At 56.0% G+C, this 55,249-nt stretch carries 40 protein-coding genes; 35 read left to right on the forward strand and 5 right to left on the reverse strand.

Features of this window, described 5'->3' with window-relative positions; translation table 11 throughout:
* Positions 1-27: 27 nt before the first annotated feature.
* Positions 28-411, reverse strand: coding sequence for a hypothetical protein (locus DQG13_RS30995; RefSeq protein WP_181593000.1), 384 nt, complete (start codon positions 409-411; stop codon positions 28-30).
* Positions 412-1,162: 751 nt separating this feature from the next.
* Complete coding sequence (locus DQG13_RS25840) at positions 1,163-2,416, reverse strand: multidrug effflux MFS transporter (protein WP_220094447.1); 1,254 nt, start codon at positions 2,414-2,416, stop codon at positions 1,163-1,165.
* 180 nt (positions 2,417-2,596) lie between these two features.
* Between DQG13_RS25840 and DQG13_RS25845 the strand changes: the two genes are divergently transcribed.
* The 18 genes from DQG13_RS25845 (at position 2,597) to DQG13_RS25930 (ending at position 29,946) form a co-directional block, all read left to right on the forward strand.
* Positions 2,597-3,037, forward strand: a complete 441-nt coding sequence (locus tag DQG13_RS25845; RefSeq protein ID WP_113023071.1) for a MarR family winged helix-turn-helix transcriptional regulator — start codon at positions 2,597-2,599, stop codon at positions 3,035-3,037.
* 119 nt (positions 3,038-3,156) lie between these two features.
* Positions 3,157-5,478, forward strand: coding sequence for a helix-turn-helix domain-containing protein (locus tag DQG13_RS25850; RefSeq protein WP_113023072.1), 2,322 nt, complete (start codon positions 3,157-3,159; stop codon positions 5,476-5,478).
* Positions 5,479-5,680: 202 nt separating this feature from the next.
* Entirely contained in the window at positions 5,681-7,297 is a 1,617-nt protein-coding gene (locus DQG13_RS25855; RefSeq protein ID WP_113023073.1) for an extracellular solute-binding protein, read from the forward strand.
* Between the two features lie 75 nt (positions 7,298-7,372).
* Positions 7,373-8,332 carry an ABC transporter permease gene (locus DQG13_RS25860; RefSeq protein WP_113023074.1) on the forward strand — a complete coding sequence of 320 codons (960 nt, stop codon included), beginning with the start codon at positions 7,373-7,375 and terminating at the stop codon, positions 8,330-8,332.
* 29 nt (positions 8,333-8,361) lie between these two features.
* Positions 8,362-9,243, forward strand: a complete 882-nt coding sequence (locus tag DQG13_RS25865; RefSeq protein ID WP_258525866.1) for a carbohydrate ABC transporter permease — start codon at positions 8,362-8,364, stop codon at positions 9,241-9,243.
* Complete coding sequence (locus DQG13_RS25870) at positions 9,240-11,534, forward strand: glycosyl hydrolase family 95 catalytic domain-containing protein (protein WP_181593001.1); 2,295 nt, start codon at positions 9,240-9,242, stop codon at positions 11,532-11,534. The genes DQG13_RS25865 and DQG13_RS25870 overlap by 4 nt, the downstream gene beginning before the upstream one ends.
* A complete protein-coding gene (locus DQG13_RS25875; protein ID WP_113023076.1) occupies positions 11,518-12,543 on the forward strand; it encodes a glycoside hydrolase family protein in 1,026 nt (341 codons plus the stop codon). Before DQG13_RS25870 ends, DQG13_RS25875 begins: the two co-directional genes overlap by 17 nt.
* Before the next feature lie 590 nt (positions 12,544-13,133).
* The gene (locus DQG13_RS25880; protein ID WP_113023077.1) at positions 13,134-14,261 is read left to right on the forward strand and encodes a glycoside hydrolase family 88 protein; all 1,128 of its coding nucleotides are present in this window, start codon (positions 13,134-13,136) and stop codon (positions 14,259-14,261) included.
* A gap of 153 nt (positions 14,262-14,414) precedes the next feature.
* The gene (locus DQG13_RS25885) at positions 14,415-15,389 is read left to right on the forward strand and encodes an ABC transporter permease (RefSeq protein WP_113023078.1); all 975 of its coding nucleotides are present in this window, start codon (positions 14,415-14,417) and stop codon (positions 15,387-15,389) included.
* Positions 15,390-15,402: 13 nt separating this feature from the next.
* Positions 15,403-16,278 carry a carbohydrate ABC transporter permease gene (locus DQG13_RS25890; protein ID WP_113023079.1) on the forward strand — a complete coding sequence of 292 codons (876 nt, stop codon included), beginning with the start codon at positions 15,403-15,405 and terminating at the stop codon, positions 16,276-16,278.
* Between the two features lie 112 nt (positions 16,279-16,390).
* Positions 16,391-18,040 (forward strand): extracellular solute-binding protein, encoded by a 1,650-nt coding sequence (locus DQG13_RS25895; RefSeq protein ID WP_113023080.1) that lies wholly within the window; start codon positions 16,391-16,393, stop codon positions 18,038-18,040.
* Positions 18,041-18,146: 106 nt separating this feature from the next.
* Entirely contained in the window at positions 18,147-20,369 is a 2,223-nt protein-coding gene (locus DQG13_RS25900) for a helix-turn-helix domain-containing protein (RefSeq protein WP_113023081.1), read from the forward strand.
* A 142-nt stretch (positions 20,370-20,511) separates the two neighbouring features.
* The gene (locus DQG13_RS25905) at positions 20,512-25,815 is read left to right on the forward strand and encodes a polysaccharide lyase family 8 super-sandwich domain-containing protein (protein ID WP_113023082.1); all 5,304 of its coding nucleotides are present in this window, start codon (positions 20,512-20,514) and stop codon (positions 25,813-25,815) included.
* A 24-nt stretch (positions 25,816-25,839) separates the two neighbouring features.
* On the forward strand, positions 25,840-27,177 hold the full coding sequence (locus tag DQG13_RS25910) for an S-layer homology domain-containing protein (protein ID WP_113023083.1): 1,338 nt from the start codon (positions 25,840-25,842) through the stop codon (positions 27,175-27,177).
* Positions 27,178-27,188: 11 nt separating this feature from the next.
* Complete coding sequence (locus DQG13_RS25915; protein ID WP_113023084.1) at positions 27,189-27,533, forward strand: hypothetical protein; 345 nt, start codon at positions 27,189-27,191, stop codon at positions 27,531-27,533.
* A gap of 334 nt (positions 27,534-27,867) precedes the next feature.
* Positions 27,868-28,401, forward strand: coding sequence for a PadR family transcriptional regulator (locus DQG13_RS25920; RefSeq protein ID WP_113023085.1), 534 nt, complete (start codon positions 27,868-27,870; stop codon positions 28,399-28,401).
* 96 nt (positions 28,402-28,497) lie between these two features.
* A complete protein-coding gene (locus DQG13_RS25925; RefSeq protein WP_113023086.1) occupies positions 28,498-29,196 on the forward strand; it encodes an ABC transporter ATP-binding protein in 699 nt (232 codons plus the stop codon).
* 27 nt (positions 29,197-29,223) lie between these two features.
* The gene (locus tag DQG13_RS25930; RefSeq protein ID WP_113023087.1) at positions 29,224-29,946 is read left to right on the forward strand and encodes an ABC transporter permease; all 723 of its coding nucleotides are present in this window, start codon (positions 29,224-29,226) and stop codon (positions 29,944-29,946) included.
* Here the strand turns inward: DQG13_RS25930 and DQG13_RS25935 are convergent.
* On the reverse strand, positions 29,943-30,962 hold the full coding sequence (locus DQG13_RS25935) for a LacI family DNA-binding transcriptional regulator (protein WP_146767206.1): 1,020 nt from the start codon (positions 30,960-30,962) through the stop codon (positions 29,943-29,945). The two genes, DQG13_RS25930 and DQG13_RS25935, sit on opposite strands and share 4 nt — an antisense overlap.
* A gap of 223 nt (positions 30,963-31,185) precedes the next feature.
* On the opposite strand from DQG13_RS25935, the gene DQG13_RS25940 reads away from it, so the two are divergent.
* From DQG13_RS25940 to DQG13_RS26005, 15 genes are all read left to right on the forward strand, one after another.
* Positions 31,186-33,582 carry a hypothetical protein gene (locus tag DQG13_RS25940; RefSeq protein ID WP_113023089.1) on the forward strand — a complete coding sequence of 799 codons (2,397 nt, stop codon included), beginning with the start codon at positions 31,186-31,188 and terminating at the stop codon, positions 33,580-33,582.
* A gap of 411 nt (positions 33,583-33,993) precedes the next feature.
* Positions 33,994-37,368 carry a right-handed parallel beta-helix repeat-containing protein gene (locus DQG13_RS25945; RefSeq protein ID WP_113023090.1) on the forward strand — a complete coding sequence of 1,125 codons (3,375 nt, stop codon included), beginning with the start codon at positions 33,994-33,996 and terminating at the stop codon, positions 37,366-37,368.
* A 203-nt stretch (positions 37,369-37,571) separates the two neighbouring features.
* Positions 37,572-38,540, forward strand: a complete 969-nt coding sequence (locus DQG13_RS25950; RefSeq protein WP_113023091.1) for an ABC transporter permease — start codon at positions 37,572-37,574, stop codon at positions 38,538-38,540.
* Positions 38,534-39,394 carry a carbohydrate ABC transporter permease gene (locus DQG13_RS25955; RefSeq protein WP_113023092.1) on the forward strand — a complete coding sequence of 287 codons (861 nt, stop codon included), beginning with the start codon at positions 38,534-38,536 and terminating at the stop codon, positions 39,392-39,394. Before DQG13_RS25950 ends, DQG13_RS25955 begins: the two co-directional genes overlap by 7 nt.
* A gap of 50 nt (positions 39,395-39,444) precedes the next feature.
* Positions 39,445-40,989, forward strand: coding sequence for a type 2 periplasmic-binding domain-containing protein (locus DQG13_RS25960; RefSeq protein WP_113023093.1), 1,545 nt, complete (start codon positions 39,445-39,447; stop codon positions 40,987-40,989).
* A 113-nt stretch (positions 40,990-41,102) separates the two neighbouring features.
* Entirely contained in the window at positions 41,103-42,962 is a 1,860-nt protein-coding gene (locus tag DQG13_RS25965; RefSeq protein ID WP_181593002.1) for a sensor histidine kinase, read from the forward strand.
* Positions 42,934-44,457 carry a response regulator gene (locus tag DQG13_RS31000; RefSeq protein ID WP_181593003.1) on the forward strand — a complete coding sequence of 508 codons (1,524 nt, stop codon included), beginning with the start codon at positions 42,934-42,936 and terminating at the stop codon, positions 44,455-44,457. The genes DQG13_RS25965 and DQG13_RS31000 overlap by 29 nt, the downstream gene beginning before the upstream one ends.
* 135 nt (positions 44,458-44,592) lie before the next feature.
* The gene (locus DQG13_RS25975; protein ID WP_113023095.1) at positions 44,593-45,264 is read left to right on the forward strand and encodes a response regulator transcription factor; all 672 of its coding nucleotides are present in this window, start codon (positions 44,593-44,595) and stop codon (positions 45,262-45,264) included.
* Complete coding sequence (locus DQG13_RS25980; protein ID WP_113023096.1) at positions 45,261-46,328, forward strand: sensor histidine kinase; 1,068 nt, start codon at positions 45,261-45,263, stop codon at positions 46,326-46,328. The genes DQG13_RS25975 and DQG13_RS25980 overlap by 4 nt, the downstream gene beginning before the upstream one ends.
* 105 nt (positions 46,329-46,433) lie before the next feature.
* Positions 46,434-46,964 (forward strand): hypothetical protein, encoded by a 531-nt coding sequence (locus tag DQG13_RS25985; protein WP_113023097.1) that lies wholly within the window; start codon positions 46,434-46,436, stop codon positions 46,962-46,964.
* Positions 46,965-46,974: 10 nt separating this feature from the next.
* A complete protein-coding gene (locus tag DQG13_RS31005; RefSeq protein WP_181593004.1) occupies positions 46,975-47,412 on the forward strand; it encodes a hypothetical protein in 438 nt (145 codons plus the stop codon).
* Positions 47,394-47,675, forward strand: a complete 282-nt coding sequence (locus DQG13_RS31010; protein ID WP_181593005.1) for an ABC transporter ATPase — start codon at positions 47,394-47,396, stop codon at positions 47,673-47,675. The genes DQG13_RS31005 and DQG13_RS31010 overlap by 19 nt, the downstream gene beginning before the upstream one ends.
* Positions 47,672-48,643, forward strand: coding sequence for a hypothetical protein (locus DQG13_RS25995; protein WP_113023098.1), 972 nt, complete (start codon positions 47,672-47,674; stop codon positions 48,641-48,643). Before DQG13_RS31010 ends, DQG13_RS25995 begins: the two co-directional genes overlap by 4 nt.
* Positions 48,644-48,734: 91 nt before the next feature.
* The gene (locus tag DQG13_RS26000; RefSeq protein WP_113023099.1) at positions 48,735-50,237 is read left to right on the forward strand and encodes a DHA2 family efflux MFS transporter permease subunit; all 1,503 of its coding nucleotides are present in this window, start codon (positions 48,735-48,737) and stop codon (positions 50,235-50,237) included.
* Between the two features lie 43 nt (positions 50,238-50,280).
* The gene (locus tag DQG13_RS26005; protein ID WP_113023100.1) at positions 50,281-50,502 is read left to right on the forward strand and encodes a hypothetical protein; all 222 of its coding nucleotides are present in this window, start codon (positions 50,281-50,283) and stop codon (positions 50,500-50,502) included.
* Here the strand turns inward: DQG13_RS26005 and DQG13_RS26010 are convergent.
* Both DQG13_RS26010 and DQG13_RS26015 read right to left on the reverse strand, forming a co-directional pair.
* A complete protein-coding gene (locus DQG13_RS26010) occupies positions 50,457-51,173 on the reverse strand; it encodes an MBL fold metallo-hydrolase (protein WP_113023101.1) in 717 nt (238 codons plus the stop codon). The two genes, DQG13_RS26005 and DQG13_RS26010, sit on opposite strands and share 46 nt — an antisense overlap.
* Positions 51,139-51,729, reverse strand: coding sequence for a PadR family transcriptional regulator (locus DQG13_RS26015; RefSeq protein ID WP_113023102.1), 591 nt, complete (start codon positions 51,727-51,729; stop codon positions 51,139-51,141). Before DQG13_RS26015 ends, DQG13_RS26010 begins: the two co-directional genes overlap by 35 nt.
* A gap of 200 nt (positions 51,730-51,929) precedes the next feature.
* On the opposite strand from DQG13_RS26015, the gene DQG13_RS26020 reads away from it, so the two are divergent.
* Complete coding sequence (locus tag DQG13_RS26020; protein ID WP_113023103.1) at positions 51,930-52,706, forward strand: hypothetical protein; 777 nt, start codon at positions 51,930-51,932, stop codon at positions 52,704-52,706.
* Positions 52,703-54,526: an FAD-dependent oxidoreductase gene (locus DQG13_RS26025; protein WP_113023104.1), complete on the forward strand. Its 1,824-nt coding sequence runs from the start codon at positions 52,703-52,705 to the stop codon at positions 54,524-54,526. Before DQG13_RS26020 ends, DQG13_RS26025 begins: the two co-directional genes overlap by 4 nt.
* Positions 54,527-55,249: the final 723 nt, after the last annotated feature.

A 55,249-nucleotide genomic window follows, 5' to 3' on the forward strand; every position in this document is an offset into this window, starting at 1 on the left:
GACGCGCTGGATTCAGGTTCCAGTGGACTAATACTCCGTGGAGGTTCGAGTCCTCTCGACCGCACTAAGAGCAGTAAGGGTTTCAGCGGATTTCGCTGAAACCCTTTTGCTGTTGTTAGGATGTTTTTTTAAAATTCTTTTAACAACGGTATCCTTGAGGTTAAAATCATAGCTCCTCCTGAACCCGAACATCGGCTTGATCGCAATTTCAATGGTTTCCTTGCTCGTATGATATACAAGTTCGGGGTCCTTGGTTCGAACAAGTTCTCTGGTGGCGGTAAGATCGTCATCATACGCTTTTAAAACAGCTACTTCTTCTACATACAGGGTTTGATCTTTAATATGAGATTTGAGGATATGCATTTTTGCAAAACGATCGGGATATAGCTGTCTGACTTCTTGCCACTGCATGATAAACACCTCCGCCCCTTTGATAATTCCATCATAGCATTGGCAAAAAGGATACGCTACGTCTATGTTCTTGCCTATACGGTTTCTAACATTTCTTCTAACATCCCTACAACAGCAAAAGCTCTGCCGCGGCGCGAAAAATCGGAATGCCGCCGCAATTCTTTGTCTCGCTTGGGTTTGCAGACGAAAAAACCCTTCTTCGGAAGGTTTTTTTTATGTTGGAATGAGCCGAGGCGTTGTCTGGAATGCTGCGACGCCGAAATATTTTCTGAAATTATAGAAATGGTAACCAAATTATAAATCTGGATTATACTTAATTCGTCATGCGGACCCCGATTACGCCAATGACACGATTACGCCAGAGGGTTTGCTGGAAGCAGAAGCCCTTGCCAAGCGGCTCGAACGTGGACCGCATATACTGCTCGCCATTGGGAAGAGCGATGGATACGATGTATGTATCCTCGCCTTTACTAGGCCGTGTTTGCAAACCCGCTTGAGGGCATCTTTCACCGCCTTTTCGTCCCTTACTTCGTCACTTCCGCTTGACGTACCCCCGGTACGCCTTCACGAAAGTTCCTTGCCATGAACGAAAATTCGGCCAAATCTGCTCCACTCGGAGTTTGCAAACACGCCCTAAGCCCGATCTTATAAAATTTGGAGAGCGCTTGAACCATTGCGCCGATTTCCAGGTTGCCGCTCATCATAGCCGACCAATGATCATATCCGTTGAGGAAAGCGTAAGACTCAGCCTTCATTTATTCGGCTGTTCTTTTACCCCATGGAAAGGAAGGTTTGACCGGAGGAACAGGTGCCAGCCGGCAAGAGAAATCAATGCCATAGCGGTGATCAAGACGCCCAGCCCAATAACGATGTTGCCCCATGCCACGGAAGCGACGGCCATCCCGATGCTGCCGAAGACGGTAGTGACGGTGTTGATGATGGAAGAGACTGATCCGGTATCGCCCTGCTGCTGCCGGAATAGAATGCTCATGCTGAAGGGCCGCGTGGCAGTGAAGGATAGCGACATCCAGACGAAGGACAGCAGAAAGAGGGCGGGGGAGCGGGTGCCGATGGTCATAACCAGGACACCGCTGGCCGCCGCTGCAACGAAGCAGCATGTGGCGAAAGCCTTTTTGTTCATTTGACTGAACAGGCGGACGTACAGGAACGGACCCAGAATGGAGACGAGGGCGTTGGCTGCAAAAAAGTAACTGTACACCTGTTCGCTCAATCCGAAGGCATCCACGTAAATATAGGAAGAGACGGCGATGTAGCCCATAAAAGGCAGGGCAAGCAGGGAGAAAATAAGCGTCGGGAAAAAGAAGCTCCGGTTCCGGGCCACCACCAGGAGCCGTCCCATCGAACCCAACAGGGTTCCCTTGTACCGTTCATTCTCCTGCAGCGATTCCTGGTATAACAAAGTCAGCGCCAGATTGATGACGCCGATGGCCGCCAGCGTCCAGAACGATCCTCTCCAGGATGAGAAGGTCAGGAGGAAGGCCCCGATAATCGGCGCGATCATGGGAGCAATTCCGGAGATGGACTGAATGATGGCAAGAATGCTCTCTCTTTTTTTACCGGTGAAGCAGTCCTTGACCATAGCTACGGATACAGTGGTGATTGCTCCGGCGCCGACTCCTTGAACCGCCCGCGCCATAATCAGCGCATACACGTTGGTGGAGAGGGCGCAAGCGACGGTGCTGGCGAGGTAAATGATGTTTCCCAGCAGCAGAATCGGCTTGCGGCCGTACTTGTCGCTGAGCGGCCCCCAGAACAGAATCCCTGCCGCATAGAAAATGAAGAAAATGCTCAGGGTCAGATTGGTGACGGCGGGATTGCTCTGAAAATACTGGCTCATCTTCGGCAGCGCCGGCAGATACAAGTCGGTGGAGAGCGGGATGAACATATTCATCAGGGCGATAAAGGCAACTACTCCTGTCGAGCCCAGATATTTCTGCCTGGCTGGCGTCGGCGGCAGTGCCTCAAGCATAGCGATTTCCTTCAAAGCTTTCGTGCCTCCTGGTTCATGGGATAAAATATATGGTACAATAAAAAAACTGCCGATATTAATAAAAGTGAATATTTTATTTCTTTAATAGTTCACTTTTATTAACTATATTAGCATAAAAGATGGATAACGGATTGTCAATCAATCTATCCTTAAAAACAGGGGGCGGATATACGGATGGGAGATCAGGAACTGAATGAGGCGGCGCGCGGGCTGTCATCCTTGATGACAGTCATTGACCGCAGGCTGATCCGGCCGCATGAGCAGAAGACAAGGCATATTGTAAGTCCGCTGGTGATCCATGTGCTGATGATACTGGCAGAGAAGGAGTCTGCCGCCATGACCGAGCTGGCGCAGGAGATTAAAATTGCCAAATCCCAGCTGACCCCCATCATCGACAAACTTTGTGAAGGCGGTGAGGTGCAGCGGGAGCAGGATGCAAAGGACCGCAGAATAATCAACATCCGCATTACGCCCGCGGGGGTGTCCAAGCTGCAGGAATTGCAGGAGACGCTGTTTCATTCCATCAAAGCCAAATTGAAGGGGTTGGACCCGAAGGAGATCCTTTCCCTCCAGTCTGCGTTAAATGACCTGTACAGAATCATCAATAAAATGTAAGACAAGCCATTGGCAGGGCTGGAGTCCTCTTTGGGAGAGGCGGGGGATGGCGGGACGTATTTAGGAAAGCGCTTTACACCTTTGGACGATATGGGTAGAATCGAAGTGGGGGTGAGGGCTTGAGACTGCGGGGGTTGGCATGGAATAGACGGAGCGTGCTCTTCAAGTGGCTGGTTTCGTATATATCGGTGCTTTTTGTGCCGATTGTCATCAGCGGGATTATTTATACAGGCACATGGCATGTGGTGGAGTCGGAGGTGAACCGCGCCAATGAATCCGTGCTGAAGCAGATAGAGCAGGGCATGGACAGCCATCTGTCGGGCATTGAGCGACTGGGGGTGGAGATGGCACTGAGCAAACCCCTGTCCGCCTTTATCGATGTGGCGCAGCCCTTGTCCGACAGCGATATCTACGATATTGTGGGCATCAGCAATGACTTGAAAACCTACAAGATGGCCAATACTTATATCGAGCAAATTTATGTTTATTATAAAAACAGCGATACGGTTGTATCCGCCCGGGACCGGGGCACCAGCCGCGATTTGTTCGCGGTGATCGGCACCGAGGACAATTGGGGCGCCCAAGAGTGGGAGGCTTTTTTCAACAAGCGGTATGTGCAGGAGTATCTGCCCATTACCATCACGGAAAACGGGCGTGTTTCCAAAGGGGTCATGTATGCCAAATCGATGATTTTGGCCAACCAGGACCAGCCCGGAGCGGTGCTGATGTTTGTGGTCAAGGAATCCACCCTGTTGGCCGGCGCCTTCGGGGATAGCCGTTCCACAGTGGCGATAATGGACAAGTCCAACCGGCTGGTGGCCTCTACCGGGGCAGACCTTCCCGCGGGAGTGTCCGTTGAGCGGATGCAGGGCAAAAGCGGCTTTTTTTATGAGGGGAAGGGTGACGGGCGGTTGGCCGTATCCTACACCACCTCCGAGAATGCCGGGTGGAAGTATCTTTCCCTTGTGCCCGCGGAAATTTTCGATGAAAAGATGCAGCTGGTCAAAAACCTGATCTATCTCAGCTTGGGCTTAAGCATTCTGGTAGGGGGACTGGTTACGTTTCTGTCCGTACGGCGGAATTACAGTCCCGTGGGCGCCCTTGTCCGCAATCTGATGTCCCAATCGGGCGTTACCTTTGAAACCGGCATTGACGAATACAGGTATGTGCAATCCGCCTTCAACAATACTCTGGATGAAAAAGAACGGATGGGCCAGCGTCTGGAGCGGCACCGGAGCGCCATCAGGGCCCATTTCCTGCAGGGGCTGCTGAAAGGGACGGCAGAGCTTCAGGACTCCGCCCAGGAGGCGCTGGAGGCTCATGGCATCCATCCGGTGTCGCCGGAGTTTGCCGTGGTGATTTTTTCCGTGGAGCATTACGGGAAGTTCGCCGATGACGGCCATAACCACACCAAGCCGCAGAAGCAAAAGCTGGTTCACTTTATTATTATGAACGTGGCGGAGGAGGTGGCGGGCATCCGCCATCAGGGCTTCGCGGTGGAAGCCGACAATACCCAGGCCTGCATCATTAATTTCAGGAATGGGGAGGAGCGGGATTTGCCGGGAATGATTCAGGAAATCCGCTCCTTTATGGAGGAGCACTATCATGTGACGATGACTGTGGCGGCAAGCGGCATCCATGAGCATCCGGAGGGAATCGGCAAGGCTTATCTGGAAGCCCGGGCGGCCCTGGAATACCGGCTTGTGCTGGGAGGAGGCCGGGTGATCCGCTATGAGGAGCTGCCTCGCCTGGAGCAGACGGAGCAGGCAACGCGGTACTATTTTCCTCTCCATGTGGAGCAGCAGTTGATCAATTTTGTGAAATCCGGGGACTATGCCAGGTCCAAATCCCTTCTGGATGAAATTATCGAGGCCAATTTGTCGGGAGCGCTGCCTGTGCCCTTGGCCAAATGCCTGATGTTCGATCTGATCGGCACCCTGCTGAAGACCTTGGACGAGACGGGCTCCGCCGGCAAAACGGCGTTTATGGAGCAGGCCGACCCGGTGAAGCAGCTGATCTCCTGTGAAACCATGGAGGAGATGCGGCGGCAGACCGATGAGGTGCTGCAGCAGGTATGCCAGTCGATTCAGGAGGAGCACAGCCGCCAGAGCAGCCACTTGAGCCGGGAAATCATGGAATACGTGAAGGCCCATTATCAGGATGGGGAGCTGAATGTGTCCGCCATCGGCGATATCTTCAAGCTTACCCCTTCGTATTTGTCCAAGCAGTTCAAGGCCCAAACCGGCGAGGCGCTGCCGGACTACATTAACAAAACCCGGATGGAGGAGGCCAAGCGGCTTCTCCGGGAGCAGGGCTGCTCGGTGGCGGAAACCGCTTCAAAAGTAGGCTATGCGGACCTGAATACATTTACCCGGATTTTCAAAAAATACGAGGGGATTACACCGGGAAAATACAAGGATATCCAAATAAGCGGCGAATAAGAACCGGCAAAGGCCGGTTTTTGTTTTTTGAGGGGGCTGTTCCCATACTGAAGGGGCGTAATTTCCGATTTTGAGGGTGCTGTTTCGCTTTTGCAGGTTTAAAAAAACGGCGGTTTCCACCATACTGACGCTGTAAGGCCCAAACACCTGCTTCCGGAGCAAAAGCGAAATGCACATCATCCATATTCTTAGGGGGATCGGTATGAATCAATCACTGAAGTATACGGCAGCCATAACAGCCGCGGTCTGCATTACCTCCACCAGCCTGCTGGCGGGCTGCACCAAAGAGGAGCAAGGAGCCCCTTCCTCCTCCGCACCGTCTGCGGCGGCTTCCGCCCAGGCGGCGTCCTATCCCATTTCCACAAGCGAAACTCTCACCTCGTGGGAGGCCATCAATACCAATTTGACTACCTTTGTATCCAATCTGGCGGACACTCCCTTCGGCAAACAGCTGGAGAAGGATACCGGCGTCAAGGTAAAGTATTCCCACCCGGCGGAGGGCCAGTCCAAGGAGCAGTTCAACCTGCTGATCGCCTCCAACAATTTGCCCGACATGATCGAATATGACTGGAACACCGGGTACCCCGGAGGCCCGGAGAAGGCCATCTCCGATAAGGTGATTCTTCCCTTGAACGATCTTATTGACCGGTATGCCCCCAACCTGAAGAAGCTTCTTCAGGAAAACAAGGAATTGGATAAGATGGTGAAGACCGACTCGGGAAAATATTATGTATTTCCCATGATCCGCAGCAGCCTGGTATTCCGCGGGCCCATCATCCGCAAGGATTGGCTGGATGAGCTGAAGCTGCCGGTGCCCGAGACCATTGACGAGTGGCATACGGCGCTGACCGCCTTCAAGGAGAAGAAGGGGGCTACCGCGCCGCTGACGGCCCAATACGGCACGGAGCTGAATCTCCAGGACGCCTTCATCGGCGCGTACCGCACTGCCAACCGGTATTATATTGACGATAACGGGAAAGTGAAATACGGCCCCATCGATCCCCAGTTCAAGCAGGCGCTGACCCTGCTGCGCCAGTGGTATGCGGAGGGCTTGCTGGACAAGGATTTTGCCCTGAACAATGATTCCAAGTCTCTGGACACCAAGATGCTCAGCGGCGCGTCCGGCGCCAGTGTCTACCTGACCTCGGGCGGCTTGGGCAACTGGATGGATACGGGCAAAAAGCAAAACCCCGGCTTCCATCTGGTGCCTGCCCCGTATCCGACTCTGAACAAGGGGGAAACGGCGTTTATCGGGCACAGCGATTTCCTGTACAATCCGCTGGCCAGCAAGGCGATTACCGCCGACTCCAAACATCCGGAGCTGGTGGCGCAGTGGCTGGATTATGCCTACAGCGAAAAGGGAGCCATGCTGTTCAACTTCGGTATTGAGGGAGAAAGCTATACGACCCAAGGCGGCCAATTGGCGTATACGGATAAAATCAAAAAAGATCCGAAATACAATCTTCAGCAAATGATCGCCCAGTACACCAAGCCCAATGGCCCGTTCCCTGGAGATCCCCGCAAGAATAACTTCAACACCTATCCCGAGCAAAACGAATCGGGCAAAATCTGGGGCAAAACCGATGCTCTGAAGCATATTCTGCCCACATTCATTACTCCGACGGTGGAGGAGAGCAAGGAAGTGGCCAAGCTGAACACGGCCATCGCCAGCTACAAGGAAGAGATGTTCGTCAAGTTCGTGATGGGCAAGGAGTCGCTGGACAAGTTCGATGAGTATGTGGAGCGGATCAAGAGCATGGGTGTGGAAAAGGTTGTGCAAATTTACCAGAATGCCTATGACCGCTATTACAAACGGTAATCTGCCGAAGAGACAGGGAGGGCATGGCCAATGCCGTGCGCTCTTCCAAAACGGCCAACGGATGGAGTGGGAAAAATGGCTGAATTAAGCAATGTGCAAAGCATTCCGGCGTCTCTGGCTCCCAAGCGGAGAAAAGCGGGACTGATCCTGGATATACGGCGAAACAAGATGCTGTATCTTATGCTGGTGCCGGTTATCCTGTTTTATGCGATTTTTCATTACGGCCCTATGTATGGCGCGATTATTGCCTTTAAGGATTTTTCTCCCCGTTTGGGGATTATTGGAAGCGAATGGGTGGGTTTGGACCATTTTAAGACCTTTTTTGGCGGGGCTTACTTTTGGCGGACCATCAAAAATACACTGCTGATCAGCTTCTACCAATTGCTGTTCGGATTTCCGGCTCCGATTCTGCTGGCCCTGCTGCTGAATGAAGTGAAAAACACCTTATTCAAACGAACCGTTCAAACCATCACCTACATGCCTCATTTTATCTCTTTGGTGGTAATCTGCGGCATTATTAAGGATTTTACCTCCAGCGACGGCGTTATCAACGATTTGATTGCATGGATGGGAGGAACCCGGGTTACTTTCCTGCTGGAGCCGGGGCTGTTCCGCCCGCTGTATGTGGTTTCGGGCATCTGGCAGAATATCGGCTGGGGGACCATCATTTATTTGGCCGCCCTTACCGGCATCGATATGGAGCAGTATGAGGCTGCCCGGATCGACGGAGCCGGACGGTGGAAGCAACTGGTCAATATCACAATTCCGGGCATTATGCCGACCATTGTCATTCTTCTCATTCTGGAAGTGGGGCGGATGATGAATGTAGGCTTTGAGAAAATTATCTTGCTGTACAATCCCAGCACCTACGAAACCGCAGACGTTGTGTCTTCTTATGTGTACCGGGTGGGACTGCAGGACTTCAACTACAGCTTCAGCTCCGCCGTAGGCCTGTTTAATTCGGCGGTCAACTTTACGCTCCTGATCTTCTCCAACTGGATGAGCCGGAAGCTGAACGATACGAGTCTTTGGTAAAAGCCATGCTGAACGATTAGGAGGAATACATGATGAACCGGCCCACTTTTTCGGAGCGGCTTTTTGACTTCGGCAATGTGATATTTCTGACCCTGTTGATGGTGTTGACCATCTACCCGGTCCTGTATGTGGCCTTCGCCTCTGTCAGCGATGCGGGGAAGCTGATGGCCTACAGCGGGTTTCTGTGGAAGCCCCTTGGTTTTTCCCTGGACGCCTACAAAAGCGTATTTGCCAATCCCATGATTGCCCGGGGCTACGCCAACACGATGCTTATTGTAGTGGGGGGGCTGACGCTGAATATTATCCTCACATCCTTCGGCGCTTATGCCTTGTCCCGCAAAAGCTTGGCCTACCGCAAGCCCATTATGCTGGCCATTGTATTCACTATGTTTTTCAGCGGGGGGTTGATTCCGCTGTATCTGACGGTCAAGAATGTAGGGCTGTCCAACTCTCTGTTGGCCCTGATCATTCCCCAGGCGATCAATACCTTCAATCTGATTCTGATGAAAACGGCCTTTGAAGCTATTCCCGATGCTCTGGAGGAATCGGCCAAAATTGACGGCGCCAATGATTTCGTCATCCTGTTCCGGATCATTCTGCCCCTCTCCATGCCGGTTATTGCGGTGATGCTCCTGTATTACGGGGTCAGCCACTGGAACTCCTGGTTCTATGCCATGATCTTCCTGCAGGAGAGAGCCATGTACCCTCTGCAGCTGATCCTGCGGGAAATCCTGCTTCAGGGGGAGGCCAGCAGCATGGCTTCCGGCGCTTCCTCCGACGATTTGGCCAAGCTGTCGGCAACTCTGAAATATGCCACCATTATTGTGGCTACTGTGCCGATTCTCTGCGTGTATCCCTTCCTGCAAAAGTATTTTGTTAAGGGAGCGCTGATCGGAGCGGTGAAGGGATGAGGCGGCAAGGGGCAGTGGAGGTGGATTGGGAGAGTTTTTTGGCTCCGCTGGATATGGAGTGGGTAGTGAAGCCCGTAAGCTGGGACGAGGGAGCTTTTCTCGGCAACGGGCTGCTGGGAGCCATGGTATACGGCGAGGAGCATGCGGCCAAGCGCCATGTGCTGCGGTTTGTGGCCGGGCGGACGGATATTGTTGCAGCCCGCCCGGACGGCCGGGGTTTTCCGCCCCGGGTGCCCATCGGGGAGCTGGAGCTGGAGTTGGAGGGATGGGTCTATCATCCCTCCACCATGCGGCTGGATCTGTGGAATGCGGAGCTAAACGGTACGCTGACCAGCACCCGGGGGCAGGTGGCCTTCCGCGCTTTGGCCCACAGCACCGAGCCGGTGCTGGCGGTTGAGATAGAGGCCGGCGAGGGGGAACGGGGCTTCCGGTTGAATTGGGTGGAGGATGCTCAGGTGGACCCGGTTCTGAAAAATGCCGACGGCATCAATCTGAACCAATATATTCCGGCGGTGAAGCTTGAGCGGTTTGTTTTGCCCGGGGATATTGGCGTATCCGTGCAGCGTTACGAAACCGGCGGAGGCTGCGCCGTAGCGTGGAAGGAGCGGGAGCTGTCCGGCGGCTCCCGGCGGGTGCTGTATCTCTCCATCGCCAAGGGCTGCGGGGAAGCGGTCGTCCGTGAGGCGGCGGAGGCTGTGGACAGGGCGGCGTCGGCGGAGTACGGACCCTGGCGGGAGGCCCACCGGGCCTGGTGGCACCGCTACTACCGGCAAAGCTTCGTTTCCATCCCGGATAAGCGGCTGGAGAGCTTTTACTGGATACAGATGTATAAGCTGGCATCGGCTACAAGGGAGGACAAGCCGCTTATCGACAACCAAGGACCGTGGCTTGCGCCTACGCCCTGGGCCGGCTGCTGGTTCAACATGAATGTGCAGATGAGCTATTCCCCGGTTTATACTGCCAATAGACTCCATATAGGGGAATCTCTGGTGAGGACGGTGGAGGAGGCCCAAGTGCAATTGGTGCAGAACGTGCCGGAGGAATACCGCCACGATTCCTCGGGGCTGGGGAGAAGCAGCAGCTTCGATCTGGATGCGCCGGTGGATGACGAGAAGGGCAATCTGATCTGGATTTGCCATAATCTGTGGCGGCATTACCGGTATTCCATGGATGACGGCCTGCTTAGGCGGCTCTTGTATCCGCTGCTCCGCCGCAGTGTGGCGTATTATCTTCATCTTCTGGAGGAGGGGGAGGACGGTCTGCTTCATCTGCCGCCCACCATTTCTCCCGAATACGGCTCCTTTACCAAAACCAGGGTGCGGGACTGCCATTATGATCTGGCCCTGCTGCGCTGGGGCTGCCTGACCTTGCTGGAGGCCGCCCGCCGCCTGGGCGGGGATGAACCGCTCCAGGCCAGGTGGCGGGAGGTGCTGGACAGACTGATTCCTTACCCCCAGGACGAAACGGGCCTGCTGATCGGCAAGGATATGCCCCTGGCTTACGGGCACAGGCATTTCAGCCATCTGCTGGCGGCTTTTCCGCTGCATCTTCTGGATAGCGGGAAGCAGGAGGAGCGGGAGCTGATCGCCCGCTCTCTGTCTCATTGGATTGGCAGGGAGGGGGATCTGCGGGGCTTCAGCATGACGGGGGCGGCCTCCATTGCCGCTTCCTTGGTAAGGGGCGGCGAGGCATACGGCTATCTGCAGGCGCTGCTGGGTATGATCAAGCCCAATACCATGTACAAGGAGGCGGGGCCGGTCATTGAAACGCCCCTGGCCGGAGCGGAGGCCCTTCAGGATATGCTTCTGCAAAGCTGGAACGGAGTGATCCGGGTGTTTCCCGCTGTGCCGGAGGCATGGAGGGAGGCGGCGTTTCATCAGCTCCGGGCGGAGGGCGCCTTTCTTGTGGATGCCCTCAGGCGGGACGGGGAGACCCAATGGATCAGAATCCGCAGCCTGGCCGGGGAGCCCTGCCGGGTGCAGACCGGCTGGCAGGGGCCATGCCGCTGGCGGCTTGTCGGCGGCTCCGGGGAGGAGGAAGCGGTGGACCTGGAGCCGGGCTCCGGTTTGGTTTCGCTGCCCCTCTTGATGGGGCAGGAGGCTCTGCTGTACCGGGATGCCGCCGCTTTGGCGCATCCCGTCCGCCCCGTGGCGGCGGCTGGCTGGCCCGCGCCGGTGCGCCCCTTTGGCGGAAACAAACCCTGGCGGCTGTATGGTTTTCCCGGAGGCGGAGAGGGAGAGCAGGAGTCAATGAAGAGAGGAGATTTTGGGAAAAATGAAAAGCCTGTATGAGCGGCTTTTGCCTGCCCCCGTGAATGGGGGCTTCAGAATGGAAGGATACTGGATTTGGTGCGGCTCCGTCATTCAGGGGGAGGACGGGCGGTTTCATATGTTCGCCTCCCGCTGGCCCCAATCTATCCCTTTTCATCCGGGATGGTTGGTGGCGTCGGAGGTGGTCCGGGCAGTTTCGGATACCCCCGAGGGCCCGTATGTCTTCCAGGAGGTAGTGCTGCCGCCACGGGGAGCGGAATACTGGGACGGGCGGGTTACCCATAACCCGCATATTGTCAGGCACAACGGCGAGTATGTGCTGTATTATATGGGCACTACCCATCCGCTGCCCGATGCGGCGCCGGGGGAACCGCTGGAGATGGGGGACCCGCGGGTTATTGTGGCCCGGTCCAACAAACGAGTGGGCGTCGCCGTTTCCCCAAGTGTGTTTGGGCCCTGGCAGAGACTGGACCAGCCGGTGATGCCCGCCAGGCCGGGCAAATTCGACAGCTTCCTGACCTCCAATCCGGCTCCCTGCATCCATCAGGATGGATCGGTGCTGTTGATTTACAAGGCAAGGCGCTATGAGGGCAATCTCCATGGCAACATGACCATCGGCGCTGCCTGGGCCCCCCATTGCCAGGGTCCGTACCGGGTCATGCAGGAGGGGCCGGTTTTTCCCGTGGGGTTTCATCTGGAGGACCCTTTTGTCTGGAGGTCGGAAAACGGCTATGAGCTCATCGCCAAGGATATGGACGGCAATCTCTGCGGGGAAAAGCACGGCGGGATTCACGCCTTGTCCCCCAACGGGCTGGACTGGCGGCTTGCGCCCCAGCCCAAGGCCTATTCCCGCACCGTCCGCTGGCAGGATGGGCGTGTTGCAACCATGGGCAGCTTCGAGCGTCCGTTCCTGCTGTTCCAAAACGGCCGCCCCACTCATTTGTTTGCCGCCACTGCCGACGGTCCGGGGGGATTCGCCCAAGCCCGGAATACCTGGAACATGGTGGTTCCTCTGGCGGAGGAGGACTGATATCCGGCCGCGGAAAAAGATAAGCCCCGGAGCAAAAGCTGCGGGGCTTTTGGCGCGCTTGGCAGGATACCAGGTTGGCTGGCCAAGCCGGATGCGATGACCCGCATGTCCGGGTCTGGGAAAGAGGCTGTCCGAAAAGTCAACTGGGAGACGCGCTAACGAATCCAGGTATCGCTATTTGACTATAGGTGGGCATGTTTGAAATCTAACGAATCGTAGGATCGCTATTTGTCCGAATTTGCGCCGAAAGGCGTTCAAACAGGCGAATAACGCGCTATAGATTCGTTAGATTTTTTGCCATGCCCGTTTTCGCGAAATAGCGTGAGGTAGATTCGTTAGCCAGATTTTCGGGCGGCCTCTATTCGGTTTTTGCGGCCAAGCCGCGGCGGGAACGGGGCAAGGGGAGGGAGGCGCTCTGCGCCCCGCCGCAACCATGGTTAACCCCGTGAAAAAAGGTATATGCCCGGAAACCCCCGCTTTGGGTTCGGCTGCTTATCGGGCGAAAAGGTGTATATTGCCCGGCCTCCGCCATTTCATTATGGTAGGGATGAAACCACATCTAGTGTGTATCAGGACAGGAGTGAAACTTTATGAGTACAGAGAAATGGCTGGATGAAGCATGGAACCTCGCCATCCATAAAGTAAAAACCGCAAGCCTCCGCATCGGGTCCCAATTTCCCCACGGCTCCCACGACGGGCAATATCAACTGATGAAGCCGGATTACTGGACGGCGGGCTTCTGGCCCGGGATGCTGTGGCTGGCGTACCGGGACAACCGGGATGAAGAGCTGCGCCGCTTGGCTGAGGAGTGTGAGCTAAGGCTTGACCCGGTGCTCTACGGCTTCCACGAGCTTAGCCATGACACCGGCTTCATGTGGACCCTTACCGCCGTGGCCGACTATACCATAACCGGCAGCTCCGCCTCCCGGGACAGGGCGCTCATCGCCGCCAGCCATCTGGCCGGCCGCTTCAATCTCCAGGGCCGCTTCATCCGCGCCTGGAACAATCCGGAGCGCACCGGCTGGGCCATCATCGACTGCCTGATGAACCTGCCCCTGCTCTATTGGGCATCCGCGGAAACCGCCGATCCCCGCTTTGCCCAGATCGCCAAGGCTCATGCCGAGATGGCGGTGAAGCATCTGATCCGGGAGGACGGCTCCGCGTATCATGTGGTGATGTTCGACCCGGCCACCGGCGAAAAGGAAGGGTATCTGGGAGGCCAAGGCTATGCCGCGGAATCGGCCTGGGCCCGGGGAGCTTCATGGGGGCTGTACGGCGCGGCGCTTAGTTACCAGCATACCGGAGACCCGCTGTTCCTGGATGCGGCGGAGCGGGCGGCGGATTTTTTCCTGAACCATCTGCCGGAGGACCTGGTCCCTTATTGGGACTTCCGCCTGCCCGCCACAGACGGCGCGCCCCGGGATTCCAGCGCCTCCGCCATTGCCGCAACAGGCCTGCTCGATCTCGCGGCGCTGACCGCGGGCGGCGCCTCCGACCGTTACAGAAACGGCGCCATGGCCATTCTCCAATCCTTGTCCTCCGCCGCTTATGCCGGAGGAGACGGGGAAGAAGCCCTGCTCCTTCACGGCACCGGCAACCTGCCCGGCAACCAAAACATCGACAAGCCGCTGATCTACGGCGACTACTACTACCTGGAAGCCCTGTCCAAGCTGCGGGGCGGCAGTTCCTTCTGGGCGCCAAATGCTTGGCGGCAGTGACGGATCGTTGGGTATACAGCGCGAAAAAATGTTTATCGCCCGGCCCAATCCCGCACTGCGCCTGCATGTTAACTGCGCGAAATCGTGAATATTGATGTCCTTCACGGCGTGCTATACCATGGCCTTACACACTAATGCAAGGAAGTGACAGCAATGAGCAAATCACCGGTGCCATCTGCTCCGGCAGCTGCAGCCCGGCCAAAAGCCAAAAGCGGCTGGCTGGTCAGAAAGTACGGAAAGCGGCGGCTGAAACAGAATATTCCGCTTTACATCATGTTTTTGCCGGTTATGGTTTTCTTTCTTACTTTTAAATACTATCCCATGACCGGTTTGGTAATCGCCTTCAAAAAATACAGCTTCATCAAAGGAATCTGGGGCAGCCCCTGGGTCGGTCTGGATGTATTCAAAATGATTTTCAACAATGACCAGCTCCTCGGGATCATCTGGAATACCTTCATGATCAGCGGCCTGAACATTCTGGTGGGCTTCCCCGCCCCGATTATTCTGGCGCTCCTGTTGAATGAGGTTCGCAAAACCGGCTACAAAAGGCTGATTCAAACCCTGGTATATCTGCCCCACTTTCTGAACTGGGTTATTGTCGGCGGCATTATCGTTACGATTTTCTCCCAAAGCACGGGCATCATTAACCATGTGGTTGCCTGGATAACCGGAGAGCCCTATCCGTTCCTCTATAAGCCCGTCTCCTGGATCGGCATCTATCTGGGCTCCGGCATCTGGAAGGAAGCAGGCTGGGGAGCCATCATCTATCTGGCGGCGCTGACCTCCATCGATCAAAGCCTCTACGAGGCGGCCAGCATCGACGGCGCCAACAAGTGGAACCAACTGACGCGGATTACCCTGCCGGGCATCATGCCTACGGCGATCATCATGCTGATCCTGAAAATCGGGCAGCTTATGGATGTAGGCTTCGATCATGTATATGTATTGCAGAATAATGCCGTTGCCGAAATCTCGGAGGTTATCAGCACATTTATGTACAAGGTAGGACTTCAGCAGGCGCAGTTCAGCCTGGCTACGGCTATGGGACTATTCGAGTCCCTGGTGGGACTGGTGCTTGTACTGTCTGCCAACCGGCTTGCCCGCCGGTTCAATCAAGGTCTATGGTAAGGAGTGATTGGGAATGAAGAGTACCACCGGAGAAAAAATATTCTATGCAGCCAATCATATCCTGATGATGCTCGTCGGATTGGCTTGTCTATTGCCCATTATCCATGTGCTGGCCTTATCCTTAAGCGACAAACATGCCATTGCATCCGGCTCCGTGGTGTTCTGGCCGGTCAATCTGGACTTTGCGGGCTACAGGGTTCTGTTCAAGGAGACGCCGATTGTGGAGGCGTTCCGCAACAGCCTGATTATTACCGTGGTCGGCACGCTGCTCAATATGATCTTCACCGTTCTGGCGGCTTATCCGCTGTCCAAACGCTATTTTATCGGACGCAAATTTTATTCCTTCGCCGTGATTTTCACCATGCTTTTCGGCGCAGGCATGATTCCCGGTTACCTGCTGATCAAAAGCCTGGGGCTGATCAACAGCTACGGCGCCTTGTGGTTTCCCGGCCTGGTCAGCGTCTATAATCTGATGGTGCTGAGGAGCTTTTTTGAAGGGCTTCCCGAGGAATTGGAGGAGGCCGCAAGAATCGACGGCTGCTCCGAATGGCGGCTTATCCTGCAGATTGTTCTGCCCCTGTCGGTGCCGGTATTGGCGGCCCTGACTCTCTTCTACGGCGTGGGTCACTGGAATGCGTTCATGAGCGTGCTGCTCTATATTACCGATTCCAGCAAGCATAACCTCTCCGTGCTGGTGCAGCAGATGATCCGCAGCCAAAGCCTCCTGATGGAGATGAACAATGTTCAGTCGGATTTGGCCAACACCCTGACGCCGGAAGGAGTGAAGGCTTCAGCAGTGATGGTCATGACCCTTCCCATGCTGATTGTCTATCCGTTCCTGCAAAAGTATTTCGTCAAGGGCGTTATGATCGGAGCCGTCAAGGGCTGAGCCTGGCCCATGGACGCAAAGGAGGTGAGGCCGGCGGAGCAGGAGCGCGAACGCGCCGTCGCAGGATTGTCTGGACATTGTATTTCATAAACATACAAGGGGAGATCATTCCATGAGCAAGCATTATGCCAAAAAATCGGCAGTCGTCACCCTGGCCCTGCTGGTATCCGCCGGCACCGTTCTCGCCGCCTGCGGCGACAGCAAGGACGAAGCCGCACCCAACAATCAGACTTCTCCGGGGGCGGCAGCCAGCTCCGGACCCAAACCGAAGATCACCGTCTCCATCTATGACCGGAATAATGTTCCGGAGGGCGAGGGCACCATAACCAATAACCGCTGGACCAAATGGATCAATGAAAACGCTCCGGTCCAGGTAGAGTTTGTCCCGGTTCCCCGCACCAATCCGCAGGAGCGCTGGAATGTGCTGTTCGCTTCCAATTCCGCTCCCGACCTGATTTTTGAATTCGGCAACAACTATATGAAGGAATTGGCCTCCAAGGAGCAGATTCTTCCGCTTGACGATATTATCAATAAATATTCCAGTACCTACAAGAACCTGCTGGCGGCCGATTCCAACCTGCAGAAGCTGACCAAATTCAACGGCAAAACCTACTTCCTGGGAAGATATACGCCTTACACCACCAACCATTATCTGATGATCCGCAAGGACTGGCTGGATAAGCTGAACTTGCAGGTTCCGCAAACAACGGAAGAATTTTTCCAGGTGGCGAAGGCTTTTGTAGAGCAGGACCCGGACGGCAATGGCAAAAAGGACACTCTCGGCGCTATCTTCCACGATGTGGATTACTTCTTCAAGCTTGATATGGCCAGCAACCAGGCCGACTTTATGCTGAAGGACGACCAGTACGTCCATGACTGGACCCGGCGCACCGCGGCAGTGGCCTTCAAGAAACGTCTTTATGACGCAGGCCTTGTAGACAAGGACATCTTCGCCGATACAACGGGAGCCAAGGCGCAGCAGGATTGGCTCAACGGTAAGCTGGGCATCTGGGGCTCGGGCAATCTGGAGAGCAACACCGGCTACGGCATCTATGAAACTCTGAAGAAGAACAATCCCAATGCGGAGGTAGTCATCCTGCCTTTGCCCAAATCGGAATTCGGCCAATTTGCTCCGGCGGGCGGCGACTACATGCAGTTTACCGCAGCCATTAACGCCACAACCAAGAATCCGGAAGCCGTGATGAAATATGTGGATTGGCTGATGTCCGACGAGGTGCAGAAGACACTGGCCTTCGGTTTTGAAGGCGAGCATTACAAGCTGGACGCCAACGGGCTGCCGAAGCCGATTGACGCTGCCAAGAACAAGAAGGAATTGACCTGGAACGCGGACTTCTACATGCTGGCGCAGACCGGTCTGATGGGTAAAAGCATGGAGTTCTCCAACCAGTTGGACGCAACGAAGGCGCTGGATAAGGAATTCATTAATTTGATCGACAAGGCCCGCGAGGCGTATCTCAGCCCCGAACGCCCCAAAACCGCCGATGTGTTCCTGCTGCCCGTATCCTTGCCGGATGATCTCTTGCTTGTTCAGACGACCGTGACCAATACCTTGAACAATATCTACACCAAGGCTATTGTCGGCGGGAGCAGCTACACCGTGGAGCAGGCTATGAAGGATGCCCAGGATGCGTGGGATAAGGCCGGCGGCAAAAAAATCGACGATTTCCTGGCCAAAGCCTACACCGACAACAAAAAGGATGTTATTCTCACCAAGGATCTGTACAACTTCCAGAAGAAATAAACCCCGGATTGCAAGGCGAAAGCAAACTTCGCCTTGCTCTCTTTTTCAAGTGTAAGAATTGATGTGGTAAGATAATGCTATCACGTTCCTCCGGGAGAATGCCTTTATGAAGAGAAACTGGTTCCAGCGATTGCTTCTGTCCTATCTGCCGGTGCTTATTCTCATTGCCTGCTTATTCATCTTCATCAGCATTGTGCAGCTGAAGGAGCTGTCGAGCAAGGAGGCGACCAAGTCCAGCCGGATGTATTTGCAGAATCTGATGACCAGCATGGATGTGTCGCTCAAATCCATCGACAACCTGATGGTGGAGTCCATTGCCCGGAACAATAAATTCATTTCCTTCGCAGGAATGGAGAATGATCCGGAATTTATCCTGGAGCTGACCAGGCTTTTGCAAAGCCTGACGGCATCCCATCCGTTCATCGATTCCGCTTATGTGTACCGTTCGGGGGATGATTCCATTGTCAGCAATGAGACAAAGCTGATTATCGACCAGTTTGCAGACCGCGAGTATGTGCGGCAGTCGCTGGAAGCCTATGGCGGTTCCTCCTGGAGCGAACCCCGCAAATTCAAAATCTGGAATGAGTGGAGCAGCATCGGGAATGACGAGAAGACGGTGATTTCCATGGCCCGGGGCATCCCGCTTCAGGGCAAGCGCATCGCCTTGCTTGTGGTGAATGTCCGGATCTCCGTTATCCATGATTTTCTGAGGGACAACGGAACCTCGGAGATCAATGACATTGCCGTTCTGGACAGCCGGGGAGAGGCGCTGTTCGAGCAATCCGGGCAGGCGGTCAGGGGGAAAATCCGCCTCCAGTCGGACTACACCGGATGGACCTATCACAGCGGCTTAAAGACCCGCGGCTTGTACAGCATCACCAACTATATCACCAGCGGCTGGTTTCTGTTCGGTTTTCTCGGACTGCTTTCGGCCATCGGCTGGATTGTCTATATCGCCCGCAAAAATTACAAGCCGATTGAAACCATGATGTCCCGGATTGAGAAATACAATTTGGCCAACAAGGAGCATCCCATCCAGGGACTGCCTGCGGATGAGCTGAGCTATATCGACTATACCCTGAGCAGCATTATGGAGGCGACCCAGGATTACGAGCATCAGACGAAGGAGAACCAATCCTATCGCCGGCTGCAGCTGTTCAAGGAATTGATGGAGGAGGACAGTCCCGTCAACCGGGAGGAATGGGAGGCCGAGCTGGCAGCCCTGGGCCTGAACGAATGGGGCACCGCCTCTATAGCCATTGTGGAAATCGACAAGTATATGGAGTTCATCAGCACCTACTCCCGCAAGGATCAGGGCCTCTTCAAGTACATCCTGAGGAAGGTGGTGGAGGAAACCGCCAAAACCGGCGGGCTCATCATCTGGCAGGAGTGGATGACCAATCACCGGCTGTGTGTGCTCTATCTGTATGAAGGGCGCCCGCTGCAAGCCGAAAGCGCTGCAGTGGCCCACATGGAGCAGGTCCGCCAGTGGCTGCAGGAAAATCTGAAGATGACCGTTACCGTGGGCATCGGAAATGCGGCGGATTCGCCGGAGGCCATCCCCCAGTCCTATGAGCTGGCGGCCAGAGCGCTGGATTACAAATCCGCCTTGGGCAGCAACCGCCTGATCGGCCATTGGGAGATTGAGCTTCTGTCCCATGATGATCTTTTCATCTATCTGCAGTATGTGCGGACCATTGCCCAGGCCTTCCGCGTAGGCAATGACGGCTGGCAGGAGCAGCTGCGGCTTTTGTTCGAGGGGCTGCGCGGCCTGCTTTTGCCCAAGGAGGAAATCAACGGAATCCTGACCTACATGAACTATTATTTCTACCGGGAAATGATGGAGCTGCCGCCGGAGTATCAGGAGCTGTGGAACCGGGAATTCGGCGCGCCCTGGTCGGAGAGCATGGAAAATCTGGAGACGCTGGATGAGCTGGAGGCCTTCTATCTGAATGCCTTGTCCGCCTGCGCCCGCAAGATGGAGGCCATCCGGGAGAGCAAAGGTAATCACGGGGTCGTCCAGCAGGTGCGGGTTTATATAGAAGAGAATTTCAGCAATCCGGATTTGTCCCTGTCTTTATTGAGCGACCAGTTCCATATGAATGCCTCCAGTCTGAGCACCCTATTTAAGGAGGAATTCGGGGAGAAGTTCGTTGTCTACCTGTGCCAGGTGAGGATGGAGCATGCCAAGGAGCTGCTGCGCAGCACAAGCCTGCCGATCCAGGAAATCGCCGAGAAGGTGGGATATCTGCATCAGATGTCCTTTATCCGCGCCTTCAAGAAGATGATCGGCACCACGCCGGGAGATTACCGCAAGGTTCATCAGTAACGGAGGCTCCTGTATATCATTCAAAATCTCGTATATTGCCCTGCCCGGCCCGGAATTGTATTCTGGGTGGGCAGGAGGCAATTGTTTTTTGGCAGCGTTTGCAAACCCATTTACTTATTCCAAAATAAGGGAGGTCCATCTATTGGACAGAAACACCGTCTCCTTCACCGTCTTCTTATTGATCGCCGCCATAGTGATGAATTTGTTCTATTTCCCTGCGCCGAAAGCCTTGGCAAACGGTGCGGATGAGTATGATGCCCTGCGGAGCAAAATGTATGATGTCCTTACGGGAGGAGCCTTCGATTCCGCCGATCCCGACATCGCCCCCAAGATTACAAGCCTCAGCAATAATGCCCAGAATTTTTGGGATACCATGGAGAAGTCCGCCGGCCGGACCTATCTGTGGAGCGATCAGAGCAGTCCGCTGGGGGCCAATATGACCTCCAATCATGTGTCCGGCAGCTACAGCCGGCTGCTGTCCATGGCAACGGCATACAGCACCAACGGCACAACCCTGTACCAGAACGCCGACCTGCTGGCCGACATCCTAAGCGGCATGGATTGGATGTATGCGAACCGCTACAACATGAGTGTGCCGGTGCGCGGCTATGACAACTGGTACGACTGGCAGATCGCCGCCCCGCTGTCCATCAACAGCATTACGGTGCTGCTTTATCCCCACTTGTCCGCGCAGCAGATCAGCGATTGGCAGGAAGTCATCGCCCGCCAGGTGCTGCCCTTCAGCGCCGGCAACACCGGCGCCAACCGGATTTGGACCTGCAACATTATCATCACCAGCGGCATCCTGACCAAGGACAGCGCCAGAATTACATTCGGCGTCGACGGCATCAGTCCTGTGTTGGACTATGTTACCTCCGGCGAAGGTTTCTATGAGGACGGCTCCTTCCTCCAGCATACGGCGCTGATCCCTTACAACGGCGGGTACGGAACCTCCCTGATCGACAATCTGACCCAGGTGATGTACATTGTAGCCGGCTCCACCTGGGATATCACCGATCCCGATATCAACAATGTTTATCAATGGATTTATAATATGTACGAGCCGTTGTTCTACCAAAACAGCATGATGGATATGGTCAATGGCCGCAATATCGCCAGAACAGGAAATGACAACAGGGGAATTACTTCGATGGGAGCTCTTGGCTCCTCCCTGGTCCGCCTTGCGTATGCGGCTCCCAATCCGGAGGATGCCGCCCGCTACAAGTCCATGATCAAACAATGGATGAGCGAAGCCACTTCGCTTACGCCTTATGCCAGCCTGGGCTCTATTCAGCTTATTGCCCAGACCAAGGCGATTGTGGATGATCCCGCTGTTGCCGCCAGAGGGGAGCTGGTGCTGAACAAGCAATATCCCAACATGGCCAGGGCGGTACATAGAAGGCCCGGCTTTGCCTTCGGCATCAGCATGTCCTCCAAGCGGGTAGGCAATTACGAGTCGCTTAACGGAGAAAACCTCAAGGGCTGGCATACCGGCGACGGCATGACCTATCTGTATAATTCGGATATTACCCAATTCGAGGATGCCTTCTGGCCTACCGTGGACAGCCACCGCCTGCCGGGAACCACGGTGATTCAGAACAGCGAACCGGCCGCACAGCTGAAGAACGGCTCCAACTGGGCGGGAGGCACCGAATGGGGCGGTCTGTACGGTGTAACGGGCATGGAGCTGCGCTCCCCGGATGCCTCTCTTGCCGCCTATAAATCCTGGTTCATGTTTGACGACGAGATCGTCAATCTGGGAGCAGGCATCCAATCGTCGGACAGCGCCAACCCGGTAGAGACCATCGTGGATAACCGAAAGCTGAACAGCAGCGGGGATAATGCTCTGACGGTGGACGGAGTGGAGAAGTCCTCCGCATTGGACTGGGAGGAGAGCATGTCCGGCATCGGCTGGGCCCATCTGGCAGGCAATGCGGCGGGAGCCGATGTAGGCTACTATTTCCCTGGGGGAGCCGACATTGCAGGATTGCGGGAATCCCGGACGGCCAATTGGAACAGCATCAACAACTACTACAACGACAGCGCCGTTTATCCGGCTTATTTCGAGGACCATACACGCCAATATTTGTCGCTGCGGTTTGACCATGGGACAGCTCCTTCGGATGCTTTCTATTCGTATGTGCTTTTGCCCAACAAAACGGCTCTAGAAGTGGGCAGTTATGCCGCTGCTCCGGACATCACCATTCTGGAGAACAGCCGGGAGGCCCAGGCCGTCAGGGAGAACAATCTGAAGCTTACCGGCATTAACTTCTGGCAGGATGCGGTCAAGACGGTGGATGGCGTCACCAGCAACAAGAAGGCGTCCGTCATGATCCGCTCCGGAGACAACGGAGTAGAAGTTTCTGTGGCCGATCCCACCATGGACAATACGGGAACCATCAGGCTTGAGCTGGAGATGGATCTGGGGCCCTTGGCTTATCTGGATTCGGGTATTGTCGTCAGCTCCGCAGGCGGCAAAACCGTACTGACGGTTAATGTGAACGGCACAGGCGGCAAAACTCTGAAGGCCCGCTTCAACAAGCCGGGAACCCCCTCCAGCGGACCCGCCGCTCCCACCGGGCTGACGGGCAGAGATAATACCCCCAGCTCCATCACGCTGGCCTGGAACGCGGTGGCGGGAGCGACGGAATACAGGCTGTACCGCGCCGAAGCCGTAGGCGGGCCCTTTGTCTCGCTGACAGGATTGGAACCGGGGGAAACTGCCTTCACGGATACCGGCCTGCAAAGCGGCGTCAACTACTTCTACAAGGCTGCCGCTCTGAATGCGGCCGGCATATCGGAGGATTCGGCTGTTTTGTCGGCCTGGACTGTTACGGGTCCGCCCTCGGGCATTGCTGTTGACAACCATTCCGGAACAAGCATTACCTTGTCCTGGCCGTCAGTTCCGGGGGCCACAGGCTACCTGGTGTACCGTTCAACGGCCAAAAGCGGACCGTTCACAACATTGACCGCCAATCCCGTGGCAGGGTTATCGTACACGGACAGCACCGCATTGGGCGGGATCAATTATTATTACCGGGTGGCAGCCGTGAATGAAGGCGGCGTGTCCGAGCCTTCAGCCGCCGTCACCTCCTTGTTTGAGATTCCGGCTTATTTGATCGATGAGAATTTTGACGGCATGGCGTTGGGCAATCTCAACGGCCAGAACGGCTGGGTAGGGGACAACGGCGGGGTGGCGGCCAATCTGGTTGCTGTGCAGCTGAAAAGCGGCTCAACTGAGGATAAGTCGGTGAAGCTGACCACTCAGGCGTCCGGCGGCAAGTCGGAGGTATATAAGCTGTTCAGCGCCCCGGCAGGCAGCATTGTAACCGTGGAGGACACGGTTATTGCAGACGACAACTATTGGAAGAATGCGCTGATTGTAGCGGACAGCAGCCTGACCTCCAGCAACATTGCCGCCCATGTGGTGATGGAAAACGGGAAGATGTGGGGCTACAACGGCGGAACCAAAACGGATATTCTGCCTTCCATCACGGCCCGCACTCCCTATCGTCTGAAGGCGGTGATCAATACCTCCACCAGGAAGTTCGATGTGTATGTGAATGACGAGCTGCGGGCCTCTCAGTGGAGCTACCGGTATTCGGGAGTGACCAAGGCGGATAAATTCAGCGTCAGCAACTCGGGCAATTTGAACAGCTCCATGAGCTTCGACGATGTGAAGATATCCTATCTGCCGCAAGCGCCGGGCAATGTGACGGCCAACACGCTGTCATCCTCCAGCATCGCCCTGTCTTGGAGCGCGGCTCCCGGCGCAGCGGAATACCGGGTATACCGTTCCGCCTCCCCGGAAGCGGGTTATCAGCTGGTCAGTGGAGCGGGATTAGCCGGTCTGAGCTATACGGACACCGGATTGTCGGGGGGCAAGACCTATTCTTATAAGGTTGTGGCGGTGCATGGGCAAGCCGTATCCCCTGAGTCGGCTATTGCCTCCGCAACCACAGCCGCTCCTGCAACCCCCTTGTTCGAGGTTCCGGCGTATCTGATCAACGAAGATTTTAACGGCATGACCCTGGGCAGCCTGAATGGCCAGGACGGCTGGGTGGCCGACAACGGCGGAGAGGCGGCCAATCTGATCGCCGTGCAGCTTAAGGATGGTTCGAGCGTTGACAAGTCGGTGAAGCTGACCACCAAGTACAACGGCGGCAAATCGGAGACCTACAAAATCTTTAACGCCCCTCAGGGCGCTATCCTGACGGCGGAAGTCACCGCCGTGGCGGATGACACCTACTGGAAGAATGCGTTGGTGGTGGCGGACAGCAGTCTGGCATCCAACAGCAATGCTGTCCATGTGGTGATGGAGAAGGGGAAAATCTGGGGCTACAATGGCGGAACCAAAACAGATATTCTGGCTTCCATAACCAGCGGCACCCCCTATCGCTTGAAGGCGGTGATCAATACCTCCACGAAGAAATTCGATGTATATGTGAATGATGAGCTGCTAGGCTCCCAGTGGAGTTACCGCTATTCGGGAATCACCAAGCTTGACAAGTTCTACGTGAGCAATTCCGGCAATGCCAACAGCTCCATGAGCTTCGACGATGTGAGGATATCCTATATGCCCCAGGCTCCGGGCAATGTGACGGCCAGCGCGCTGTCCGCCTCCAACGTCGGGCTGTCGTGGAGCGCAGCTCCCGGCGCAGCGGAATACCGGGTGTACCGTTCCGCCTCCCCGGAAGCGGGCTATCAGCTGGTCAGCGGAGCGGGTTTGGCCGATCCGGGCTTTGCCGACGCCAATCTGTCTCCCGGCACCACTTATTACTACAAGGTGGCTGCGGTTCATCAGCAGGCCGTATCTGCGGCATCCGCCACCGTATCTGCGGCAACCTATGCTGCAGCGGCCGGAGAGCCGCCGGTTCTGCTGGCAGATACCACGCAGAATGATACGGCCCATCCCATTGAGATCACCTTCGCGGACAATGCCGACTGGCGCAGCGCCATTACGGCGGTTCAAATCGGCGATGAAACGGTCTCCGGCAGCGTCTATGCTGTCTTGCCGGGGGTAATCCGGATTAATCCCGGTGTGCTGGCTCCGGGAGCCCATCTTATTACGGTAAAGGCGGCGGGTTATTCCGACAGCTTCGTCGTCCAGACCATTGCCGAACCGGCAGCGGCGGTTTTCGCCCTCGGTGAACCGCAGGCTGCTGTGAATGGCCTGGCGGCAACGGTAACGGCAGACATTCTCACCACGCCGTCCGATGCTCCGCCGGCTACCGGCACGATCATTTTTCAATTGATGGACGGCATGACGCCTGTCCAGATGGTGGCCATCAAAGGCAGGCTTGCAAACGGCACAGAGGTTACGGCGCAGTTCAATCTGCCCGCCGCCCGCCAGTATACGGTCAAGGTGTTTCTCTGGGATGATCTGCAGAATCAGGTACCCCTGGCGGCGCCGAAGACGGTGACGGTTGCCGCAGGTCAGCCCTGAGGCCTGGAGAGGAGGAGGTCCGATTTGAAAAAAATATACTTGCTTGTGCTGGCATTGATGCTGGCCGCCGTCTACCTTCCCGCGTCTGCGTTGGCGTCGGACTCATACGGCATTGCCGTAGCCGTCAACGGCAACCGGGCGACGGTCACTGGAGGCAGCTCCGCCCATGCCGGCAAAACCATAACTCTGCGGCTGGCGGATGAGGCCAAACGCAATATTTTGGCGGATGAGGTGCAGGCCGGGACCGGCGGCAGCTATTCCTTTGGCCCTTACGAGCTGGCAGATGGCGCTTATATCGCTTATGTGGGAGGCGCAGGCGCACCACCGGAGGCCAAAGCCTTCACCGTAGGAGGCTCCGACGTTCCCCCTCCCGCTGAGACTGATGCTCCGGGAGGAGGAGGCGGGGGGTTGCCGGTGAATAGCGGCATCATTAACGCCGCCACGGGGGGAAGTCTCACGGTCAACGGGGTGCAAATCAGCGTTCCGGCTGGAGCGGCGGACGGCAGCATCCGGATAACCGTCGATCAAGTCGGCGATACCTCGACTCTGCCCGCAGCTCCCCAATTGCAGCTGCTGAGTGGCGTATACGAGATCAAGAAGGACAAAAGCGGCGATTTTGCCAAGCCTGTTGTGATCACTCTGCCGTTTGACAAAAGCGGTGTGGACTTCACGAAAACGGCTGTGGGCGTGTATTGGCTGAATGAGCAAACCCGCCAATGGGTGCCGTTGGATGACCTGAAGGTGGATGCCGCCCAGGCGACAGCCTCCGGGACAGTCAGCCATTTTGCCAAGTTCGCCGTATTTGCGGCGGATAAAGCGGCAAGTGCTCCGGCGGTTGCGGAGCTGCCCGACATCCGGGGACACTGGGCTGAAGCGGCAATCCGCCAATTGGCCGAAGCCGGTGTGATCCATGGTTATCCGGACAGCACCTTCAAGCCGGATGCCGCCATTACCCGGGCCGAGTTCATCACGCTCATTGTCCAGGCGTTTCATCTCCAAGGGCAGGGCGGCGGCAATTTCCCCGACACGTCCGGCCATTGGGCCGGGCAGGAGATTGCCACAGCCTCGGCGCTGGGAGTGATTCAGGGTTATGAAGACGGCACTTTCCGTCCGGACGCGCTCATCACCCGGGAGCAAATGGCTGCCATCGTCATCCGCGCCGCCGGAATCGGTCCGGCCTCCGGGAGTGCCGGGTTTGCGGACAGCGCCGATATTTCCGCTTGGGCGCAGGAGGCGCTTGCCGCCGCTTCGGCAGCAGGCTTGGTCAACGGCTATGAGGACGGCACTATGAAGCCGCAGGCCAACAGCACCCGGGCCGAAGCGGTGACGGTTATTCTAAGAACGCTGCAATTGTCTGAATAGAGCTTTTGCGCGTGCAACTGGCGGTGAAGCTGGTGCTGGAGGAGTTGGATTATGGAGAGCTGCGGCTGGCAATCTCCAGGGATGGGGAAGGGCTGTATCTTGATTATGTGATTTACTCCGGTGAGGAGAGGCTTTTCGACGTTCATCAGGTTTCCCGGGCGGTATGGCTGTTTGCCCTGTCCCTTAACGAAACCGGCAACCTTCCCGAGGTGGAGCTTGAGCATCATGACCGGCAGGTGCAGGCCTCTGCGGGAACGGGATCGGAGGGGGTCAAGCTGGTGCTGTCCACCGTCCCGGGCACTACCCAGGAGCTGTACTGCTCCAACATTGTGCAGCTTCCTTCCCGGGAAGGATAAGGTTCTGCAGCCCCATAAATATGCCAGAGGCGATACAGAGTGTCCGATGGCCGCGGACAGACGATCCGTTATTTTGCTCTTTTGGGCCTTTTGCGGATTTTCGCGGACAGACGATTCGTTATTTTGCTCCAGAAGCATGGGAAACCTCTGGTTTTTCGCGCTTAGCGGATTCTGTGTCCGCTCCGGGGCAAAAAGGGCCGATTTTTGCGAAATAACGGAATCAGAGTCCGCTAAATGAGCCGCATGATGCAGGAAGCCCGAAGGATGCCTCTTGACGAATTCCTTTACTCAATGCATAATGCTCAATATAGAGTATTGAAGGGGTGAGTCAAGTTTGACCAGATTGCTGGTGCTGGGACTTTTGGATGTGCAGCCTATGTCGGGTTATGATATTCAGCAGATGTTTAAGCTGACGGATGCGGAGCGTTGGGGCGGCGTGCTGGTGGGCTCCATCTATCACGCCCTGAAGAAGATGGAAGCGGAGGGTCTGGTGGAGGTAAGCAGCATTGAGCAGACGGGCCACCGGCAAAAGGCTGTGTACCGGATTACGGAGCAAGGCCGTCTGTCTCTGAAGCAGCTTGCCCGGGATGCGCTGCAGGCATCCTCTGTTGCGTACCCCTCCACCCTCTACGCGGGGCTGTCCTACGTGCATCAATTGCCCAAGGAGGAGGCATTGGCTGCCTTGGAGCAGCAAGCGGCCCGGTTGGAGCAGGAATACCGCAGCCTCCAGCAGGGGCTTCATGAGAAAACCGCAGCTCTGGGCGGCGAGCTTCCTCCCATGACTCGGCTGATTTTCGACAATATGTTCGCCATTATCCGCCAGCAGCAGGACATGATCTCCAACGTGATTCAACTGGTAAATGCATAATTGCAGTTCTCTCTCCCTCCCCAGGAGGGAGAAAAAAATAGCCACATACTCAACGTTGTATAAAATATATTGAACAAACAAAAAGGAGTGTTCCCCATGAACTTAATTACAGCCTGCTCCCTGACCAAAAGCTTTCGGCGCCGCCATGTTATCAAAGGAATTGATCTGACCATTGGGCAAGGGAAGGTGATTGCCATGATCGGGCCCAACGGCGCTGGCAAATCCACCATCATCTCCATGCTGGCGGGAATAATCAAGCCGGATGGAGGTACGGTGACCCATTGGCGTGAGGATTACCGCGCCCATATGGGAGTGCAGCTTCAGGCCACTCCGTTCTTCGAGGGGTACACGGCGGAGGAGAATCTGGCGCTGTTTGCCGCCATGTACCGCGTCAGGCTTAACAGATCCCAGCTGCGGGAAAAGCTTGCAGAGTGCGGTCTGGCGGATACGGGAAAAACTCCCGCCGCGCGGCTGTCCCTGGGGCAGCAAAAACGGCTGGCTCTGGCGGTCACAACGCTGCATCACCCCCAGCTGATTGTGCTGGATGAACCCGCGGCGGGACTTGATCCGCGGGCCAGCCATGAGATCCGGCAATTGATCCGCTCCATGGCCGCCAACGGCAGCCGGACCGTCTTATTCTCTTCCCACGATATGGAGGAGGTGGAGCGGACAGCGGATCAGGTTATTTTTATCCGGGGCGGCCGTGTTGCCGCCGATGGGGAGCCTGCCGCCCTCAAACAGGAGCATGGCGTAGAGCATTTGGAGGAGCTGTACCTGAAATTGACGGAAGCTTGATTTTGAACAAGAGGGGATGAACATATAATGAAAACCATATTTGCCTTAACGCTGAAAGCCGCCGCCCGTGATCCGTATTTGTTGTTCTGGTCTATTTTGCTGCCTGTGGGAGGCACCATCGGGCTGGGGCTGCTGATTGGCCGCCCCGAATATCCGCTGCACATCATGACCGGCATGATGGCGGTAAGCATGCTGTTTTACGCCTTTTCCACAACCTCCTTTGCCATTCTGGGACAACGCCGGAGGGGCGTATACAATCTGCTGCGGGTAACGCCTATGCCTCTGTGGCAATATATTTGCGGAGTTTCGGGGGCGTGGACACTGGTTTCGCTGTTCTGCGGCCTGCTTGTTCTGGGGACGGGGACAATCGCCTTCCAACTGGACATCCGGCTGTTATCCCTGCTTATGCTGCTTCCTTCCGGACTGTTGGCAGCCCTGGGGTATGTGCTCCTCAGCTTCTTCGTCTCCAGCTTCTGCCGGACAGAATCCCATGCCAGCATGGTTACCAATGTAGCTGCGATGCCGCTGTTTTTTATAAGCGACGGATTCTACGCTTTGGAGAAGGCTCCGGCGTGGCTGCAAACGGCCTCCCGGTTCAACCCGTTCCAATGGTTTCTTAACGGGCTGCGCAGCGCCTTGGCCCTTGACGCAGGCCCATGGCTTGCCAGCCTGGGGCTGCTTGTGCTTCTGCTGGCGGCAGCGCTGGCTCTGGCGGTGCGGACCTTCCGGTTTTCCGATGTCTCTGCTTAATTTTCCCGTTCCTCTCTGCCGGCCGCTTGCCTGTCGCTGGAAGCACGGATCAGAAGCGGCGCCTGGAGGACAGAGTTGGACGCCGTTTCTCCGTTCAGGAGCTTAATCATGAGGTCAACCGCGCGGGAGGCCAGTTCGAGTCGGTATACATTCAGGACAGTAACCGCCGGTGTAGTTTGATAGCTCATCAGAATATTCTCGCATCCGGCAATGCTTACCTGTCCGGGAACAGCCACTCCAGCCTCCCGGCAGGCAGCCAGCACGCCTGCGGCCATAAGATCGGAGACGGCAATGAAGGCAGAATGGCTTCCTAACCTTCCCGCCTGAATATAGGCTGCCATCGCCTCCCGGGCCTGCTCCAACCGTCCCTTTCCATAAAGAATGTCCTCCGCGCCCATGGGAAGCCCCTGTTTTCTCATCCCTTCGAAAAAGGCGTCAAGCCTGTAGGCGTGGGGGTGGTTAGGGGAACCATTGGCCATGAGCGCGATGCGGCGGTGTCCTTGTTCCGCCAGGTGGCTGATGAGCTTCTCCATCCCGTCTTCCCAGTCCACATCCACCCATGCCGTATCTTGGCGGATTTCCCCGGCACGGGTCACGGATACAACGGGAATCCCCTCCTCCTCAAGCATGCTCCATGTTTCCGGCTGAAGGACTTGCCCCAGAAGCAGAAGACCGTCTATTCTCCCGGGAACAGAGCGGCGGAGATCCTTCTCGATCCCCGGATAATAGGTTTGGAAGTGGATGAAATACCCTTTCTCCCGGGCCTTCTCTTCCAGATGATTCAACAGGCCGGCCTCAAAGGGATCACCCAGATAATTGACCAGCACGGTCAGATTATAGGTTTTCCGGGTTTTCAGTGAACGGGCCGCGTGGCTGGGGGCATAGCCCAGCTCCTCAATCGCCGCCCATACTTTTCTGCGGGTGCTTTCGCTTACTCCCGCCTTGTTGTTTAGAACATAGGACACAGCAGCAGCCGATACCCCTGCCCGCTCCGCCACATCCTTGCGACTGGCCATCCTGTTTTCCCCGCTGTCCAAGTGGATTTTTCTCTATGATATCAGGTCGCTTCAGCTTGCACAACAATTTTACTTACACGAGTAAGAAAAGGCGTATAAACGAAGCATTCTGATGAAAACGGGCCATAAGTCCGGTTTTTACCGCCAAAATCAGGTTTGCGGCAAGAAAACAAATCAGTTAAACTTACTCGTGTAAGTAACAAAACGGAAAAAGGTGATGCACATGATTTCCCAGGAAGCGGCAACCTCGAAAAAGCAAAGCTTCAGCGGCGTATATCCCCATCTGGCCTGGACCAACGGCAGTCCGGAGGTGGAGGAGTGGGAATGCGGAACAGGCGCAGTTGTGCCTTGGGCCGGCAAGCTGTGGTACCTGACCTACCCTGCCCATAAGCCTCACGGCAGTCATGACAAGCTGTTTGCGCTGGATGAGAAGCTGTCTGTGGAGGTTTATTCGGGCAGCGTGGGGGGCACCCATGCCAACCGGATGATTCACCGGGAATCGGAGCAGCTGATTATCGGGCCGTACTTTATTGACCGGTCCGGCCAGGTGCGCACCGTGGACCCGGCAAAGATGTCCGGGCGGTTGACGGGAGTGGCCCGGCATCTGAGCGATCCGGCGAACAAGGTGATCTTCTACACCATGGAGTCGGGCCTGTACGAGGTGGATGTTCATACGCTGCAGGTTACCGTTCTGTACCAGGACCCCAACGATATCCGCGGCTGGCCCCACTTCCTTCCCGGTGTTCACGGCAAGGGGGCTTACAGCGGCCAGGGACGGCTGGCGGTGTCCAACAATGGCAATGGCGGCGTGCTGGCAGAGTGGCAAGGACAGGGCGATCCGGGCAAAAGCGAGAGCTGGACCATCGTGGATGCCAACAAATACACGGAGATTACAGGTCCCGGGGGCTTGTACGGCGCTCCGGATGACGAAGCTCCCTTGTGGGCCCTGGGCTGGGACCATAAATCCGTGCTGTTGAATGTCTGCGACAACGGGAGCTGGAAGCGGTTCCGCCTGCCTATGGCCAGCTATACCCACAGCGCCGATAACGGCTGGTTCACCGAATGGCCGCGCATCCGGGATATCGGAGCGGAGAAATGGCTGATGGACATGTTCGGCATGCTCTATGAGTTCCCTCCCGCCTTCTCTCACGCTGCCACCGCAGGCATTCGTCCCCTGGCCGTCCACCATAAGATGATTGTGGACTTCGACACCTGGAACGGCCAACTGGTGATGGGCTGCAATGATACCTCTATCCAGGGAAACCCCGATGCAGGCCGCTGTCAGTCCAATCTGCTGTTCACCTCCCTGGAGGAGCTGAAGCAATGGGGCAAGCCCCAGGGCTGGGGCGGAGTATGGGCGGAAGAAGAGGTGCAGGCCGGCCAGGCATCCGAGCCGTTCCACTTCGCCGGTTACGGCCAGCGGCTGCTGCACCTGTCCCATCAGGAGAAGGAAGCGGCCAGCTTCACCATTGAGCTGGATGGCAGCGGCCATGGAGAGTGGACGGTCTACAGGAGCATCACGGTTCCTGCGGGCGGCTATTCTCCGGTCCTGTTCCCGGCTGACGTGAAGGCGGAGTGGGTCCGAATCCGTGCCGCCGCCAAGGCTTCCGGCGTAACGGCATGGTTCGCCTTTACTCCTGCCGAGGACATTCCCGCAGACAAGGGCCTTGCCGCGGGAATAACCGAAGCGGGAGTCCGTCCGCCAGCAGCAAGAAGCGAGGCGCTTCTTTTCCCCTCCAATGATATGTCCCTGCCCCTTCATGCGGCGACCGCCGTGCTGAATGAAGAGGGCAAGGTTACCGCCAGAGGGCTGTATGAGGTGGACGCGGATATGCGGATATCGCCTGTCGATAACCCTGCGCTGGAAGCGGCCCTCCGGGAGACCCGTGCCCCCGTCCGGCAGATACAGGAGGATGCGGCGTCGCTTATCGTATGTACCGAGCAGGGAGAGCGTCTCCGTCTGCCCAAGGGCCATCCCGACTTCGCCCGCGCCTCCGCCGACGGGTTCCGCCGCTGCATCCGCGAGGTGGTGACGGAACGGAAGCTCATGAATGTGCATGGAACATTCTATGAGGTTCCGGACAATCATTCCGGCGGCGTGCGCAAGCTGCAGCCGGTTACCACCCATAACAAGCTGATCCGGGACTTCTGCTCCTGGCGGGGCATGCTGGTGCTGTCCGGGGTGGACCTGGTGACAGAGGGCCAAGAGCGCCCGGTGTTTGTTGACAGCAACGGAAGCCGCCACGTGGTATATTCCGCAGACGGCCAAGCAGGCTTATGGTTCGGCAATGTGGACGATCTCCGCCGGTTCGGCGCTCCTGCCGGCCGGGGCGGCCCATGGCTGCATACCCCGGTCCTGGCCGGGCAGCCGTCCGACCCTTATCTCATGTGGGGTTACCGGCACAAAACGCTGGAGCTCTCCCATCAGGGCGAGACGGCCGTATCCGTGCATGTGGAAGTGGATGTTCAGGCGAATGGTACCTGGGTGCGCTGCGAAACCCTCCATGTGGCTCCCGGCGAGAAGCTCATCCATGTGTTTCCGGAAGGCTTTGCCGCCCACTGGGTGAGGCTGGCAGCCGACTCCGATGCCGTGGTGACCGCATTGTTCGATTATAACTGACCGGGGGTGCACGCTGCCTCCATGCTGCTTGACCCATAACGACCCTTAACTGTAGAGGGGTTGTCCTGCAGCCGTGATTGCGGCATTCGGGACAGCCCCTTTTTGGGTTTCCCGGCAATGCGGCTTAAGCAGGGCTGGCTGCAGGCGGGAGTAAAAGCGGATAAATTTGTTCTATGCAGATGACAAATTTGTTCATACCGGAGCGGTTGGGCCAAGGTTATAATAAGGGCGGAATCCGGTTCATGGAAGGGAGGAACAGCGTGGCATACATCTTGCGGCGAACATTTATGGAAGCGCTTCATTGGATTGCTGACAGCGGCTGAGTCATCCTGATGAGCTATGATGAGCAATTGTGAAGGGAGAAGATGAACCTCGATAGGAATTGAACAGAATAGAGGAGGATTGGATGATATGAAAAGAATCATGAGCCTGGTATTGGCTGTAGCCCTGTTGTTTGCTGCTGTACCCGGCAGGTCCGGCATTGTAAAGGCGGCTGGGGGAGATGCGGGCGGAGGAACACCGGAGATTATCGTCGCCTTCGACAACAGCCGCAATAACCCGGATATAAACGGAATAACCGTCGCTGATCCAAGGATTGCCCTAACAGGGAATGCCAACGGATACGGCGGGGTGATCGGAAGCGTCAAATTATCCGCCGCAGCCCCTGCCGCGAAGGCCGGGTATTATCCCAAGCTGCCCGGTGCAGGCTGGTACAAGGTCTATCTGCATAAGAAGCTGCTGGCAACCGGGAGCGTAACCTCCGTTGTCTATCATGTGTACCGGGATGATTATATCTACACAAGCTCGGGCGGCATCAACTGGGGGCGGGATTCCTCCGCCGTTTCCGAAACGGACAGCGGGGGGAGCGTCTGGTACCCTATCGGAGAATATTATTTCAGCGGGGACGGAACAGACAGTGTCATCCTGGGCACATCCACCGACAAGCAGGCGTATTTCGATGCGGTGAAATTCGTGAAATCACCGGACGGTACGGTTATTCTGGACGATTCCCAGCTGGAGAACAGCCTGGGAAGGGTGGAGCTGGTCAGTGAGGGAACGGCCACGCTCTTCGAGCAGGCCAACGGTCTTGGAGGCCGGCATATGGGGATCAACGTCCGGAATATCACCTCCGACGCCGTCATGAACTACTATCCCAAGCTCGCGTCCGGAGAATATGAGGTTTTCGCCAACAAACCGAGAGTAAACAGCGGGAACGCCGTGATGCAGGCCAGGATTACCCACCGGTTCGGCACGGGAAATCCACCGTTTGATATCAAGCAGGGCGGGCTGGACCAGGTGGACATGCAGTGGGTCTCCCTGGGCAGATACTCCTTCACCGGCCAATATGGAACGGATAGAGTCTCCTTGATTGCCAAACAAGACAGCTCGGGCAATCTGAACGGCAGATTCGATGCGGTAAAATTTGTTCCCGTTGCGGTTGAAGATGACGGAGATGAGGAAGAGAACCGTCCGGTTTATATGAATCTGTATGTGGCCGCCGACGGGGACGATACCGGGAGCGGCAGCGCGCAGCAGCCCTTCCGCACGGTAGGCAGAGCCAAGGAGGAAGCGGCCAGGTTCACCGAACAGATGAACGGGGATATCGTGATCAACGTGGCATCCGGCACCTATCCCGTCAGTCAGACGGAGGTGTTCTCCTCCGAGCATTCCGGCAAAAACGGCTATTACGTCGTGCTGCGCGGGGATGCGGCCAACAAGCCTGTATTTACCGGCGGCGTGAAGGTGGAGGGCTGGGAGCAGGTTGACAATTATATCTACAAGGCGCAGCTTCCGAATGTGGCGGATGTGCGGAATCTGTATATCAACGGCTATCCCGCCCAGCGGGCCAAGAGCAAGTACGGCTATTTCGTCAGCCAGCTCTACTCCCAGGAAGGCAGCGCATTTAGCACCGACGGATTCGTGGTCTCCAAGAAAAACTTCCCCAACAATCTGACCCAGGTTAACCGGCTTGAGCTTTCCTGGACCAATGAATGGGTGAACCAGCGAACGCCGGTGGATGAGATTATCGATAACGGAGACAGCTATATATTCAAGATGAGACAGCCCGCCTGGAATCTGGCGGCTACCAAACCGTATGCCACGGTGCGGGCCGGCATTGGACTGTTTTATATCGAGAATGCCAGGGAATTGTTGGATCAGCCCGGGGAATTTTATTTTGACCAGACCGCCAGAACTCTCTATTACTACCCGCTGCAATCGGAGAACCTTCAGACTGCCGAGAGCTATGTGGGCAAAACAGAAGGGCTGCTGAGCATACAAGGGGAAAGCCTCGCCAATAAGGCAGAGAACATCATTATTGAGAATATCGATTTCCGGCACGGGGAATTCTTCTTTGTCAGCCAATACGGCTTTGTCTCCGGGCAAGTGGGCAATATGATCGATTTGACAGGTGATCCGGTGGCCACCACCAACTTCGAGATGCCGGGCCAGATCAGCATTAACCAAGCCAACAGGATTCAAATCCGAAATTGTGTCATCAAGAATCAAGGCTCATCCGGCATTGTAATGGAAAACGGCGCCAGCAATATAAGCCTCACCGGCAATTACATCAGCGACCTTATGGGCGGAGGCATCAGCGTCGGCAGCTCCAAACATGGCAAGAATATGGCAGCAGGACAGGAACGCCCCAAAAATATCAAGATCAAAAATAACACCATCCACCGGATCGCCCAAGGGTACTTTGGAATGGCCGGAATTTGCGCGTATTATGTGGACACCTGCATCATCCGGAATAATGATCTGGCGGATCTGCCTTACACCGGCATTTCCTTCGGCTGGGGCTGGGGAGCGGATGTTCCGGAATGCAGAAATTTCACCATCTCCAACAATAAAGTGGCCAATACCATGTACCTGCTGCATGACGGCGCTCCCATCTATTCGTTGGGCCCCATCAGAGGCACCAAGATTTACGAGAATTACTTCGTTGCCTCGCCCCGCTCCCATGCCGGCATTTACCTGGATGAAGGCAGCAAATATATGGAGGTCTACCGCAATGTGGTGGAGAATGTCAACAAGTTTATTTACTTGAACAATAACGGGGGCAACAACTATATCCACGACAATTACTCCACAACGAATGTAGTGGAAGACAAGACCAGCACCACTGTTATTGAAAATAATACCTTTGTCCTTGACGGCAGCTGGAACGCCGATGCCCGAGGCATTATAGACAGCGCCGGCACGGAGGAGGCCTACCGGCATGAGAATGAAACTCCCGCCAGCAGAGGGTTGATTACCCTGCCCAAAAACGTGTTCACCTCCGCAACAACCATGCTCCTATGGGCGGCCGATTACAGGCAAGGCGGCCAGAACGTGGCCTATTACGATACTACGCCGGGAAATTCGGGAGGCGTGTACAGAAACGATGATGTAGATATATGGAGCTCATCGACCATCGGCGGCAAATACGATGTTGGCGTAAGCAGTGGAGAATGGCTGACCTATGACGCCCAAGTGAAGGAGGATGGGGAATATAAGCTCGCCATGTGGGCATCCAACTCCCGTTCCGTTCCGGCGGAGAAGCCCCTGTTCAGCATCTATTGGAATGATACCCCCCTTATTCAAGACCGCCAGGTGGAATACACCGGCTCCACATACGGGCATACCTTTGTGGAGGGGCTGCTGCTGGAGAAGGGAGCGGGAATATTGCGGATCGAAGGGCAGGTTAACTTTTTTGGCCTGAGTTATCTGAGCTTTGAGCTGGACAATGGCTCCTATTTGGCCGACGACTATGATGAAGGGGTGATTGAGGCTCCCGGGCAATAGCCTGGCCTGGGATGATCAGGGGGGCTTGATGCAGCAGGCAGCGGCAAGAAGATAAATCTGTTCCATCAAGAAGGTAAATCTGTTCATGCCGGAGGCCGGCCGACTGAAGCTATAATGAAGGCAGAACGCAGCCGGGCGCAATGCATCAGCCTCCGGAGCCGGCTGCCGACCATATAACTTCAAGGATGGCGAGGTGACGAACAATGAACCAACTGCCTGCTGCAGGAACACATGCCATACCCCACGGCAAGCGGAGGTCAACAGCCTTGCGGTTTGCCAGGGACCTGTGGAGCATGCGGGCGCTCTATCTCATGCTGCTGCCCGGCATTGCCTATTATGTGATCTTCAAATATATTCCCATGTACGGCATTGTCATTGCCTTCAAGGATTATGATTTGCTGGAGGGCATTCTTCACAGTCCCTGGGCTGACCCCTGGTACAGACACTTTCAGTTTTTCTATGAGTCCCCTTATTTCACCCAGCTCCTTACCAATACCTTTCTCATTAGTGTGTACAAAATGTTCTGGGGCATTATCCCATCCATCGCATTGGCTATCCTGATTCACGAGGGACGGGTGCTGTGGCTGAACCGTGTGATCCAGACCTTAAGCTACATGCCCCACTTCCTGTCCTGGGTCATCATCTACGGCATCAGCATCGCCTTCTTCTCCGAAACCTCCGGCCTGATCAACCGCTGGCTGGCAGAGAGCGGACACAGCACCATCCCTTTCCTAAGCTCAACGGGGCTGTTCCGGACTGTGCTGGTGGGAACGGATGTGTGGAAAGACCTGGGCTGGGGCGCCATCGTGTATCTGGCAGCCATGTCCGGCATCGACACCACCCTGTATGACGCAGCCCGCATAGACGGTGCGGGAAGACTGCGCCGGATCTGGCATATTACCCTGCCGGGTATCCGCAACGTCATTGTTCTGCTCTTGATTCTGCGTCTGGGTTCTGTACTGGACGCCGGATTTGAGCAAATCTATATCATGTACAACATTCAAGTGTATCCGGTGGCGGATATTATCGATACCTGGGTATACCGGGTGGGACTGGAGCAATTGAACTTCAGCCTGGCAACCGCTGTGGGATTATTCAAATCGGCGATTGGACTGACACTTGTTTATTTATCCAACACGTTGGCCAGAAGGTGGGGGGGAGGCTTATGGTAAACCGGGGGTCTGAGCGCTACTTTGACATTCTGATCTATTCGCTGCTGATCTTCGTCGGGATAATCTCCGTTTTCCCGCTGCTGTATGTGCTGTCGGTTTCCCTGACCCCGTACAGCGAGGTGCTTCGCAACGGCGGCTTCGTGGTGCTTCCCCGCAAGCTGACCCTGGATGCCTATCGCATTCTGTTCGGCATGGAGACCATCCCCCGGGCCTTCGGCGTCACCATATTTGTGGCTTCTGTTGGCACTTTCCTGAATCTGGTCCTGACGGTGCTGCTGGCTTTTCCGCTGAGCCGCCGCAAGCTGATGGGACGCAGCCTGTTCATCTTCATGATCGTCTTCACCATGATGTTCGGCGGAGGATTGATCCCCACCTACCTGGTGGTGCAGAAGACGGGGCTGCTGAATACCGTGTGGGCCATGATTATTCCGGGAGCCATCTCCACCTTCAATGTGCTGGTGGTGAAAACCTTCTTCGAAAATTTGCCCGAGGAGCTGTATGAATCCGCGCGGATGGACGGAGCAGGGGAATTCACCGTGCTGTCCCGCCTGGCTCTGCCCTTGTCGCTTCCTGTCCTGATGACCGTAGGACTGTTCTACCTGGTGGGCAACTGGAACGTCTTCTTCTCCGCCGTCTTCTACATCACGGACCCGAAGCTGAATCCGCTGCAGGTGATCGTCCGGGGACTGCTGATGGCAGCCGACAGACCCGAAACCAGCGTGGATGTTACCCTGCCTACCACCACCCTGCAGATGGCCTCGGTGATTGCCGCCTGTCTGCCGGTGATCGTTGTTTACCCGTTCGTGCAGAAGCATCTTACCAAGGGGATGCTCATCGGCGCGCTGAAAGGATAATTCACGTCCAAGCCATTATGATATATTATGGATAAAAGGGGATAAGAACAATGAAAATGACGAATCGTTTATCTGGCGTATTGGCGTTGGCTCTGGGGGCGGGCGTATTATTGTCGGCTTGCGGCGGCTCCGGGGAGGAATCCGGCCAAGCCGGGTCAGCAACCGCCTCCGTATCGCCGGGAGCAACTGGAAGCGCTTCATCTGCCAACGGCCCCAAGATTGCCCTTGAAGCCTTTCTGGCCGGTTGGGGATTGGCTCTGCCTGGCGACAATTTCGTCAAACGGGAATTGGATCAGGCGCTGAACACGGATCTTAATCTGACCCTGGTCACCACAGCCGATGAGTTCATTCAGAAGCTGAACCTTCGGGCTGCCGGGAATGAGCTGCCGGACATCATTCGTTTCCCCGGCAAAAATGAATACCAGGAATATGCCAAACGGGGGCTTCTGCTGGATCTGACCCCCTATATGAATAAATTGGGCGATGTGAAGGCACTGATCGGCGAGGACGTGTTCCAACGGGGAAAGATCGGCGACAAAGCATACTCCATCACGCTCAATCCCACTACCTATTACAATGTCCCCTGGGTGCGCAAGGATTGGCTGGACCATCTGGGGCTGCCGGTGCCCAAGACGTTGGATGAGCTGCTGGAGGTATCCAAGGCGTTCACCACCCGGGACCCGGACGGCAACGGCAAGAACGACACCTTCGGCTTGACCGCGGATTTGTCGGCAGTAACCGGTATGGTAATGCCCCTGCACGGTGTTGCCAACGGCCTGTATCTGAAGAACGGACAGATGGTTCACGGGCTGTACCAGCCGGAGATGAAGGACGCCGTGGGCTACATCAAGAAGATGATTGATTCGGGCAGCCTAGATCCGGAGATTGCCAGCAACAAGGGCACCATATCCCGGGATAAAGCCTTTCAGGGCAAAGCGGGGATTCTGGTTACCAACTGGACGGGGATTATGAAGGATGAGGAAATAAAAAAATGGAAGGATGCCAATCCCAAGGCGGAATGGATCATGATCAGTGATCTGAAGGGCCCCGGGGGCGACTTCATGGCAACAAAGGCAAAGTCGGCCACCAGCGGGTATATGGCAGTTCCCAAGTCAATAGAGAAGAATCCGGCCAAGCTGGAGAAAATATGGGAGCTGTTCAATTATACGGCCAAGGGAGACGGTCTTAATCTGGTGCAGTTCGGGCTGAAGGATGTTCATTACAAGCTGGATAACGGTAAAATTTCTCTGACGGATAAAGCCTCCGAAACCGCCTATACCTGGGTCTACCAGTTCTCGGGACGTCCGGAAAGCTCCTATCTGAGCGCCAAGTTTCCGGCCCAGGTGCCCTATATTGAGGCCAATGACCGTGTGAAGGCCTTCGACACCTACTCCAGCTATGTGACCTTGCCTGACGGCTATAATGCTGCGGATGCGGACCGCTTCAAGGAAGAGGAGCTGCTGAAGTTCTACTTCGGCAAAAACAAGCTGGACACCTTCGATGCCTTCCTGAGCAAGCTGGACACCACCTTCAAGTACCAAATCTATATCGACAGCGCCTTGAAGCAATTAGGAGAAATGGGTTTTATCAAATAAATATGCAGCCTGGCAAGCAGCGAAGGGCCCATTGAGGTCCCTCGCTGTTGCTGCCTCCTTTACAGCCGACAGGCTGTTTTGTTGCAGGGGAGGGGAACATGGGGGGACGGGACATGGCGGTTGTGAAGCTGGCGGGGAGGCTGTGGCCGCAGAAATTAAAGTACCGGCTGATTGCCGCTGTTGTTCTGTTCATTCTGCTGCCGTTTTTTCTGCTGCAGATCATGGCCTACCAGCGGATTGAGGCCTCCTTGTCCCTGGAATTCCAGGAGAAGGCCGGAAAGCAGCTGACGGTGATGAAGTCGGAGCTGGCCATCGTATTTGCGGACATGTTCCGGTATTATCTGTTTCTGGAGAATGATCCTGTTACACAGCAGGCTTTGGACCTGGGGACAAGCATGGAGCCGGGGGAGCGCTACAGACTCCTCAGCCATGCTGCAGAGCGGGCAGGCTCCCTCCGTCTTCCCAGTCAGGTGGCGGTGACCATGGCCGATATAGAGGGAAATGTGTATCTGTCCGGGGAGGAGCCAAGGGGAGGCTTGGACACGTCCTTCATTCAAGACCCGGCCTTCTCGGGGCTGGACTCCGGGGGCGGGTACCAATGGCTGTCGGGAGAGGTTCTGCGCATGTATGCGGTATTGAAGAACCGCGCGGGGGAGGCCGCGGGTTATGTTCGCATGGACTTCCTGTACAACAGCTGGCTGGTGGAGACATCCCGCAACTTTCTGCTGCAGCAGAACTATCAGATTGTGGATCATGAGGGACGCTCCCTGGGGCTGAGCGATTCCCGCAAGCCCATTGCCCCGGCCCTGGTCAGGGATATTATTGCCGGCATGGAGGGCCGGGAGCTGAACCAGCTGCTGGACCAGGAGGGCACCGCCATTGTCTCAGGCACCTTCTTCTATGATCTCAACTGGTATATGCTGTCCTACCTGCCCATGAATAATTATCTGGGGAACATGAACGCCATCCGCAGCCAATACTTCTATACCTTCCTGGCAGTATCCTTGATCCTGGTGGCCGTTACCTTCCTCATCGCCTCGGCCATTTCCCGGCCGCTTGTCCTGCTTCGCCGCAAGATGGCCCAATCGGCGGAGGCGGAGCTGAAGACACGGGTTCAGGAGGGCGCTTTTGCGGGAGAGATGCGTGATCTTGCTGTAACCTTCAATACCATGATGAACGACATTCAGGGACTTCTTCTCCGCCTGAAGCAGGAGGAGCGGCAGAAGGAGGCGCTGCATTACCGGATGTTGGCTGCGCACATGAACCCCCATTTTTTGATGAACACCTTAAATACGATTAAGTGGAACGTTCTGGACAAGGAGGATACAGATACGGCGGATATCTGCATCGCCCTGGGCAAGCTGCTGGAGACGACCCTGAACTCGGAGGTGGAGCTGATCCACCTCAAGCAGGAGCTGGAGCTGATGCATGCCTACATGTACATCCAGAATTACCGCTATGAGGGACTGGTTGCGGTGGACTACCAGGTGGATTCCCGGCTGGAATACGCCCTTGTCCCCAAGCTTAGCCTTCAGCCGCTGATGGAGAATGCGCTGAAGCACGGCTTTGCCCACATGCCGGAGGACGCCAGGGTGACAGTCCGGGTCTATGCCCGGGGGCGGGAGCTCATCATGGAGATGGAGGATAACGGGACGGGGCTGGGGGCGGGAGCCGGAGACGCAGAGGACATAGTCCGGGAAGCGGACCGGAGCGGGGAGAGCGTGGGTGGGGATGCCTTCCTACGGAACAAGGCGGCTGCCGGTACAGATTATGCTGGGCGCGGGAAGCGGAGGGGAATCGGTCTGGCCAATATCGAGGAGCGGCTGCGTCTTCTGTTCCGCACGGAAGGCAGTCTGACGCTTGAAGCCTTGAACCGCGGGGTATTGGCCCGGATTACGCTGCCGCTTCTCATCTCAAATCCATACGCGGAAGGAGGCGGAGAGGATGTGGAAGGTGCTGCTGGTGGAGGATGAGCCCTTCGTCCGGAAGAAGCTGCGCAAGCTGATAAATTGGGAGGAAGCGGGGTTCTCCGTCTGCGGGGAGGCCGGGAACGGCCGGGAGGCTCTGGAGCAGATGAGGGTGCTGGCGCCTGATCTGGTCATCGCCGACATTGCCATGCCCCTCATGAATGGCCTTGAGCTTCTGCGCAGCGCCCGGGAGTCCGGCATGGAGAGCAAGTTCATCATGCTGACCTGCATGAACGAATTCGAATACGCCCGCAAGGCGCTGGAGTATGGCGCCAGTGGCTATATGCTGAAGCTGTCCATGGGCATTGCCGAGCTTCAGGAGGCATTGACCAAGGTGGGGCGGGAGATGTCCGCCAGTATGGAGCAAAAAGAACTGGTGCTGCAAAAAGCTCTGGACCGGTATTACTCCCAGCTGTGGGAGCATATCCATAGCCGGGAGCATACATTCGCCCCTGTGCTCCCTGAGAGCATGCCTTCGTTCAAACACATGCTGCTAATCACAGTGTTCACCGGCCGCAGCAGCTTGTCTGCCGAGGAATTGCTTCGCCAGGGGATTATTTCCGGAGAGGGGAGGCTGTGGACCGGCTCCTACACCCGGGGAGGCCTGACCACCCTTTTCTTCTGGTTTCCCGGCGCCGCCTCTCTGACGGAGGAGCGTTTGGGCGCTTTGCCTGTCCGGGGCTTGTACAGCAAACCCTTCGCCCCGGGCCGTCTGGCAGACAGATGGAAAGAGCAGCTCCGGCAGATGGCGCAGAGCTGGTACGGTGAAGAAGCGGGCCTGCTGGAATGCAGAGCCCGCAGCGCCTCCTTGGACAGCGCATGGGACCAAGGAGCTGCCGCCTTTACCCCCTCCTGGTCGGAGGAACGGGAGATTATCGCCGCCTTCGAGCGCCATAACGCCGACCGGGTGAAGGAGCTGCTCACCGCCTATTGGCACAGTATGGCGGAGCAGGCAGCCCGGTTTGGGACCATTCGGGAAACCGCCGCCAGACTGGACCGGATGTTTGCCAGCCTGGCCGGACGGGGGGAGGCCGTTTCCCGTCTGTTGGACCCGGAGCAGGCAGCCAGCCATTCCGCGCTGCTGTCTCTGCTGCTTGAGCGGACGGAGCAGCTGCTTGCCCTCCGCACCAGATCAGACCGCAAGCTGACCGACCATGGGGAGATCAACCGCATTATTGAATATTGCCACCAGCATTATGGCAATCCGATTACCCTGAGAGCCATGTCCCGCATGGTCGCCATGGAAGAGCACTATCTGAGCCGCTTGTTCAAGCAGAAAACCGGAGAATCGCTGATTTCCTATGTGCAGCGGCTGCGGCTGGAGAAGGCCAGGGAGCTTCTGGCGGAATCCCGCCATACGGCTGCAGAAATCGGACGCATGACAGGCTTCCCCAATGAAAATTATTTCACCCGCTCCTTCAGGAAGCGGTATGGCCAAGCTCCCGGACAGTACCGCCGGGAACGGCAGCAGTCAGAGGAGGGCAGCAGAGGGGACGGATAGGCCGATTTTTGCAAAATAACGGAACCAGAGTCCCCCACGGTCCGCCCAATGAGCCGTTGCAGCCGCCCGCGCATACATTTCTTTAACATTTATCGGTTATAATGCTGCTACCAAGAGCAAGATGGGGGCATGGATATGATCAACATCCTTGTAGTGGAAGATGATCTGCAGCTTAATAAAATCGTATGCGCATATTTGAACGACAACGGCTACGCCGCCAAGGGCTGCCTGAATCCGCGGGAAGCCTATGAGCAGATGCACAATGCGATGTACGACTTGATTATCTCGGATATTATGATGCCGGGAATCGACGGCTACGAATTCACCGAAACGGTGCGCAGCCTAAACAGAAATATCCCCATTCTGTTCATGACCGCCCGGGACGATATTTCCTCCAAGCAAAAGGGCTTCCGGATGGGCATCGACGATTATATGGTCAAACCCGTGGATATGGATGAGCTGGTGCTGCGGGTGGGGGCGCTTCTGCGCCGGGCCAACATCGCCAATGAAAAAAGACTGGTGGTGGGCAGTCTGGTGATGGACGCCGATGATATGACGGCAGCGGTAAACGGCAGCGAAATCCCCCTGACGGTCCGCGAGTTCAATATTTTGTTCAAGCTGCTGACCTATCCCAAACGCACCTTCTCCCGGGCCCAACTGATGGATGAATTCTGGGGGCTGGACAGCGATACCAGACTGCGCGCCGTGGACGTCTACATTACCAAGCTCCGGGACAAGTTTGCGGCTTGCCCGGATTTCAAGATTGTGACCGTACACGGGCTGGGGTATAAGGCGGTGCCGGTATGAGGACGGAGCCCTCCCGGCAGGATGAGCGGGTGAAAGCGCGGCATTTCTCCTGGAAATTCTATATAGGCACGCTGGTTGCCCTGAGTGTGCTTTCCGCCCTGCCGGCAGTGTTGTACGGAGCGCCGGTGCTGAAGGAGTCCCGTCCTTTTGTAGGCTGGTATCTCCTGTATTGGGCCATTGTCACCGGACTGTTCTGCGGCTTTACGGCATACCAGAAGCACCGGGCCTATGATAGGCCCATGCGCAAGCTCAGCGAAGCCGCCAAGCGGGTGGCGGAGGGGGATTTTTCCGTTTATGTGGCCCCCGGCCACAGGGCCGACAAGCTGGATTATGTGGATGTGATGTTCCAGGATTTCAACAAGATGGTGGAGGAATTGGGCTCGCTGGAAACCATGAAAAGCGATTTTATCGCCAGTGTGTCCCATGAGATCAAAACGCCGCTGTCCGTTATCCAAAGCTACAGCACCGCTCTGCAAAGCGAAGCGCTGCCCCCGGAGACGCGCAGGGAGTATACGCAAACCATCGTCGCCTCGTCCCAAAAGCTGGCGTCCCTGGTGACGAATATCCTGAAGCTCAACAAGATCGAAAACCAGGTAATCCCGCTGAATTCCGAGCCGTATGACCTCTGCCGCCAGCTTTGCGAATGCGCCTTGGCCTTCGAGGGGGCATGGGAGAATAAGCAGATCGAATTCGCCGCGGAGCTGGATGACCGGCTCATCATCCGGGCCGACGAAAGCCTGCTGGAGATTGTCTGGAACAATTTGCTGTCCAATGCAGTGAAATTCACCAACCCGGGAGGCAAAATCCAATTGAGGCAAACCTCCGACGAAAACTCTGTGACCGTTTCCGTGACAGACACCGGCTGCGGCATGGATGAGCACACCCGGAGGCATGTTTTCGATAAATTCTATCAGGGGGATACCTCCCACTATCAGGAGGGAAACGGGCTTGGCCTGGCTTTGGCCTGGAAGGCCGTGGAGCTGGAGGGGGGCAGCATTTCGGTGGACAGCGCCCCCGGAGAAGGAACCACCTTTACCGTACGATTGCCTCTGCGGCTTGACTAGCAGCAGGCTTTTTTTGTTGCAATTAATATTTCAGAAACATTTCCCTCGCAACCCGGCAACAACTGTCCTGTAGACTGCAAGTATCACAGGAGAGGGGCGAAGGCCATGAGCGAAGCCGTCAAAAACCATAACAGCTTTGTGGGATATGAGTACAAGGAAATCACCGTGAGCCGCACCATGGAATCTGTCCATGCAGACTGTTACGAAAATTTCGGATGGACGCTGGAGGGAACCTCCCAGCCCATTCAGGGAATATCATCCGTTGCGCTGAAATTCAAGCGCGACCGCAAAATCCGCAATAAAGCGGAGCTGACCCGCCTGCAGCGCCAACTGGACGCCTGCATCCGCGATGTGGAAATGCTGGAGAAGTCCAAAACTACCAGCGCAGCGGTAGCAGCCTTCAGTCTGGGCATCGTCGGAACGGCGTTTATGGCCGGCTCCGTGTTTGCCTATATCGGCGGCTTGACGGCGCTTTCCGTTATTCTTGCGGTGCCCGCCTTTGCCGGGTGGATCATCCCCTATTTCAGCTACATGACCATCCGCCAGAAGCGGACTGCCGCGGTCGCCCCCATGATTGATGAAAAGTATGATGAAATCTACGAGATCTGCGAGAAGGCCAATACTCTATTGGGGTGACGGAGGAGCGATGAAGAACCGGCTTCACCGAATGATCTCCGATTCCCGGGACCGTACGGCTGCGGCTGCGCTGGTTTCCCTGGGGGTGAATGCGTTGACCGGCGCCGGCAAGCTGGTGCTGGGTCTGTATCTGCTGTCCCCCTGGTTTATCACCAGCGCTGTCTATTATCTGGTCCTTGGTGCCGCCAGAGGCCTGACCCTGAGGCGGTATGCCCAGGTCCGCACCGTTGCCGATCCTGAGAAAAGACATGGCCTGGAGCTTGCCGTTTATCAAAAAAGCGGCTTTTTTCTTTGTCTGCTGGGCCTGTCCTATATGGCTGTATGCTTGCGGATGCTTATGGCGGGAGATGTCGCCGTTTTTGGCGGAAACATTGTGTTTCTCATTGCCCTGGTGGCCTTCTCCAAGCTGGCAACGGCCTCCACGGAAATGTGGTTAACCGGCACCTGAAGAGCCCGGTTGTTTCCGCGCTGAAAATCATCAACTTCACCGATGCCATGGTTTCCATTGTGGTCACCCAGCATACCCTTCTGGTCATGACGGGATCTGCCCACGCCATAAGCAGCAGCGCCTGGTTCGGCATAGGCTGCAGCCTGCTTTTTATTCTCACCGGCATTTTCATGCTGTGCAAAAGGAAGGTCCGCCGTGTGCCGGAACCGGGCATGGCGGATGAAGGGCCCCCCAACTTGAATCATGCGGAGGAAACGGAATGAAGGACACTTTTATGAAAGCCAATACGGCTCAGGTCAACAAAATTATTGCGGGATTGCTGTGGGTTATTTTTGCCCTGTCCACCCTCTTGCTGGTGAACGGGCATGTAAGGCCGGAGGCATACGGCTCTCTCTTCATGGAGCTGGCGCTGGCAACATTTCTGATCCTCCGGGGCAAAAAGCCTGTGCTGGCCATGAGCATTCTGCTGATGGCCATTCTGACCTGCACCGTCCCATATATCGAAACCTCCCGGGTGGGCATGACCATCATGATTGTGCTTTGCGTTGTCTCCCTGTACGTGAATAAGGCGCTTTTGTACAGCTTCGGAGCCATGTACAATATCGCGTTTATCGTCATTTATTATTCGGGGCACGGCCGCTTCGATACGGATTTTTTCGTTACCCTGGGCTTTATCGAGCTGACGATTGTGGCGCTGTATTTTGTCTGCAAGCGGAATGCGGACCTGATCCGGTCGTCCATAGAGAAGGAGGCCAGAACGAAGGAGCTGCTGGATTCGCTGGACAACATGGTCAGCGTAATTCAAGCCAACACCGCTTCCTTAAGCGGGGATATTACCGTCTGCAATCAGGACATCGGCACACTGAAGGCCATCAGCGCGGCCATGGCGGGGAGTGTTCAGGAGGTGACGGAGGGAGAGGCCCTTACCCGGCAGGTGCTGGAGCATTTCCACAGCATCCGGCAGGCCTTTGCCCATATTGACGGCTGTATTGCCGATGAATCGGCCATGACCGGGCAGATTGGCGGGATTTTTTCGCAAATTCGCGGGAAGGTGCAGCATATCTCGGATATCTCCCATATGCATGCCGCCGCCACGGAGGAGATGCTGACCACCACCCGGGAGCAGGGGGCAAGCATTGAGGTCATTTACGACGCCATTTCCAATATTCATGCTTCCGGCCTCAGACTCCAGGGGCTGACTGAAAAGGGAAAGCGGGAGACGGCGGATTAACAACTCTTTAACAGGAGTGCGACAACTCCCCAACATCTCTCCGGCAGAATGGGGTTGTAAGTAACAAGAGCAAGAAAAGAGGAGAGAAGCCATGAGTGAGAGAGCGGATGCAATGTCAATCAAAAAAGGCCCCATTCTGTTTATTATGATTCTGGGCGCGTTCATTGCGATTTTGAACCAAACCATTATGACCGTGGCCTTGCCCGAATTGATCAAGGACTTCGCCATTGCCGCCTCAACGGCCCAATGGCTGACAACGGGCTACATGCTGGTCAACGGCGTTCTGGTGCCGGTCACCGCCTATCTGATGCAGCGTTTTACCACAAGGGAGCTGTTCCTGGCCTCCATGGTGTCGTTTCTGGCGGGTTCGGCGATTGCAGCGGCGGCTCCGGGCTTTGAGGTTCTATTGGCGGGACGCCTGATTCAGGCGGCGGGTGCGGGAATTATTATGCCTCTGCTGATGAATGTGGTGCTGGTGATGATTCCCGAGGAGAAGCGGGGCGGGGTGATGGGCCTCATCGGCTTGTCCACTGTGCTGGCCCCGGCGGTAGGGCCGGTGTATGCGGGATTTATGCTGGAGCACTTCAGCTGGCGCTCCCTGTTTTATGTGATGATCCCCATGTCTGTGCTGGTAGCCGGACTGTCCCTGTTTTACCTGAAAAATGTGACCAAGCGGATGTACCTCAGGCTGGACGGGGTGGGCATGGCGGTATCCACCCTCGGCTTTGGCACGCTGCTCTACGGCTTCAGCCGGGCAGGGACCGCCGGTTGGTCCAGCCCGGAGGTGCTGGGCACATTGCTGACCGGTGCGGCCGCATTGATTTTCTTCACCGTCCACCAGCTGAGAAGCCGCAACCCCTTGCTGGATTTGAAGGCGTTCCGATACAGCATGTTTTCTCTGACCACGGTAATCAATATCGTCGTTACGATTGTCATGTACTCGGATATGATTCTGCTGCCCCTCTATCTGCAAAATATGCGCAGCTACTCTGCCTTTGACACGGGAATGCTGATGCTGCCGGGAGCGCTGCTGATGGGGCTCCTGATGCCCTTGTCAGGCAAGCTTTTCGACCGGATTGGGGCCAAATGGCTGTCGCTGGCGGGAATCGCTATAACCATCATCACCACGGCCGGTTTCGTTTCCCTGACGGAATCCACCAGCTTTATGTATCTGATGCTGATGTCCGCAGGCAGGCGGATCGGCATGGCCCTGTTCCTCATGCCCGTTACCACAGCGGGGCTTAATCAGCTGCCGGCCACCCTCCATGCCCACGGCACCGCCATTTCCAATACGGTGAAGCAGGTGGCCGGAGCCATCGGAACGGCGCTTCTGGTGACCATTCTCAGCAGCCGGACGCAAACCCACGCCCTATCCTTGGCGGCAGAAGGCCTCCGGGACCAGGCGCAGCTTATTCAAAAAGCCTCCATTGCCGGCATGAACGATGCGTACTGGGTGGTCATTGCCTGCGGGGTCATCGGATTGGCGCTGTCCTTCTTCATTAGGAAGACGAAGCCTGCCGCGCTGGCTCCGGAGCCGGAGGAAGAAAAGGGAAGCGCTTCGCTGCTGCCGATCCAGGCGGGACATAAGCTGTGAGGAGCGAAGCAAGAATCCTGGAACAGGGAGGAAGGGATGGCGTATGATGCGGCAGGAGCGGATGGACCATCCGGCTATGCCGGGGGAGGCGGAGGAGCGCTGGGGCGCTTCCCCCGCCGTTCCGGAGAATCCGGAGGACGCGCGGAGGCTGGAGGCCAGGGCCAGGAGCCGGGAGAAGGAATGGGCGGCGGTAACGGAATATATGCAGGCCTGCGCCGGTCAGTGCATCTCCCGGAAGGAAAAGGGCGCTCCATGGCCGGGATAAACGGTATGAATGTTCATTTCCCTAAGCCGTGTCACACTCCGCGAAAGAGCCTTAAAGTCTGCTGCGTTGGGAGCGCGGGCAGGCTTTTTGGTGTTGGCGAGGGTATCGCCGCACAGAAGGGAGCCGTCCCGGAAGAGCAGGCCCACCGACCCGGGGGTATGGCCGGGCAGGCTGATCACCTGAGCCCCGATGCCGTATCCGCTTAAATCCATGCCGTCCTCCAGCAGAATATCCGGTTGAAAGGGTTCGAAGTCCTCCAGGGTTTTGCGGGTGACAAGGGCGATTTTGTTCTTCATCAGCTGGAAGACCAGGCGCAGCACGGGAGACCGGTAGCGGAAGCTGCCCATAAGCAGCGGCAGGTCGGGATGAGCCGCCAATGGCAGGTCCGCAGGATGCAGGGCGATGGGGGCTTGGAAGGTATCGCGCAGATAAGCGGCGTTGGCGGTATGGTCATGATCCCCATGGGTCAGGAGAATCAGGCGCAGCCGGCCGGGAGTGCAGCCCGCCTCCTCAAGGGCGTCCAGCAGCTTCTGCCTCCGGTTGTCAAAGCTCCGGTCCAGCACCAGATGTCCCCCGGTATCCACCAGCACAAAACCCTGCTCCGCTTCCGCCAAATAGCTGTTCACTCCCCCAAGATCAATGGGGATAATCCGGTTCTCCATCGGCTTCATAAGCCATTCCTCCTTCAAAAAGTTCGTGAAAAGGCCGTTTCATCCGGGCGTGGCGGCACCAGCGCAGCGTTTCCCGGATAATGCCGATGCCGTAATACAAGGTGGACATTTTGTAATAATGGTGCCGGTGATTGTCCGGGGAATCAAAGGAGCGCTCCAGCGCCAGCAGACGGTTTAAATATTGGAGATTTTTCCGTTCGTACTCCGCCAACTGCCGCATGGCAAGCTCTTCGGGCAACACATCGAAAAAATATACCTTGGCCAGATGGCTCTGCCTGCCGCCGCTATCCTCCGCTTCAATCGGCTGGCCCAGCCAATCCAGGAAAGCCTCCCGGCCCTTCGGGGTGATTTCATAAAGCTTTTTTTGCCGCGGTGAGGCTTCATCCCCAGGGCAGAGACTGACCAGCTCCTGGTCCAGGAGCAGCTTTAAGGTAGGATATATACTGCCGTAGCTGGCCTTGTAAAAAACGCCGATTCCGTTTTCGATCCATTTTTTCACATCATATCCGGTTAGTCGGCCATTAAAAAGCATTCCCAGTACAATGTAATTCAGCATTTACATGCATCCCTCCGATATATCGTTACGATATATATTATACCTGGTAATGAGGAACGTCAACAGGAAGCTGCGGGGCAGCAACCGGAGAACGTTTTGTGTGGATATTTGAAGGTTCATATAGATATCTTTATTCAAGTTGGATTTATTCTGGGGTAAGATATGCAGGAATTCAGTCTTCTGAAAAAGGAGTGATCCGGATGGGCGATATTGCTGTGGATCATTTGATTATCGGCGCCACCTTTTGGGGCATCGGCTATGCTGCCGGCTCCAAGGGAAGCACGCTGGTCATTGAAAAGAGCATCCGTTTGGGCTACGAATTTATCGATTGCTTCAAGTTTGGGGATAGCTGGGACTGCTCTTGCCTGACCCCGGAGGGGGAGGCCTTTAAGCGCGAATTAAAGCAAAGAAATATTCTCTCGGATGCTCATAAGCCCATTTTGCAGGCTTGCTGTCCCATGCTGTCCCGGGCGGCTGCCGGCCATGGGCTTCATCTGCTGTTGGGCACAAAGCTGCTGTCCGTTGAAAAAACGGAGAAGGGCTACTTCGTAGAGGCATACAATGCCTCCGGAATGATGAGAATCCATGCCGGACAGGTGCTGGACACGGCAGCGGCAGGCTCCCATTTCCAGCGGAAAAGCATAAACGCCATGTTGGATGCCGGACCCCGGAAGGTAGAACCTTTTGCAAATGGAGAGTTTGAGCTTTATACGGCTGAACGGCCGGATGCTGCGTACCTGAAATTTTATGTGGACAAACAGGACAGCCTCATGACCGCCCGGCAAAAGCTGTATAACCGGCTTTACAGGGGTGTCCCGGAATTGGACGGGTACCGGATCGTCTCGACGGCAACCGTGTTTGATTACGACTATTCCGGCGGCGGCCAAAACAGCTATGGCATATCCGGAAGCTTCACCAATCCGGTTAAGGCCTATGACTCGGGGGTATACGCGGGAGCGGGAGGCGGGGCAGAATGAGACTGCAGCAAAAAGTTCAAGGCAATGCGGCGGCGGCCGAGATTGGCATTGCGGCATTTTCCGAAGCCTATGATGTGATTGTAGTGGGGCTTGGGACGGCGGGAGCGGTTGCGGCCATCTGCGCAGCGGAAAACGGACTCTCCGTGCTGGCTCTGGAAACCGGGGAATGTATGGGAGGCACCGGAACCTCCGCAGGTGTTCTGGGCTACTATTATGGCGCCCCGAGCGGCAGATATGAAGATGTGGACAAGCTCGTGTACAGCTCTGACGGCGAAATTTTTGCCCAGGCCAACCGGATTTATCCCGACCACATCCTTCCCGACAAAAAAGCGATGGTGCTGGAGCGGCAAGCCTTGGCGGCAGGCGTAACCATCCGTTATGACGCTTGGACCTTCGGGGTGTACATGGAGGATAAGCAGGTTGTTGGCCTGCTATGGAAGGACGGCGGCGGCATTCACCGGACCGGGGCCAAGTATGTGATCGACTGCACGGGGGAAGCGGATATTTGCTCCATGGCAGGCTGCGAGACGGTGCGGGGCAGAACCTTTGACGGCAAAACCCAGCCCTATTCCTTATGCACCATGACCCTGAAGGACGGGAATGTGCACAGCTATTACGCGGATAACGGATTTATCAACTGCAATGACGGACGGCAGTATTCGGACCAGATGCTTGAAACCTACACCCAGGGCATGTTCCTGAAGGAGCGGTTTGACCCGGAGGACTATTATTCCGTCATTTGCCCCCAGGCGGGGGTTAGGGAAGGAAGAAGAATCACCGGGGAGGAGGAAATCGCATTTGGGGATTTTCTTCAGGACCGGGTTACGGATCGGCCGTTGTTTTACACCCATTGCAATATTGACACACATGGCATTGAACATGCCTTTGAGGATAAGAGATATATCGAGTGGTGCATTGTCGCCAAGCTGAAATTCATGAACTTCTCTGTGCCGGTGCCGGCAGGGGCGCTGATTCCCAAGGGGTATCGGGGGATACTGGCGGCAGGCCGCTGCCTGGCTGCGGACCGTCAAATCTCTCCCGGCGTGCGGGTGAAGCGGGATATGCAGAAATGCGGGGAGGCTGCCGCTGCATTGGCTTATTTGTCCATTCGGGATGGAGTGGAGGCTAAGGCGGTGGACTATGGGACGTTGGCTGCCATGCTGCGGAAAACCAAATGTCTGGATGAGGATAATAACAGGCTGACCTACCGGGTGGACGAAAAAGCCTCCGGAGAGAAGATAAATCGGCAGGTGGAGTGGCTGACGGAGCCGGCGGAGATTCAAGAGCAGATGAAGGGGCCTATACCGGGGCTGGGGATTTGGTCAGCCAAGCGGCTTGGAAGCAGGATTATCTCCGATCTGAAAGGGTGGCTGGCTTCCGGGGACGAGGAGGTCCGGTTTAACAGTGCCTTTGCCTTGGGACTGCTGGGCGATGCGGCCGCTATACCTGTACTGCGGGAAATTATCAGCGCTCCGCTGGATTTCCAGCGGGAAACGCCGGTGAACGGCATTAATAATGTGCTGGGGGCCATCTATCTGCTGGGTGAATTGGGCGATGGGGAAAGTGTGCCGCATTTGATCGGAATAACAAGGCTGGATGGGCGCAATAACGAATATTGGCAGCATTTTTTGTTCTCCATGACGGCCCTTATCAAAATCGGGAGAAGCTGCCGGGAGACTGGCGTGAGAGAAGCGGTTGCGGAGGCTCTGCAGTGGGTCATGGATCATAAAAAAGACATTCATATGACCCTGAATGCCAAGGAAAACATCGTAAGCGACCTTACCGGGCAGGTGCGGACATTTATAAAGGCCAACTGGTAGAACGGGCGGAACGAAACAGGCAGAACAAAATAGGCAGAACGAAACAGGCAGAACAAAATAGGCAGAACCAAATAGGCAGAACAAAACATGCAGAACAAAAACAAGACGGCACCCCTTCATCGAGTTGAAGGAAGTGCCGTTTTTTCACACGTATACGGAAAACGAACGCTGTTCAACCGTAACTACTCAGCTATTGCCCGTAACACCCTAACTGTCTTGAGCGCCATCCTGCCGTAGATCCAGCACCGACCAATGTGATCATGCAAAAGTGCAGTTATTTTTGGCCGCGAACCCACTTTTTCGCTCCGATCATGCAAAAGTGCAGTTATTTTTGTTTAAAACCACCCAAAAGCTAAAATCCGCATGAAATAGATGCACTTTTGCATGATGCCCCTCCGTTCAAGCAGCTGGCTCATGAAATAAATGTACTTTTACATTATGGATATTCCATATTCCCCCCTCCCCCACATTCACAACATCCCCCTCCTACGTGAGTCCGCGGGAGAGAAAAAAGGCGGATTTTAGCGAAATAACGGAACCACAGTCCGTCAAACTCCAAACCAAACTCCAAACCAAACTCCAAACCCAAACTCCAAACCCAAACGCCAAACTCAAACGTCTTGAAAACGCGCAGATCCAAAGGACGCCGCAGGAGTTTTTCTTACCACATCAGAATGTTTAAGTTCTTTACAGCGCTAAAGCGCGTAAGGTAAACATTCTGAT

It is taken from the genome of Paenibacillus sp. YN15 (assembly GCF_003285005.1).
In the GTDB taxonomy this organism is placed as follows: Bacteria; Bacillota; Bacilli; order Paenibacillales; family NBRC-103111; genus Paenibacillus_AR.

Bases quoted from the DNA above. Each gene is read 5' to 3' on its own strand.
- DQG13_RS26005 (WP_113023100.1), top strand. From the start codon at position 50,281: ATGATGCGGCAGGAGCGGATGGACCATCCGGCTATGCCGGGGGAGGCG.
- DQG13_RS25985 (WP_113023097.1), top strand. From the start codon at position 46,434: ATGAGCGAAGCCGTCAAAAACCATAACAGCTTTGTGGGATATGAGTAC.
- DQG13_RS31005 (WP_181593004.1), top strand. From the start codon at position 46,975: ATGAAGAACCGGCTTCACCGAATGATCTCCGATTCCCGGGACCGTACG.
- DQG13_RS25930 (WP_113023087.1), top strand. From the start codon at position 29,224: ATGAAAACCATATTTGCCTTAACGCTGAAAGCCGCCGCCCGTGATCCG.
- DQG13_RS25975 (WP_113023095.1), top strand. From the start codon at position 44,593: ATGATCAACATCCTTGTAGTGGAAGATGATCTGCAGCTTAATAAAATC.
- DQG13_RS25955 (WP_113023092.1), top strand. From the start codon at position 38,534: ATGGTAAACCGGGGGTCTGAGCGCTACTTTGACATTCTGATCTATTCG.
- DQG13_RS25860 (WP_113023074.1), top strand. From the start codon at position 7,373: ATGGCTGAATTAAGCAATGTGCAAAGCATTCCGGCGTCTCTGGCTCCC.
- DQG13_RS25965 (WP_181593002.1), top strand. From the start codon at position 41,103: ATGGCGGTTGTGAAGCTGGCGGGGAGGCTGTGGCCGCAGAAATTAAAG.
- DQG13_RS25855 (WP_113023073.1), top strand. From the start codon at position 5,681: ATGAATCAATCACTGAAGTATACGGCAGCCATAACAGCCGCGGTCTGC.
- DQG13_RS26020 (WP_113023103.1), top strand. From the start codon at position 51,930: ATGGGCGATATTGCTGTGGATCATTTGATTATCGGCGCCACCTTTTGG.
- DQG13_RS25925 (WP_113023086.1), top strand. From the start codon at position 28,498: ATGAACTTAATTACAGCCTGCTCCCTGACCAAAAGCTTTCGGCGCCGC.
- DQG13_RS25900 (WP_113023081.1), top strand. From the start codon at position 18,147: ATGAAGAGAAACTGGTTCCAGCGATTGCTTCTGTCCTATCTGCCGGTG.
- DQG13_RS26010 (WP_113023101.1), bottom strand. From the start codon at position 51,173: ATGAAGCCGATGGAGAACCGGATTATCCCCATTGATCTTGGGGGAGTG.
- DQG13_RS25960 (WP_113023093.1), top strand. From the start codon at position 39,445: ATGAAAATGACGAATCGTTTATCTGGCGTATTGGCGTTGGCTCTGGGG.
- DQG13_RS25950 (WP_113023091.1), top strand. From the start codon at position 37,572: ATGAACCAACTGCCTGCTGCAGGAACACATGCCATACCCCACGGCAAG.
- DQG13_RS25890 (WP_113023079.1), top strand. From the start codon at position 15,403: ATGAAGAGTACCACCGGAGAAAAAATATTCTATGCAGCCAATCATATC.
- DQG13_RS25935 (WP_146767206.1), bottom strand. From the start codon at position 30,962: ATGGCCAGTCGCAAGGATGTGGCGGAGCGGGCAGGGGTATCGGCTGCT.
- DQG13_RS26015 (WP_113023102.1), bottom strand. From the start codon at position 51,729: ATGCTGAATTACATTGTACTGGGAATGCTTTTTAATGGCCGACTAACC.
- DQG13_RS25940 (WP_113023089.1), top strand. From the start codon at position 31,186: ATGATTTCCCAGGAAGCGGCAACCTCGAAAAAGCAAAGCTTCAGCGGC.
- DQG13_RS25980 (WP_113023096.1), top strand. From the start codon at position 45,261: ATGAGGACGGAGCCCTCCCGGCAGGATGAGCGGGTGAAAGCGCGGCAT.
- DQG13_RS25865 (WP_258525866.1), top strand. From the start codon at position 8,362: ATGATGAACCGGCCCACTTTTTCGGAGCGGCTTTTTGACTTCGGCAAT.
- DQG13_RS26000 (WP_113023099.1), top strand. From the start codon at position 48,735: ATGAGTGAGAGAGCGGATGCAATGTCAATCAAAAAAGGCCCCATTCTG.
- DQG13_RS25995 (WP_113023098.1), top strand. From the start codon at position 47,672: ATGAAGGACACTTTTATGAAAGCCAATACGGCTCAGGTCAACAAAATT.
- DQG13_RS31000 (WP_181593003.1), top strand. From the start codon at position 42,934: ATGTGGAAGGTGCTGCTGGTGGAGGATGAGCCCTTCGTCCGGAAGAAG.
- DQG13_RS25945 (WP_113023090.1), top strand. From the start codon at position 33,994: ATGAAAAGAATCATGAGCCTGGTATTGGCTGTAGCCCTGTTGTTTGCT.
- DQG13_RS30995 (WP_181593000.1), bottom strand. From the start codon at position 411: ATGCAGTGGCAAGAAGTCAGACAGCTATATCCCGATCGTTTTGCAAAA.
- DQG13_RS25870 (WP_181593001.1), top strand. From the start codon at position 9,240: ATGAGGCGGCAAGGGGCAGTGGAGGTGGATTGGGAGAGTTTTTTGGCT.
- DQG13_RS25895 (WP_113023080.1), top strand. From the start codon at position 16,391: ATGAGCAAGCATTATGCCAAAAAATCGGCAGTCGTCACCCTGGCCCTG.
- DQG13_RS25845 (WP_113023071.1), top strand. From the start codon at position 2,597: ATGGGAGATCAGGAACTGAATGAGGCGGCGCGCGGGCTGTCATCCTTG.
- DQG13_RS26025 (WP_113023104.1), top strand. From the start codon at position 52,703: ATGAGACTGCAGCAAAAAGTTCAAGGCAATGCGGCGGCGGCCGAGATT.
- DQG13_RS25880 (WP_113023077.1), top strand. From the start codon at position 13,134: ATGAGTACAGAGAAATGGCTGGATGAAGCATGGAACCTCGCCATCCAT.
- DQG13_RS25885 (WP_113023078.1), top strand. From the start codon at position 14,415: ATGAGCAAATCACCGGTGCCATCTGCTCCGGCAGCTGCAGCCCGGCCA.
- DQG13_RS25875 (WP_113023076.1), top strand. From the start codon at position 11,518: ATGAAAAGCCTGTATGAGCGGCTTTTGCCTGCCCCCGTGAATGGGGGC.